Below are 57,671 nucleotides of genomic sequence, written 5' to 3'. Positions count from 1 at the left end.
GTTTGAAAGAATTCCAAATCATTTTACTGAGAGACATCAGTTCTTTAAGTGAATTACATCAAGTTGAAGTAAAAAAAATACACGCCTATTGGTATTGGAATAACTGCGCTTTTATTCGCACTAAACACAACTGGTTTACTCGATTTTGGAGAAGTCTGACGCATGCTGATTAAACAACGACAACAACCTGAGCACATTGTAGATTTACCCAATATACCTGACGTACTAAAACGTATTTATGTGACACGTGGTATTAGGAATGAATCTCAGTTGGATAAGCAATTGCAAACATTATTACCATTTCATTCTTTAAAAGATATTAACAAAGCCTGCTTGCGACTTGAGAAGGCGCTACGCTCAGAGCAACGTATTCTCATTATCGGTGATTTTGATGCCGACGGAGCAACTTCTACTGCTTTGGCGATCACAGCCTTGCGAGCTATGGGAGCTAAGTTTGTTGAATATTTGGTACCTAATCGCTTTGAGTTTGGTTATGGACTTACTCCTGCGATTGTAGAGGTCGCAAGCAAATGGAATCCTCATTTAATTATTACTGTCGATAACGGTATAGCCAGTTTTGAAGGAGTAGAAACAGCCAATCAAATGGGAATTGATGTACTCATTACTGATCACCATCTGCCTGCTGAATCACTCCCTGGTGCCTGTGCTATCGTTAATCCTAATCAGCCTGATTGTTTGTTCCCAAGCAAGTCGATCGCAGGGGTTGGGGTTATTTTTTATGTGATGCTTGCTTTGCGTAGACACCTTTCCAATAGTAACTGGTTTAGCGAAATGAATATATTGGAACCCAATATGGCCAGTTTTCTGGATTTGGTAGCATTGGGAACTGTGGCAGATGTTGTGGACTGGATCAGAATAACAGAATCATGGTTAATCAAGGGATGATACGTATTCGTCAAGGACAATGCCGAGAGGGCATTAAAGCTTTAATTGAGATCTCCGGCAGAGAGCTTTCTAAGCTTAGAGAAGCTGATCTTGGTTTTGCTATTGCACCAAGACTCAATGCGGCAGGCCGGCTAGATGATATGTCACTTGGTATTGAATGTTTAATTACTTCTGATCCTAAAAAGGCGAGGGATTTTTGTCAGCAATTGGATGAATTAAATCAGGAAAGAAGACAAATAGAGTTAGAAATGAAAGAGCAAGCGATGCTTGCTCTGGATAAATTATCCATTAATAGTGAACCTAACAAGCACTTGCCTGTGGCTTTATGCCTTCATGATAAAACCTGGCACCAAGGAGTTATAGGCATTTTGGCTGGAAGAATGAAGGAAAGGTATCATCGCCCTGTTATTGCGTTTGCATCGGTTAGTGAGGAAGAGTTGAAAGGATCGGCGCGCTCTGTTCCTGATTTAAACATTAGAGATGTGCTGGCTGCTGTTGATAAGGATCATCCTGGTTTAATAATTAAATTCGGTGGTCATGCCATGGCCGCAGGCTTAAGTATTAAACCGGAATTATTGGGTAGTTTTCGCGATGCTTTTGTGTTCGAGGTTCTAAAGCATCTTGATTTATCACAATGCGAAGGAGAAATATGGACAGATGGGCCATTGCAACCGCAAGAGATGAATTTGGAAACAGCTCATTTAATACAACAAGCAGGCCCTTGGGGACAATTATTCGCGGAGCCAGTGTTTGATAATGTATTTGAAATTCTGGATCAGAGAATTGTTGGAAAAAATCATTTAAGAATGACATTAGTCTCGGTGCAAGGCGGTGATCCACTGGATGCCATTGCATTTAATATAGACTCAAAATCTTGGCCAAATCATCGGATTAAGCACATTCATGCGGCCTACAAACTCGATATTAATTTTTATCAGGGTAGAACAAAGTTGCAATTGCTTATTCAGGCCATGAATATTGTGCAGTAAGCCCGTCATGAATAAAATTCATGCCCTATAATTCGAGTTATTCATAATAAATTGCAGCTTAAAGCCCAATCTTTTAGTTTTTTTGTATATTCCCCAAACAACGGGTTATAATATATTTATTTTGATTTGTATTGAATGTGGTAAATAGTATCAAATCCAAGTTATCCATAGCACCAATGATCGATTGGACTAATAGCCATTTCCGTACACTGATGCGATTACTGGCCCCCCACGCGCTTTTATATACTGAAATGCAGACGACAGGCGCTATTCAAAATAACCCCGGCAGAGCTTTGTATTTTAATTCTGCCGAGCATCCTGTCGCGATTCAGTTAGGCGGGGCTGATAAATTGGCTTTGGCGAAGTGTGCTGTTATTGCTGAGCAGAAAGGTTTTGATGAAGTTAATTTGAATCTAGGCTGCCCTAGTGACAAAGTACAAGCAGGGCGATTTGGAGCCTGCTTGATGAGGGAACCAACACATGTTGCTGATTGTATTCGTGAAATAAAACAAGCAGTCAGGATTCCAGTCACAGCTAAAACGAGGATTGGTGTAGATAATCAAGACAGCTATGAATTCTTCAGATCCTTCGCGCTCCATTTGGTTGATGCTGGCTGTGATAAGCTTATTGTGCATGCTCGTAAAGCTTGGCTGCATGGTTTAAATCCCAAACAAAATAGAACTATTCCACCAGTAAATTATGATTATGTCTATGAATTAAAAAAAGAAATTCCACATGTTACTGTAGTTATTAATGGAAATATTTTGACTATTGATGAAATAAAAAATCATTTAACTCAGGTAGATGGAGTGATGTTAGGAAGGTTGGCTTGTGATAATCCCTATCAAATGGCTGAAATTCATCATGCCTTATATCCTGAATCTTTCCAAGTGAAGCGTAGTCAGGTGTTAATTGAATATCTGGATTATTTATACGATGAAGCTAAAAAAGAAGTGTCTTTAAGTATTTTGGTAAAACCTCTTTTTAATTTAGTTTTTGGGCTGCCTGGAGCAAAGCTGTGGAAAAAGAAATTAATGAATATTATCCAGGAAAGAAACACTTCTGGCTTTCATGAGTTAGTTCAGTATTTGCTGAATTTGGAAGAGATGAGTCATGTGGAATGTATATGAGAAATAATAAGGTGAATGTCATCAATTCATGGCATTTTTCCATGATTTCTAGTACATTAATAGGTTTATTAATTGGAACATCCTGAGGGTTATTTAGGCCATGCTGAATACGTTAATCAAGAAAATGTTTGGAAGCCGAAATGAACGGACATTACGGCGTATGGAAAAGTCGGTAATGGCTATTAATGCATTTGAACCACAAATGCGAAATTTGTCAGATGAAGAGTTGGCAGCAAAAACACAACAATTTAAAGCACGTTTCAATGATGGTGAAAGCCTGGATGAATTGCTCGCAGAAGCATTTGCTACGGTTAGAGAAGTGTCTGTCCGAACTCTTGGTCTTAGACATTTTGATGTGCAATTAATAGGTGGGATGGTGTTACACGATGGGAACATCGCTGAAATGCGTACTGGGGAAGGTAAAACTTTGGTTGCCACCTTGCCAGCCTATCTTAATGCAATTACTGGGCGTGGTGTACATATCGTTACAGTCAATGATTATCTTGCCAAAAGAGATAGCCAATGGATGAAACCCATCTATGAATTTTTGGGGCTTACTGTTGGTGTTATTTACCCAGACATGTCACACAGAGAAAAGCAGGAAGCTTACAAGGCGGATATCGTTTATGGAACCAACAATGAATTTGGATTCGATTATTTACGCGACAATATGGCTTTTAGCTTAACAGATAAGGTCCAAAGAGAGCTGAATTTCGCTGTTGTAGACGAAGTAGACTCTATTTTAATTGATGAAGCAAGAACTCCTTTAATTATCTCTGGAGCTGCTGAAGACAGCTCAGAATTGTATATTAAAATTAATTCACTGATCCCTCATTTGAAAAAACAAGAAGAAGAGGGTGGAGAAGGCGACTATACGGTTGATGAGAAGCAAAAGCAGGCCCATTTAACTGATGCTGGTCATGTGCATATTGAAGAATTGCTGACCAAAGCCAAATTGTTAGATCCTGGTGAAAGTCTTTACCATGCCAGTAATATTATGTTAATGCACCATGTGAATGCGGCATTAAAAGCTCACGCTATGTTTCACAGAGATATTGATTATATAGTCAAAGATAACCAAGTGGTCATAGTGGATGAACATACCGGTCGTACGATGCCTGGAAGACGTTGGTCAGAAGGATTGCACCAGGCGGTTGAAGCCAAGGAAGGAGTTTCTATTCAAAATGAAAATCAGACATTAGCCTCTATTACTTTTCAGAATTTCTTCAGATTATATAATAAGTTAGCTGGAATGACGGGAACTGCCGACACAGAAGCGTATGAATTCCAGCAAATATATAATCTTGAGGTTGTGGTCATACCTACGAATAAACCCATGATCAGAAAAGATGAAGCGGATTTGGTTTATTTAACTCAAGCCGATAAATTTAAAGCAATAATTGAAGACATTCGAGCCTGCAGTGAGCGCAGGCAACCTGTTTTGGTGGGGACAGTTTCAATTGAAGCCTCTGAATTTTTAAGCCAGCTTCTAAAAAAAGCCAATATAAAACATCAGGTATTGAACGCCAAATTTCATGAAAAAGAAGCACAAATTATTGCTGAAGCCGGTCGTCCTGGTGCTGTAACTATTGCGACCAACATGGCTGGTCGAGGAACAGATATTGTTTTGGGTGGAAGTTTGGCTGCTGATTTGGCAAATCTTCCTGATGATGCCAGCGAAGAAGAGAAAGAGGCAATCAAACAAGATTGGCAAAAACGCCATGATGAAGTTATTGCGGCTGGCGGGCTTAGGATTATTGGTTCCGAACGTCATGAATCAAGGCGCATCGATAATCAATTAAGAGGGCGGGCAGGCCGCCAAGGTGATCCTGGTAGCAGTCGGTTTTATTTGTCTCTTGAAGACAATTTAATGAGAATATTTGCTTCTGATCGCGTAGCGTCTATGATGCGACGTTTAGGGATGCAACCGGGTGAGCCTATTGAGCATAGTTTGGTTACTAGAGCAATTGAGAATGCTCAACGCAAACTGGAAGGGCATCATTTTGATGTTAGAAAACAGTTGTTAGATTATGATAATGTGGCCAATGATCAGCGCCAGGTTATTTATACCCAACGCGCCTCCATCATGGGAATGACGGATACCCAGGAAGTTGTTGAGATGATGAGAGACGAAGTAATAAACAGTCTTGTCGATACTTACATCCCTCCTCAAAGTTTGGAAGACCAATGGGACCACAAGCTTTAGCTGATGTGTTATCGGATGAGTTTAAAATTAGAGCACCGGTAGCTGATTGGATTGAGAAAGATCACAGCATACAACCAGAACAAATCAAAGAAAAAATTCTTGCTTTAGCTGCTGAGCATTATGATGAAAAAGTAAGGAAAGTAGGAAGACCGATTATTTCTCAGTTTGAAAAATCAGTTATTTTACAAACTTTGGACAATCACTGGCGTGAACATCTGGCCGCAATGGATCAATTGCGTCAAGGAATTCATTTACGAGGTTATGCACAGAAAGATCCAAAACAGGAGTACAAAAAAGAAGCATTTGGTTTGTTTACTATGATGTTGGATAACTTGAAGTATGAAGTGTTCAGGATACTTTCGTCTGTAGAAATTCAAACTGAAGAAGACGCTAATGTGGTGGAAGAGCAGCGTAAAGCTGATCAGATTAAAAAAATGAATTTGATGCATGAAAGCCCTTCAGGGAGTGAGGAGACGAGCGAAGCTCAAACATTTAGGCGCCAGGAAAAGAAAGTAGGCCGCAATGAACCTTGTCCTTGTGGTTCGGGTAAAAAATATAAAGCATGTCATGGTAGTTTGGTGTGAAAGTAGCTGTCGCTGTTATTATCGATGAGCAACAACGTATTTTAGTTACCCAACGTCCTTTGCATACTTCCCATGGTGGATTTTGGGAGTTCCCAGGAGGCAAATTAGAGCCTGGAGAATTAGCTGAGGACGCTTTAGTTCGTGAGCTTAGAGAAGAGATAGGTATAGAAGCAAATGATTACCAATTCTTAGGTAATGTAAATTATGATTATCCTGATAAGTCAGTGCAATTAATTATTTTCAAGGTAACTCGATTTATTGGTCAGCCCAGCTGCCTGGAAGGGCAACTGAATATGAAATGGGTAAAAAAAGAGGAATTAAATTTTGATGATTTTCCTAAAGCAAATCATGCTGTTTTTGACTTAATTGTCACTCCTGAATTGTATTAGCAAATGATTATTAAACAAAAGGGAATTTTTTTTTCATTCGTCACTTTATTACTGCTCTCATTTCAAGCAAAAGCGGTTAGTGATTACGAAAACGTTTGTGGAGGACGCACTGATATGCTTTCCTTTCTTGAGAGAGGAGGTATTGCGTCTAATGCTTGTGTTGTTCCATCCGAGAGTGTATTAATAAGCTCTGGGTACCAATATCAGCAATTAATTGGTGAAGGTATACAACACAATTTTCCTGCTGCAGCAATACAATTAGGTCTACCAGGCTATTTTGAGGTGGATTTGCTTTTACCTAACTATATCAATCAGACAGTAGCTCCACGTTTCGGATTTAGTGAAACTCAATTAGTAGTTAATCATGTTCTATGGTTTAACAATAAATGGGTTGCTACAGTGAGCAGCGAATTTATTTTCCCATCAGGCAGTGCTTCTTTCGGTAGTCCCCATCCTGGTGGAGGTGTAACAGGCATTTTAAGTTATAATTTTAATTCTCAATGGAATCTAACCGGCACTTTGGGGGTCATCTCCCAATCAGAGTCTAGTTACGACGGTGGGCAAAGTTACACCAGTATTAATCCAGATCTCATTTTATCGTGGTCTAAAAATAATATATTGTTGTTTGCTGAAGTGTATGGACAAAATAAAACAGCACCAGATGAAGGGAGTGGCTACGGCGCAGATGCAGGCATTCTTTATCAGATTAAAAAGAATATAGCGCTTGATTTTGAAGTGAATCAGCGCATCATCGGTCTTTTGAATGGTATTGAGCGTTATTATGGTGGAGGAATTACTGTTCAGTTTAATTAAAATGGATTACAGAAAATTAATGTCTGTTTATATTTGGCAAAATGCGATTTCCATATCTATTGTTTTATCTCGAACTTCGTGAGCAGTAACTAATTCATAAAGTCGGATAGTCAAACTGTGGTGCCCTAGCTGAATTTTAGGTGTAACCCCTAATGTTTTATCCATTTTTAATAAAATGAGATGATTGATTGATTTCGGTGAAATGCTGTGTTGATAAAAGCCATTATGTGCTTGAATGGGGATATATTGAGTGACATCACGCAATAAAGATAAATAAATTGCTACAGTATCTTCTAAATCTTTTAGACAAGAAACCCATTGATTAATTGTTTTTTGTCTCATAAAAGGATCAGAATCAAACCATAATACCAGATGTGGGGAATTAAACTCACACTCTTTAGTATTTGGGTGGTGTATTTGTCGTAAAGTTTTTAAAAACTCATCATCATGAATGCTGTTGCTGAATCGTCCTGGTACATGATTTAGCACATGGATTTGAGTAGCTAACTTATCAAATAACTTATGGTTATTTAGCAAGTTAGGTTTTTTTAGTACGTGCTCTATTCTAATTAATTCTTTGATAAAGCGACTTTTTAACTCAGGCTTTTCAATTATTTCAACAATTTCAATTATATTTTTTAACGCAAAGCGATGAATAACTTCGTGGGACTCGCTACAGGCTTCATTAATCGTTTTAAATAGATACTCTAAGCGTAACGCTATTCTTGATAAAAAATGTGTTGCTAGTTGAAAAGTTATCATATTATCATGCATAGATTAAGGCTGTCCTTAGCTCCATCTTACCGTAGCAGCAATCTGAATTTTTATAAAAAATAAATTGTAACTTGTTAAGTCAAGCTATTAATGCTTAGTTTGCGCCTAGACTAACATAAAAGTTATTGAAAATAAAAAGATATCTTCTATAGATTTGATGATTTGATGACTGCTTTGGATAATTTATTTCTCATGCGCCATTTTTGCTTCTTTGAGATATTTTTTATGTAATTTATTTACTTTTTCTCTTAGCTCATTTAATCCTGCGTCGTTGATAAGCACATCATCCGCTATTTCCATGCGTTGCTCTAAATTCGGTTGAGTTGTTAAAATAGCCAATGCTTGTGCCTTAGTGCAATGATCTCTTCTAATTATCCTCTCTAATTGAATTTCCAATGGCGCAGAAACTAATAAAATTTTTCGAAGATAAGGATAATTTTTTTTATCAAATAATAACGGGATCTCGATAAGGCAATAAGGAGAAGAGCATGTGCTTATTTGTTCTTCAATTTTCTTACGAATGGCTGGGTGTAACAGGTTTTCAAGCCATAAGCGTTGTTTGGGTTCGGAAAAGATAATATCTCGTAGACGTTTTCTATCCAAGTTTCCATTTTCCAATACTATTGAAGAACCAAAATGAGAAATAATATCTTTATAACAGGGTGTATTTACAGAAGTTAATTCTTTTGAGATTTTGTCAGCATTAATGATATTTATACCAAGTTCAGAAAAAAATTCAGCGACTGTACTTTTGCCGCTTGCAATATTACCAGTTAACCCCACTGAATAAACCACGAGATTGGGCTCCTTCATTTTTATTGATACAAGTTACCATATTGACATAACAAGTTTCAGGTAACGTACTATCTTCTTTGCAGAATGCTTGGGCTGCCAACGCAGCGTCATCACGGTATGGATAGAGATTACTTTCCCATGGTTGTGCAGCTAAATCTATAGCAGTGCAACGCCACAGTGGTCTAGTACTGACTCCATTTATAAATCCCTCGCAACTTGAATCGGATGTTTTGCAACTTGCGGGAGCTTCACTTTCTTTTTTACAAGCTGCAAATGCCATATTCATAGCAACTCGTTTATAAGGGCTATTGGCAACCCATTGCTTATTCGCTTTATCATGAGTCACACATTTCCAGTAACTGGATTTACTTATTACTGGTGCGCTAAGCCCTGTATTTGCCAAACAAATTAGTAGCGGTAAGCTATAAAAAAAACAATTCCTCATGTTTTTTCTCCTTTTAGCAAGGTGAATAATTCTTCAATAGATAAGGCTTTGGAATAATACCAACCTTGCTGTAAATAAACTCCATTATGTATTAAATAAGCGGCTTGTTCTTTTGTTTCTACACCTTCTGCTATAATAATCAAGTTTAACCCTTTTGCCATCCGAATAATGGCATCATTTAAAGATTCAGTGATAGCATTTGAACCAATTGCCTGTACAAATAATTTATCAATTTTTAAATAATTGAAGGGAAAATGTTGTAAATAACTGATACTGGCATGTCCAGTTCCATAATCATCAACTGCGAGAGAAAATTCTGCCTGCCGGAGCTCTTGCATTTTATTAATAAAAATCGTGTCGTTTTGATCCAAAAGTTCTCTTTCCGTGATTTCAAGTATAATCTGATTTGGCGCAATATGGTATTTTTCTACTAGCTGATTGAAATGATTAAAAAAAGTAGGAGCAAGAAAATGCAACGCTGAAATATTAAAGGCAAGGTGAAAATCAGAGTAGTGCTCCAAGAGAGATTTTGTTTCTTTAAATGCGATCTCGATAATTTGAAGAGTAATTGGTACAATTAAACCAGTAGCTTCTGCCTCAACAATGAAAAAATCAGGCATAATGATTTGACTGTCTTCATTTTCCCATCTTAATAAGATTTCGACTCCAGAAAAACGTCCTTTCTCATAATTGAACAAAGGTTGATAGACAGGATAAAACTCCTTATTTTTTATGGCTAATTTTATCATGCCTTGTAAGGAATAATGTTTTGTCATTATATTTTTTATAAGGAGATATAGGATAAATGAGCAGACTAAAATGACAACAATAATTATTGTTTGGCTATACAAAAAATTACGAAAGGCAGTTTTACTGTTTTCAAAAACGATTATAGAAATACTATTTATACTTTGTAATTGTTCTATAGCAAATATTCCCATAGAGCTATTGGGTGTTTGAATTTTTGAGTTTTCACTTAATACCCAATTGGGGTTTTTATCAGTGTGTTCCATACGAAGTATATTTTTTTTCTCGAGGTCACTATAGAGGATGATTGCGCTTGCTTTGTCTCGTCCCGTCTTTAGCTCATTTTGTATGATCGATGCAACAATAAGAATACTTATATAGTAATTACCCATTTTTTGCTGAATTAGGTAAATGGGTTGATCGAATAATGAGAAGGAATAGGGGCCTAAAATGGTGCGAGTGCGAGTAGGAATTGTTGCAGAGATAGGAAGAAGATTCTTACTGTTTGGTAAAGTTGAACAAAATAACTGATTATTATCACTAATCATAACGCCAGAAATTTTAGGATTATTCAGAATGATATGCTCTAAAAAAGGATGTAAATCAGATTTGCACTCAATGAAACTTTTTCCATACACTGGTAATGCGTAGATTTCTTGGAATAAATCTTCAACAAAACCGTCTATCTTGTTACTAAGACTTATAGCGACTTCTTTTACATCTTTATAAGTTCTTTTTTTGTTAAGATCCCAATTAATATAAAAGGCTATGATCAGGACGCCAATAATTAAGAGAATCCATATCGATTGAAATTTCTTATAAATGAATAAAGACAATTTATGAACACGTTTACTCATATCCTTGAGTTCTTATTATAGGCTCCTTTTATAGAGTTTAGTGTTATTTCTGCTAATTTCTCAATGATTTTTTTATCTGTATTCAATGGGGGTAACCAATAGAGCGTGTTTCCAATAGGCCGAATTAACGCACCTAATTTTATTGCCTGCTGATAGATCTCAAATCCTATTCTTGGGTGGCTAGTATCAATTAGATCAGCAGCAACGACAGCTCCAACCCCACGAACGTTTCTAAGTTTTCCACAATCTTGAGAGATTTCTTGTAAATACGCTAGCATGATTTCCCCAAGCTCTTGAGCATGCCTTAGGATATCCTCTTGCTCTATTATTTTGATGGTAGCTAAGGCAGCACTTATTGCTAGAGGATTGCCACTATAGGTATGGGAATGCAAAAAAGATTGGCCAGTGTAGTAATCATTATAAAAAAGATCAAAGATAGAGCTGTCAATCATGACGCAACTAAAAGGTAGGGAGCCAGAAGTTAATCCTTTCGATAGGCAAATAAGATCGGGATTTATCCCGGCATGCTCACATGCTAACCATTTCCCGGTTCTTCCAATCCCCGTCATGATCTCGTCAGCAATTAAATAAATATCTCTTTCTTTGGTCCAAGCAGCGATTTTTGATAAAAAATCAGCACTGTAACACAACATGCCACCGGCACCTTGAATAATAGGCTCAAGGAGAATGGCGCATACTCTATCGCTAATTTTATCCAGTTTTTGAACAATTTTATCCCAATAAATATCACAATCCCTCCAAAGAGGGTCTTGAGCGTTAACGACATAGGGTATATCACTAAGATAGTGACAAGGAACACCAAATGGGGCATATGGCGCTTTATACAAACCTAAATCACTAACACTCATAGTACCAATGGTTTCACCGTGGTATCCATTTTTTAAGGCAACGAACTCGTTTTTATTCTTATGTCCTTTGATTTGAGAGGCATGAATTGCAAGCTTCATAGCGATCTCAACTGCACTTGAACCATCACTGGCAAAGAATATGTGTTGCTTTTTAGTAATTTCACTTAATTTTTCGGCCAATTCTACCATCTGCAGGTGGGTAGTATTGGCACTAATTACATGTTCAAAATTGTTTAATTGATTTGTGATTGCGGTGATAACGGCTGGATGACCGTGGCCCAAAGACTTACACCACCAACTGGAAATAGCATCAATCAACGGGCCTTGATTGGTATATAAGTAGCTGCCTTTTGCTTTATTAACAACAAGCGGTGGACAAGCCTCAAAATCTTTCATTTGTGAACAAGGATGCCAAATATGTTGTAAATCTTTCGCTATCAGTTGATTGATGTTTACCATTTTTCAAATTTTGGTTGACAAGTGGGTGAGTGACTTTATCATGTTCCCCATGTCAAATTAAAGGGGTTAATCGTGTCTGAAGAAAAGAAAAAGTGGTCAATTTCTGAAATTGAGGAGATATATCAACAACCATTTAATGACTTGCTTTATCAAGCGCATACTGTACATAGGAAACATCATAATGCGAACTCCTTACAGTTTGCCACTTTATTAAGTATAAAGACTGGTGCTTGTCCAGAGGATTGTGGCTATTGTTCGCAAAGCGGCCATTATAGTACGCATGTAGAAAAAGAAAAATTGATGTCAGTCGCAGACGTATTGCAATGTGCTAAAGAAGCCAAAGAAGGCGGGGCAAAGCGCTTTTGCATGGGAGCTGCCTGGCGTTGTCCTCCTGATAAAGTCATGCCGCAATTAAGAGAAATGATAGAAGGGGTAAAATCTTTAGGGCTTGAAACTTGTATGACTTTAGGCATGTTAACTAAAGAACAAGCCGAGCATTTAAAAGAGGCAGGTTTGGATTATTATAATCATAATATTGATACTTCGCCTTCTTATTATGAGAAAGTGGTGACCACACGGAAATTCAGTGATCGTTTAAATACTTTGAATAACGTTCGAGAAGCGGGCATTAATGTATGTTGTGGTGGTATTTTGGGATTAGGTGAAACCCGAGATGATCGAATCGAGTTTCTATTTACGTTAGCTAATATGGAAAACCCGCCGGAAAGTGTACCCATTAACCGTTTAATCCCAGTTGAAGGGACGCCTTTAGCTAAGGCAGAGCGTGTCGAAGGAGTTGAATTGGTAAGAACCATCGCTACTGCCAGAATTTTAATGCCTAAGAGCGTCATTAGATTAACTGCAGGTCGAACAGAGATGAGTGATGAATTGCAAGCGATTTGCTTTTTTGCCGGGGCAAACTCAGTTTTTATTGGTGATAAATTATTAACAGAAGATAATCCACAACGAGTCAAAGACAAACACCTTTTTAGCAAACTTGGTTTAACCGAGATGGTATAATGACAATTAATGCTAAAATTAAAGAGTATACCACACGGTTACAAGAACAAGGGTTACTGCGTCATAGGCAAATTTTGGAATCTAATGCTTCAGATTTGATTCGCTTTGATTCTAACGATTACTTGTCGTTAACAGAGGATAGGCGTGTTCTTGAAGCATATCAAAAAGGATATCAATTATCTCCTTGTGGGAGCGGAGCTTCTATGGTTTTAAGTGGGTATCATGCGAACCATAAGGCTCTTGAGAAGGCTTTTGCAGAATTATTACAGGTTGATGATTGTATTTTGTTTTCTTCTGGTTATGCCGCAAATTTGGCAATTACTGCTTTGCTTGGGCGCATCCAGGTACATTGTTTTATAGATAAAAGTGTTCATGCCTCTATTTACGATGGATTGGCCTTGTCACAAGTGGCATACTCGCGCTATGTTCATAATGATATGCTGGCGCTATCCAACTTATTAAAATCTAATTCAGAAGATTCGATTTTAATAACTGAAGGGGTTTTTAGTATGAGTGGGCAAATGGCTCCTCTATCAACAATCAATAGCTTATGCAAGAAGACTTGCACGGAAGTTATTGTAGATGAGGCCCATGCTTTTGGGGTGATAGGACCTGATGGCAAAGGAGCTGTCCCATTTCATGGCTTGACACAAAATGAAGTCCCTTTACGGGTAATTCCATTTGGAAAAGCTCTGGCTTCTCAAGGGGCTCTGGTTGCTGGGCGTCAGAATTGGATAAACGCTTTATTGCAAGCAGCGCGATCATTTATCTATTCTACGGCTATTAGTCCGGCGTTATGTTATGGATTATTAAAAACTTTAGACATCCTTATCAATGAGGAGTATAGAAGAATAAAATTGCAGCAGCTAATTACTCACTTTAAGAATTTAATTCAGTCTTCTCCTTTGAATTGGCTTGCCTCGGATACTCCTATCCAGCAATTAAAATTAGGTTGTCCTCATAAAGCACTTCATTATGCCAGTGAACTGAAAAAGAAAGAATTCCATTGTTCCGCTATTAGATCCCCAACGGTAAACAGTTCTTCGTCTGGTTTGAGAGTTATTATTAATTTTAAACACACTCCAGAACAAATTTCTGAATTATTTAATGCATTACACTTAATATATGAACATTCATTTCGATAAATATGGAAAGGTATACCTTTAGTTTTATTTCATGGCTGGGGTTTTGACTGCCAAATTTGGTTACCTATAGTTCCATCACTTCAACTGACTTACCAAATGATTTTGGTAGACTTACCGGGCTTTGGGTTGACCTCTATGATGGATTGGCAAAGTTTTAAAGAGAATTTACTGAAGCAATTGCCAGATACATTTGTTTTGGCTGGATGGTCAATGGGCGGGCTCTATGCCACACGGTTAGCTATTGAAGAGCCTGCTCGCGTACGCTATTTATTAAATATTACCTCGTCACCACGTTTTATTTCTGATATGGATTGGCCGGGTGTGGAACAAGAAGTTTTTGCTAATTTTTATAGCAATTTATCAGAAGATATTACTAAAACTTTAAATGAATTTCTTTCTTTGCAACTTAGTAATATGAAATTTGACTTTAAAATTGGCCATCCTCCTTCCCCAGAAGGATTAGAATTAGGACTCAAAATTTTATACACTTGGGATCTTAGAGAGGATTTAAAAAAACTATCTATTCCTACGGCATATCTATTTGGTCGTCTTGACCCAATTACTTCAGCAAAGACAATGAAAACAATGGAAGAACTTTATCCTGATTTTAAATACATATTATTTAACAAAGCAGCTCATATGCCTTTTCTATCCCATACTGATTTATTTGTTAAAACAATTAATGAATTTATAAAATGAAACGTTATTTTATTACTGGCACTGACACTGATTGTGGAAAAACTTTTATAACCAATGAGTTAGGTAATTTTTTTCCTAAATCGGCTGCGATAAAACCGATAGCTAGCGGATGTCATTACAGGGAAAATCAACTGGTAAATTCTGACGCGCTCTTACACCAGCAACTGAGTAATCTGTCTTTAGAGATCATTAATCCTTGGCGATTTAAGTTGCCTGCTTCCCCTCATTTATCTGCAAAAGCAGATGGAGCAAGCATTAATGTCACTAAAGTGGCAGATTACTGTCTCAATTTGCAATTAGACAATATTGAAAGGTTATTCATTGAAGGGGCAGGAGGGTTAATGGTCCCTCTAAATGAGGAGGAAACCTGGCTTGATTTTTTAAAATTAACTAACATCCCTGTCATCTTAGTGGTAGGTATGAAATTAGGTTGTCTCAATCACGCTTTACTTACTCAGTCCACACTAGAGTCAAATAAAATTACGTGTAAAGGATGGATTGCAAATTGCCTCGATCCCAATATGCTGATGCTTGAAGAAAATATAAGCACACTCATAACTCGATTAAAATATCCTTTGTTAGCAGTGACAAGTTATGGAGGACAAATTTCTGATATTTGTTTAAGCGGCTTATAATTCCAGGCGCTCATCATCATTAAGTTCTTCAGGATATAACAATATGCCTTATCATTTAAGCCCTCTTAGCTCTATTGCACTGTTATCTTTACTGTCTTCTCTAAGCTCTATAGTCGCCATAGCGGTCGGTGGTTCATAGATTGGGTGAATTGAATAGCTGGGTATGGGATTCATTTTATCTTTTAAAGTAAAGTCATACTGGGTTATTACCAAACCAACAGCAAGCTTAAATACTAGCTTTGCAAAAACAGCAGCAGCGGGGCATGACCGATCCCCTAATAAGAAAGGGATTGAGCCATTGTGTGAATATTCATTCAATTTTTCAGAGGAATCGAAGCGAGAAGGATCAAATTGATGTGGTTCTTTCCACAATCTCTTGTCATGAGACATTGCTCTTAATGGAGCAAACAAATACGAACCTGCAGGAACAGAAAAATGTCTGATATTTCCTTCTTTGTTATGAACATTCCATTCACTGGCCTTACTAGTCTTTCTTGCGGTCATGACTCCAGGTGAGACGTAGCGTAGTGCTTCCATGTAAACTTGCTGGAGGAATCGGCATGTATTAAGCTTTGAATATAATAATTTTGCTTGCTCGGCATCTTCAGGATTAATGCCAAAATCAAAATCTTTTAACTCTTGCCGTAGTTTTTCTTTAATTTCATCATTATCCATAATGAATGCTAATGCTATCATAATAGTATTTGACAGATTCCCTTCAACTAATATTGAGCTACCGGCTTTGATATTAAACAATTTTTCTAGGCCTTCATTATTATCCAATTGAGCAGCAAGATATTTATTAGCATCTATGATGTCTTGACCATATTGTTCTAAAATTCTGTTACCTAATTCTTGAAGTTCTATACTGGCTTTTTTGAATTCCTCATGTTTGGGCTCATAATATGCCAGTGCATAACTCATATTTTGTAATATGTTCATGTCTTCAATTGGTATATGAGGTATGCCGAAAATGCATTTCCCGATAATATTGCTGACCAAATATCTAATATTTTCTTGATAACTGTAGTCGTAATTCCAATTTTCGGCGAATGTTGAAAACTGGGAAAATGTTTCATTGTAGGTATCCAATACATTATTCAGGGGGCGCTTTATTTTACGATGCTCTCTTATGCCTTTATCTCCTCTAAATTGAGCAATAGTATCTGTCCCTACGGCATGTTTTACCCTATCCAATGGTTGGCGTGCGGCAGGATCATCATCGCTAGACTCTCCCCATCGAAACAGCCTGATTAATGCTTTTTTATCATAAGGGCCCAATACAAATATTGCAGGGGCATAACCTAATCTAACCAATGCGGGCGCGAAGGTTGGTGCAAGGGCTGCTCCTTCTTTAGATGCAATATTATATAGGTATTGCGTAATAAAGCGTTGTGGATTAGTTAATAACTCATAACTATAGCCAATTGCATAATATCCACAATAGGTCATTTTGGACAAGGCATAAGGTGTTTCATTGAACCGTTGTTCTTGCGCTTGTTGAGATTCATCTAATTCTTGTGTAGTTGCCATATCAAAATTTTAATCGATTAAATCGACGTATAATAATATAGAAACACTTTTATTACCAAGTAGTTAATTCATCATATTGTAAAAGCTAGGAAGGTTGATTCTAGAAACATTTGCTATTTACTGGGTTATGAATTTATCCAGCTGCAATACGAACTTCTTCACAATACGAACTTCTGCTTGCGCTAAAGCCATGCTGGAATTATAATAAAATGTTAAGTTACAGATACTTCAAGTTTATGGAGTCATGCTAGATGCCAATTTATGAATATCAATGCACAAGTTGTCATCATCATTTTGATTTGATGCAAAAAATTACAGACGAACCGGTTAAACAATGTCCAAAGTGTTATGAAAATTCTGTTGTAAAACTTGTTTCTGCTGCTGGATTCCAGCTGAAAGGAACGGGTTGGTATGCTACAGATTTTAAAAATAAAGGTGGTACCGCAAAAGAACCCACAGAAAGTAAATCAGGTGACTCTGCCACCAATGCAGATAATTCTTCTAAGGAAACTCCCGTATCAACCTCAAAAGATACTCCAAAGTCAAAGAAAGGTGATGCTGAGTGAAGTCAACTTCAATAAGAGCCTATTTAATTGCTGGATTAATTGTATGGTTACCAATATTTGTAACTATTGTGGTTCTGCGATTTATTATCGAGATGCTGGATGGTACACTGGCTTTACTCCCAACGGCTTATCAGCCCGAGCAGCTACTAGGGGTTCACGTACCTGGGCTTGGTGTTTTGTTTTCACTTATTTTGCTGCTTGTTACGGGAGTGGTTGCAACTAATTTTTTGGGACAAAGATTGGTTATTTGGGGTGAGTCCTTATTGGCAAAAATACCTTTAGTACGTTCAATTTATAATACTGCAAAACAAGTTATTCATGCTATTTTCTCGACTAATAGTCAAGCTTTTCGAAAAGCGGTTCTGATTGAATATCCTCGTGCAGGACTTTGGACTATAGCATTCCAGACTGGGACTGTAATCTCCGAGATCAAAAATAAATCTCAAGAAGACATGATGTCTGTATTTGTACCAACTACTCCGAACCCTACTTCGGGTTTCATGTTGATGCTCCCTAGGCAAGATGCCATTGAGTTGGATATAAGCATTGAAGAAGCTTTAAAATTAGTTATTTCCTTAGGAGTAGTGCAATCTGATCCAGCATTGGCATTACCAAGTACTCAATAATTTATATAGGTGGTTTTATGCGTACACACTATTGTTTGGCCGTGGATGAATCAAGCTTGGATAAGCAAGTCACTGTTTGTGGGTGGGTACATCATAGGCGAGACCATGGCGGAGTTATCTTTTTAGATATTCGTGATCGTTCCGGTTTGTTGCAAGTGGTGTATGAACCAGAAAATAAAGCGATTTTTGCCATTGCTGAGAAATTGAGATCAGAGTTTGTTGTTCGTGTGACAGGTATTGTTCGCAAAAGACCGGAAGGAATGATTAATGACAAAATGGCAACTGGTAAGGTTGAAGTACTAGGCACTCAACTTGAGATACTGAACCAATGCCCAACACCTCCTTTTTTTCCTGATGAACACCAAACTGTTAATGAGGATCTGCGATATAAATATCGTTATATTGATCTGCGGCGGGCAGTCATGCAAGATAAGCTGACTTTACGACATAAGTTAAATACTTGTATTCGTAATTACCTTAATGAGCGAGAATTTTTGGACATAGAAACCCCTATGTTAACGAAGGCTACTCCTGAAGGGGCTCGCGATTATCTTGTGCCATCTAGAGTGCATCCTGGGCAATTTTACGCTTTGCCCCAATCCCCTCAATTATTTAAACAATTATTAATGATGTCTGGATTTGACAAATATTATCAAATTGTTCGTTGTTTTAGAGACGAAGATTTACGTGCTGACAGGCAACCTGAATTTACTCAGCTTGATATTGAAATGGCTTTTATCAATGAAGAGCATATATTACAACTGATTGAAGGACTGTTAAAAGTTGTATTTAAAGAACTTCTTAATGTGACATTACCAGATAAACTACCAAGAATGTCTTACAAGGAAGCTATGACCCGTTTTGGTAGTGATAAACCAGATCTTCGCAACCCATTAGAGCTAATTGACATAGCGGATCTGGTTAAGGATTCTGATTTTAACGTATTTGCTTCTGCTGCGAATGATAACTCCGGCAGGGTGGTGGCTTTAAAGCTACCTAACGGATGTGATCTTAGTCGAAAAGATCTCGATACCTATGGTCAATTTGTAACAATTTATGGGGCTAAAGGACTTGCTTATATTAAGGTAAATGATTTAAGTGCAGGCATTCAAGGATTGCAATCGCCTATTCTGAAATTTTTGTCTGAAACTGCGATACAGGCAATCCTTAATCGGGTTGAGGCGCAAACAGGCGATGTTATTTTCTTCGGAGCTGATAAAGCCTACATTGTTAATGAGTCTATGGGAGCTTTACGCAATAAACTTGGCCAGGACAGAAACCTGATTAATCCTGGATGGCAATTATTGTGGGTTGTTGATTGGCCTATGTTTGAACTGGATCCCCAAAGCAATAAATTACAGCCTATGCATCATCCATTTACTTCTCCCCAGGAAGTATCTCCAGAAGAGCTTCGCTCAAAACCAACTCAATCATTAGCAAAAGCGTATGATATAGTGATTAATGGTTATGAAATTGGTGGAGGATCGATTCGTATCCATCAATCTGAACTTCAGAAAACAGTATTCGAATTACTTGGAATTAATGAACAGGAAGCGCATGATAAATTTGGCTTCTTGCTCGATGCATTACAATACGGAGCTCCGCCTCATGGTGGAATTGCTTTAGGAATTGACCGGTTAGCCATGTTGCTCACTGACTCAACTTCCATTCGAGATGTGATTGCGTTTCCAAAAACCCAAACAGCATCTTGTCTTTTAACAAATGCGCCTTCGCCAACAGGCAATGCGCAATTAAATGAATTGGGAATAAGAGTTGCGCCAACAGTTACTACAAAATAACTCAAAATTAAGCACCACAAGTTTCAAATGCTTGTGGTGCTTGCCCCTGCTTTTGTTTTTGGTTCTTAATTTTTTTAGTATTAAAATTTTTTCGGCACCAGTTCAAGAAAGTAATGCCACGCTAGTAGAGTACCTAGCTCAGGAAAAAACACATTTGACCATTGCTATAAATGAAATTAAGCAAAGGAGTGTGCCTAAAAATGAGCAAGAATATAAAGAGAAAATGTGGCAAATTAAAACCTTCCTTTCAATGAATAAAGCTAAAATTGAAAGTTTAAACGGTTTTTTTGATAACCAGAAAAAAGAAGAAACTGACTTAAATGAACAACTAAAGCATTTGCAACAAATGCCTCTTGCCAATGGGGAAGCTACTATCCAAGAAAAAGTAGGAAAAATCGAAACCCTGTTAACTGTTAATAAAAAAACTACCGAATTAATTGTAGAAACGCTGGATTTGGCCAAGCAATATCAATTATTTTTGAATGACTCATTAAATGAACTGGAATTATGGAAAGGTAATTTTGATTTAGAAGAAAAACTGAATTTAATAAAGTCTACGAAAAATAAATTGAATAGTGATTTGAATGCACTTTACGAGAATGTGGTATCCAGTCAAAATCTAAAACGTCCAAAATTAACCGTTAATGAGCAAATTCAATATGAAGCGAATTTGTTCATTAACAATCAAAAAATCGCTCTTATTCATCAAAAGCTGAATCTTCTCGGGTTACAAAAGAAAGTGATTAAGACCAATATAGCACTTTTAAATAATTCAGATACTAAAACGCTGCAAACTGTAATTGATACGTTCAGGGAAGTGATTAATCAATATTCCAGTATAGAGAGTTCATTACAGAACATACAGTCTTCTCTGGCCAACGAATTAAATCTTTTTAACGATGCGGAACTACGAAAATCGATCGACTCACTACAGGTTGAGGTAAAAACAAATCTAAAAGCAGTTACTGATGAAAAGTTATTGTTATCAAAGAACCTAGAAGATTATCAAAATCAGCTCAAAAAGCAAATTTCAATGAGACAAAGTTTAAGTGAGTACAATATTGACAGTTGGACCGTAATTCTTAAGAAGCTAATTGAAATCCCCAATTTATTTTACAAGTATATAAAAACATTGACCTTAAAAGTTTATGACAGTTATACCTGGCTTGATACTTTTCCAGTCATTATTTTTTGGGCAGTACTAACTTTTATTCTGGGGTTGTCTTATATTTTAAACCAATTTCTAAAGACATTGGTCAGAGATAAAGAACGATCTCGATTTACTGGATATCTTTATGATGGAACACTGGTTTTAGTGCAAAGAAACATTCCTCACCTATGTTTCTTTACTATGCTATGGTTTGTTTTATATTTTACTAGCATCTCTTTTGCAAATTATCAATTATTGATTAATTTAATTCTTGTATGGCTTACTTTTAGAATTCTAATTTTGATAGCTCGATTAGTCTTATTGGAAAGTATTTCAGACGCTTCAGGCCAGGATGTTAAATTATATTATCGGCTGAAGTGGTTGTTGCTCTTTGGAGGGTGGACAACTGCATTGATGGCATTTAGTCATCTCTTGCCTTTATCAGTGTTATTACAAGATATATTTAACCGATTATTTATGTTGTTTATGTTGACCGTTTCTTTGGTAACTTGGAAAAGCAAAGACGTGATCCCGTATCTGATTAGGCCGCTATTAAAATCAAAAAAAAGGTATTTTAAAAATGCTATTTCTCTTTTAGTCATTTTAGTTCCGATTACTTTATTTACTACAGCGATCATAGGTTTAATAGGTTTTGTCAATTTAGCCTGGACTATGAGTCGCTATCAAGGTTATATTCTCTTGGTTTTGGTAGGATACATTCTTGTTCGAGGGCTGGTTTTTGATGCTTTGGAACTTTTTTCTGAATGGATGATTTCCTCTTTAAAAAATGGTTGGTTATGGATAGAAGTTTTCCTAAAGCCAATAGATAAAATATTACGCATTACTTTATTTTTAACAAGCGTATTGATTTTATTTCAGCTATTTGGGTGGTACTCTGATTCACTCGTTGTACTCAGCTTAGAAAAAATCATCCAATACAGCATTCTGAATATCACCGGTATACACATTACTGTCGCAAGTATAATTGAGTTTTTTATTCTGCTTGCAGGTTTGGTTTGGGCAGCAAAATGGACACGTGAATTTTGTTTCCGTTGGCTATACAAGAATACTAAAGATGTGGGCATACGTCATAGTTTATCCGTATTCACGCAATACGCTGTCATATTACTGGGTAGTTTTATAACCCTTCATGTATTGGGTCTTGATTTTAGCGGTATGTCTATGATCCTTGGTGGACTTGCTGTTGGTATGGGTTTTGGGTTAAGAGATTTTGCTAGTAATATTGTTGGTGGCATTATGCTATTGATTGAAAGGCCTGTAAGAGAAGGGGACTTAATTACCATCGGAGAATACGAGGGGCAAGTTGCTCATATTGGTATTCGCTCCATGCGTGTCGCTTCATGGGATAATACACAAGTTTTAATTCCTAATGCGGAAACGTTCAATAAACCCTTTACAAACTGGACTCACCAAGATGGGATTATTCGTACAGTGATTCCAATAAAAGTAAGCCGATCAGATGATCCAGTTATGATCCAACAACTGATACTGGATGTATTAGCTATTATCCCTGAAATTGTTCCTGAGCCCCCTGCGCAAGTGTTTTTAAAGAAAATTGATACGGCTTTAATAGAATTTGAAGCGCGATACTTTATTAATATACAAAACCATAACCGTGTTGAAGTCAGATCCAAAGTTTTATTTGCAATAACTGCTCAATTTAAAGCCGCAGGAATTCAGCCGCCTATCGAACCTATTAGTATTGAGTTAAAAGAGAGCTCCAGTGATTTCAATCTTAAAAAGCAAACCACCGAAGAATGAACAAGAATTGTTGAGTCGCTGCCAACTGATTGAGGGGTTGAGTTTTGCGCAATTAGCCAATGAGTTGAATATAATTATTTCTTCAAATCCAACTCAAAGAAAAGGATGGGGTGGACAGGCACTGGAATTGGCTTTGGGTGCTGATGCAAAAAATGAATCACTGCCTGATTTCAAACAATTGGGTATTGAATTAAAAACTATACCTATTAGTAAAACAGGCAAACCAGCCGAATCCACGTTTATTGTTTCTATTCCATTGCTCTCAATCCATCAACAAAATTGGCAATCTTCACAATGTTATGCCAAATTAAAACGAGTATTATGGATTCCAATAGAAGGAGATGCTGGTATCCCTTTCCCGCAAAGACGGATTGGTCGTGGATTTTTATGGTCTCCTAATAAGTACCATGCATCTATCCTTGAAGAGGACTGGAATTATTTGACCAATCAAATCATTATGGGGCAGTTAGAAACACTCGATGCAAGATCAGGGGAGTATTTACAAATAAGGCCAAAGGCGGCAAATGGAAAGTCTTTATGTTATGGATATGACTCGGAGGGAAATCGCATCAAAACTTTACCAAGAGGGTTTTATTTGCGTTCACATTTCACAGCACTAATTTTGCAGCAGTCTTTTTTTAATTATTTATTTCCTATTCATTCTTTCTAAAGATATACATCAATTATAAGATTAAGGTATCATGCTGCAATTTTTAATATTGGAGAATTCAATGAAAATTGCAGGTAAAATTGAGCTAATCAGAACACCTGGCCGAACCGATAAGTTTGTAAAAAAAACAACTTCCAACTGATTATTTCTTGGCACTTAAAATTACTCAAATCGATGGTGAACCAGTCTCAACCCTAGCAAGCGTTTTTGAAACTTTAAAACCAAGTTTCCCATCAATTAAAGTTGGTGATGAGGAGGCGAGTAATTTGTTTGAGAAATATAAACTGGCTGAGGGAATGACCGATGTGTGCCACCTTTCTCTTGCTTATTTTGGTGATTTTCGTGTAGGACGAGACACTGCTAATGAGCTTGATCAAGAAAAAATTGATATAGCCTATGAAGAATTACATGATAAAGAATTTTCTTTTGAAATTAATACTTGCCCTTTCCAAGTCGTTTCCACTAGTAAAGAATATAAACACATCACTACATCTGCTGACTTAGCATACGCACCAGTTGTTGGAATGGGTAGGGATACTATTCTTAATCTTTTGCCAAGCCAAAGTACCCAAGATGCAATTACGAAAATGCTTGCCTGTGCTTTTGGAGAAGGGTTTAAAATTTGCAACTCTCGGCAAGAAGTAGTACCTTTTCATATAACTATTGCTCAAACTGATAAGTTAAATGCTGTTTTAGCAAAAGCTAACGAGAATTCAGCGGAAATTGAAGAAGTTCATTCATTAATTGTTTAATGATTCGAATTTTCAACCATGCTGTTTTTTTAAGAATATAGTAGCGTTCACGGGGTGTGTAATTTTTAAAAATTATCGTCATTGCGAACAGAGTGTAATAATCAGTGTGGATTTCTGGCGAAGCATGGTTCTGGGTTGCTTCGCCAAGGCTTGAGTGACGGAATTTACATACCTTGTGAATACTCAACTATGAATATCAATATTGTTCCTCATTTTCTGGTTGTCGCCATAATGGGAGATAATCACCTTACTTGTAGCATTGAAGCTTGCTCCGGTTCTAATTCAAAACGTTTTGTTACTTTTCTGGTTTTTTTGATATTTGATAAGGACCATTCCAGATTATGGTAGGGTGAGGACAGCTCTGTTTTATCCTTTGCAGTTTTTCTATTACTGTCTAGAACATTATGCGACAAGTGACAAGGAGGATGCTTTGATTTCTGTGTATATTCCACAGTGTTGCAATTGGAAGGATTTTTTTTATTACTGGTTAAAATCAAAGAGCTTACAGCAATTGTAAGAATGGAAATAGCCACCAATAGACCAATAATTATTCCTACAGGTAGAGTAGGAGCAATAAAAGCTACGCTAGCTGCTGTTCCGGCTGAAAATAAGAAAGGAGTAATGATTATTCCTGCAATAATAGCTATGGCAGCACTAATACCAATACTGCAAAGAATAATATTTCTCCGCATATTTGATTTAGGTGATTCATGTGTATTGTCAATTTTGGGTATCCAATGATCAAACACTTGGCTATTGGGCTCAATAGAAGATTTTTTTAATCGAAATAGTTGTATTTTTTTATTAACTGGAAATTGTAAATCGCTAAATACCCTCTTTTTATTAGATTTAATAGCATTTACAATGATTGCTTCAGTTGGAATAGGGCCTAAATGAGCATACGTCAGAATTTCTTTTTGCCAGGCTTTATCAATTTCTTCTTGATTCTTTTTGTATTCCTTATTGAACTGTACTAATAAACTACTTATCACCTCAAAGTGGACACTATCGAGAATAAAGCGGTCTAAAACTGTAATTTGATTATCGCGCTGGTCAAAATTATCAAAATCACCAAAGAAGTGTCTGATTCGGTTTTCATTATGAGATCCAACAAAATCATAGATTCTTTTATGATTATTAGTAAAAAGACCATTAATTATCTCATCAGATAACTCCTTTTTATCGTATCTTGCTTGAATGCATTCTTTCAGCTTTTTAATACTGGATATTCTGTCTAAAAAAAGCCGTTTATATTCTTTATCAAGCAGTTCCTTATTCGAGAAGATAGTTTTCATTTTGAGAACCCTTCAGGATTGGTATATTCATTATATTTTTTGGTTAGTCACTATTAATAAAAGGACGACTATTATTTGACATTCTATAGCTTGAGCTTGCCTTCTTCCTGCTAACAGAATGTCAATATGCTCTATCTTGATTTATTTTGAGCAGCCCCTGCTAGCATCCCGGGTAAGGCAGTTTGTAACATATTTTTAACTGAATCGACAGGTTGTGTGAGTTTGGCCTTCAATAAATCTCTAAAATCAGGATTAGTAGCGAAATATTTAATTGCTTGCTCAAAACCAGCAAAAACACCTAAATCAAGTTCTCTGGTTTCTACTTGCACTTTTAAGTTTTTAACTCGTTGTAATTGATCCTGATTTGGTTTGATGGTAGATGCCGAAAAAAGGGAAAAGGGTGCTGACACTAAATAATACCCTATAGACAAAGTATTGGATATTATTCCTCCTTGTGTTTCTTCTGTGCTTACTTCTTTTGGCCATGCCGTCATGAATTCCGTAGAACACAAAGGTGCCATTAACTTAATCATGCGTTGAATATCAGGACATAACAGCTTATCCATGTTATCTAATTCAGCAGAATAATTATCTTTACCATTCTTTAAACACCAATTATAAAGCACCTGCATTTCTGTTAATTGTTCATGAAAATCGGTCATACTGAATGACTGAAGAATATAGCCGGTGGCGCCTAAATAAAGGCAGGCAGCAAGGAGATGGTTTGCGAATTCGGGAATTGGTAAAAGCATTCCTACTATCCAAGAGCCGCCCCAAGCTGTTAATGCCGTACTCATTGATTGATAAAGGTACATTTGATTCACGCTTAGCTCAAATTGCTTAATGTATTTCTCCAGGGTTTGCATGTGCTCTTTATTATTCAAATTGAAGGGAGATGATGTTAGAACTCTCAAGGCTTCTTTTCTTTTGACTCTTTCAACTCCGATTTCAGCCATGCCAGCTGCATTTACCTTACCCACAATTCTCTCCTTGAAATAAAAAATTTCATTTTATACTATAAATTTAAAAAATAATGAATTAGATTTTGGCTAAGAGTTCAATTAATTTAACTTAATGAGTGGAGTGATGTGCAGTAGGACTAATTTACTAGATAACGACCAATTGTGTGCCTGCAATGTTTTTCCGCATAGATGCAGCTAATATTCGAGCGTTACACGCTAATAATTCTCATGCTTTTGAGGCCTTGAGGTGTTATCTCAACGATACCAGCTCTCTTGGGGTTTGGAATAAAAATCAAGAGTATCAATATAATTATAAGAATATTAATTATCGTTTCTGCTTCACCCATTCCTTAGTCAGACAGCCCAGAAAATCAGATAAAGAAAAATATAAATTTGAAGTTTTTGATCCCGAACAAAAACCGGTAGGGAAAGGAGGGTATGGTATTGTCTACCCAATTATAGGCAGCATTCGTCTAGAAGCAGATCCTGCTATAAAAAAAAATAAGAAAAATAAACTCGTTAAGATACAGAGTCATACTGAGCTAGATCGAAGTTATGCTGTGGTTCAGGAATATAAAGGTCTTTTACAGGCTGGCCATATTGCCGTTAAACCCCCTGTATTTATTACAGATAAAAGGAATAAATTGAGCTACCTGATTATGGAAAAAGTAGATGGTATTGTTTTAGAGGAAGTTCTGAATCCTGTTAAGCGACTCAATCTGCTTGAAGAGATTCCTGAATTCAATTTTTTTCATCGAATCGAACTCACCTTTGCTATTTTGAAAGCAATTCAGGAACAAATAACAAACAAGCACTTGATTCACAGAGATATTAAGCCTGATAATATTATAGTAGATTTAAACAAGTCGCCTCCTGTAGCCAAGGTCATTGATTTTGGGTTTGTGCTGAGAGAACCTGAACAGGATTACCGCCGCTGTGGAACGAGAGCTTATAGAGCTCCCGAGACTTTTATCGTTAAACCAACCTATTCAACAAAGGCAGATGTTTGGTCGACAGGGCGCCTATTAAGCTATTTATGGGGAGATGAATACAGCAACTATTACATATCTCGGGACAAGACTGTAGATTTTGTAATTAAAAAATCATCCAATGAGTTGCTATTTTCTTATCCAGAATTGGAATTATATTTAACTGAAGAAGATAAAAATAAAATAAGGGTTTGTTTAAGAAAAATGCTACTAGTTGACCCTGATGAACGAGGAACTATTGACGAAGCTATTGAGCAATTCTCTCAAATTAATTTTGAAAAATATAAAAAATTAACACAATCTGCTTTAAATGAAAATGATATTAGATTGAGAAGACAACTCAACTCAATTCATCTGCATTTAATTTCTTTACAAGGAAAAGAAAAAGAGTTGCGCCAAAAAAGCTGCTTCGAGGCAGCTGATGCAATGAACCGGTTAGTGAACAAGCTATCCAACTACACTAATTATCTTGAAAAAAATCCATCTCTTTTTTTAATAAAACGCTATAAGGATTGTTGTACCAGAGAAATTGATTTAGCTAATTCGACATTGAGAAATCATCGCAATACTTTGTGGTTGATAGCTGAATTGTCAACAGCAATTGCCTTGTTAGGTGTTGGATATTTGGTTGCTCTGGGAATAAATTATTGCGCTACCGGTCGTTTAGGTTTGTTTTCCCAAACGAAATCTGAGAAATTGCTAGATGAAGTAACGAACTCAATTTTAGTGATGGGTTAGTTTTTAGAGGGATTTTAGGGCTTCTGCGGGCAGATCATTTATTTGTGCAATTACTGGGACCTTCTTTTTCTTGGCTTTTTTAATATAGTCGAGATTATAGAAATTGGTCTTTGTGCGGTATATTTTTTAAGATTGTTATTAAGAGGAGCATCGCGTCGAAGCAATCTTGGGATCTGGATTGCTTCTTGTTTAACTCTTACCGAATAAAAGTAATCTATTCCTTTTTATGATTTTATGTAGAACAATATTATTGAATTGAAACTGTATGCTATACTTTGGGCATATAAAGAGAGGCTAAGGATATGGCTACAAAAATTTCAGAAATGATTGTTCAAGAAGATATTCCCGCTATTACAATAAATGAAGAGGGAATAATAACCCAGATTAATGAAAGATTTCAGAAGGTATATGGTTGGGAAAAACAAAATCTTATAGGAAACCCTCTTTTCATTATCATACCGGAAGAATTCCATACAGCCCACGATATAGGTTTTTCCCGATTCTTAAAAACAGAGAAGCCCACTTTGCTGGGTAAACCTTTAGCGCTATCTATTCGGCACGCCACCGGTGGGACATTGCCTGCTGAACATACCATTTATGGTGAAAAAAATGAGGGCAAATGGATATTTGGTGCACTAATCAAACCAATGGATTAACAAAATGTCTGAACTAAACAGCCAACAAATAAGTCATCTGCGTAACACCATTACAAAAATGGAGCTTATTTTTAACGCCATTGATGAAGCTGTGATCTGGGTTAACAGAAAAGGCAATATTCAGTGGTGCAATAAGGTTTTTGATGAGCTGATTGGCAAGCCTCATATTACTTTATTAGGTAAAAATATCATTGAGATATTCGATCTTATGAAGATTTATCCATCAGATCCAACTTATGGCAATGAGCAATTATTTAATCTCTATATGGATGGCTGGACAGAGTTTGAGTTTTACCTGGTTGACCAGGAAGAAAAGTTTTTCCGAATCGCTGTTAGGAGTTTTGACCAGGAAGAGGAAGAAAAATCCTATCTTATTATTATTCGTAATATTACAGAACAAAGAAGAGCACAGAAACAACTGGAGCATCTGGCGCATTATGATCTTTTAACCAATTTACCCAACCGCCGTCAATTTGAAACCCATTTTGAGCACGAACTGGCGAGATCACAGCGTCACAATCGTCAGTTTGCTGTTTTATTTATTGATGTTAATAATTTTAAAATAATTAATGATACATATGGACATAAAGTTGGCGATTTATTTTTAATCAGATTAGCTGAGCGGTTAACGAATTCTATTCGGAACGAGGATTTTGCGGCACGAATTGGTGGGGATGAGTTTGTTGTTATTATTTCTGAAATTGAGAACTATCATAGTGCAGAAATAGCTACCCAGAAAATTTATAAAGCATTAAATACGACTTATAGTTTATCTGGAAATAAAATTGCAGGCAGTGTCAGCATAGGCATAGCCTGTGTTCCCAAAGACGGTAAAATAATCGATGACATTATTCGTGTGGCTGATCTGAGAATGTATGAAACAAAGAAAGCTAACAATAATTCTCCCCCCAATACAGATTAGGCTTTATAACTAGCTTGATCTGTTTATAAGTAATCGTTCCGGCGATACAGCGTAAACAGTTGCGTTAATAAGACCATTTAAGTTAGCACACCATATAAATGCAGGTGTTTAAATTAATACCTGCATTTAGTCTATCTTAATTAGAGAAAAAGAGCTATCAGGGATGTAGGTAATACCAAAACCCATGTGAGAGTAGGAGTATACCTAAGATCATTGCTACTATTGAAATAATATAATATCCCCACCCTTTATAGGCCTTTTGCGAGCATTTAACCATAAACTCAGGAAACGCGAGCCATAATATTGATTTAATTAAAATAAGCCATGCGATTATAGTGATCAATATTTCTGATTCAGGTACCCATATATTATGAAGAAGTACCAAAGAAATTCCAATAATCAATCCCATGCTTCCTGCAGTTACAATTGCAGCACTCCCTTCTTTCAGATGAGTGAGTAATTCTCGATAATAGGTGGCTCGTGAAAGCATTATAATCCCCACAATAAGCAAATAAAGTCCTATAGCTTGTCCTAAAAATATGGAGTGTATTGATTCTTGCATAATGTGGCTCCTTGTAATCTTGATCCCTATATTAAGTATAGTATATACAGTTTTTATTTATTAATGGCCTCCACAAGCCCTGACAAGAACGCATGTTGATCGCAATTCGAACACTAATTTCCCATTCATAATCGTCCAGTCACCTTTGTCACCACAGCACATTTAGTCAATAATAGACCATGTAGATTTCTGCTATGTGGCTGTCCTAACCGTTTTGAATAAATAGGGATGACAAGGTTTGATAAAACCAGCTTTGATTCGTTCACACCCACCAAGCCAACCAAGCGTTCAAGTAGCTTCTGATTCGTGGGATAGAAAATCTATCAATCCCCATAAGCCTAGCTTATTCTCGTGTTTTCGAATTCATGATTTCAGAAAATGACTAATAAGAGGGAAAAGTAATACATTGAAGAGACCCATTAAAATCATGACCAAGCCAGCAATAGCTCCTTCGTTATACCCTATTTTATGAGCCTGTGCAGTCCCTGCTGCGTGGGCTCCAGCACCAAAAAGTGCTCCTCTACTGAGTGAGGAATGAAACGACTGGCGTGTTAGTATTATTTCTCCAATAATAGCTCCTAATATTCCTGTAATAATCACAAACACAGCAGTCAGCTCAGGGATGCCACCAATACTGCGCGAGGCTTCAAGCGCAAATGGTGTGCTGATAGAGCGAGGTAATAAGCTTAAGCGTATATTTTCATCAAGGCCACAAGGAACGCTAATGTCCAGCTGGATAATATTGCAGTGATACTTCCTGCAATCACTCCAATCAAAAGTATTTGCCAATGCTGGCGAATGAGCGCGCGTTTCTCATAAATGGGAATGGCGAAGGCTACAGTAACTGGTCCGATCAATAGTACTAGCCATTTAGTTCCACTAAAATAGTCTTGATAACTTACATGTAATAAAAGAACAAGACTAGAAAGAAGTATTGGTGCTAAAGTAAGCGGCATTAGCCACCAAAATGCCCATCGCTCATATAATTTTTTGATAATAAAATACGTGCCTATTGTGATAAATGACCAGAAAAATGCTCGTATCATCGGTTCAGAAAGAATGTGGCTTAGCATGGTCTGTTCTCCAATGATAGCAATAGTCTACAACGATTGCGGTGACTAACATTACAGCGGTGGTACTGATTGAAATAACAAAAAGGATTTTTAGGCCTAAAAGTCCAATAAATTCATGGTGCTCAAGGATTGCAAGTACAGCTGGAATAAAAAAAAGCAGCATATCTGCGAAGAGTAGTTCGGCGCCACGTCTTATATTGTCTAGCTTTAAGCGTTTGGTTGCTAAAAGTAGTAATACAATCCCTAAGCCAAAGATTCCGCCGGATATTGGTAATCTAGCCAGGTTAACTAATATTTCACTAGCTAACCAAAATAGACAAACTAAACCAGCTTGGAGCAGTGAGCTTTGTTGAAGTTTTATTGCCATATATCTGGTCACGATGATTATTAATTCTTCAATTAAGTTTACACCTTCATTCAAGATGAATAAAATGAATTTATTGACTAATAATCTTTCCAATATGGAATAATTATGGAATTTAAATTGCTTAATACTTTCGTTGAAGTTGTACGACAAGGTAGTTTTTCCAAAGCAGCTGAAACTCTTTTTTCTACACAGTCCACTGTGAGTAAAGCAATAAAGCAGCTTGAGGAGGAGCTAGGTGTCCCTCTAATTGAGCGGTTTAAAAAGCGTAATATACCGACGATAGCGGGCGAAATTATTTATCGTCGAGGTATTAAATTGCTTGCTGAGCGAGAAGATCTTCTTAAAGAACTTGATGAAATCCGCGGCTTGAAGCAAGGACGACTACGTTTGGGTATTTCTCCAGTGGGAAGTAGCACTCTGTTTGCCCCACTGTTTGTTCGTTATAATCAACGCTATCCAGGTATTGAAGTGGAGCTTATTGAACATGGAAGTGACAAGCTTGCAGAATGTTTGCGATCAGGAGATATTGATTTCGCAGGAACTTTACTACCCATTACGGAAGAATTTGATTGCGAACTAGTCCGCTCGGAACCTTTAGTCGCACTATTGGCATCTAACCATTCACTAGCAGCCAGGAGTTCAATTTCTTTACAAGATATCAAAGAGATACCTTTCATCCTTTTTGGCAGTGGTTTTGCTTTACATCGAATGATACTGGATGCTTGTCATCGGGCTGGTTTTGAGCCCAAGATAGTTGCTCAAAGTAGTCAGATTGATTTTATGTTGGAACTTGTTTCAGCAGGGCTTGGTGTTACTTTCTTGCCACGAATGGTTGCTACTCAAAGACAAAGTACTCAAATCCATTCGATTTTACTTGATGAAAGCGAGCTACAGTGGAATATGGCTATGACTTGGCGTAAAAATTCCTATCTTTCCGAGGCGGCGAAGGCATGGTTAGCTTTGGTACGTGAAGTACATGCAAAAGCAGTATAAATAAATCTCCATATTAATTATATGAGAGGCAAGGATATGTTATGAGCAGGAGGAGGGAGGAGCAACCTGTTCACTTATAAAAAATTCTCTTAGATACCCTGGCAGGTATTCAGTAAAATCTTTAGTAAATTGAGCTATTTCTTTGGGATTAGTGGCTAGCTTTTCTTTTAGGAAACTGATAATAACAGCTTGTTCTTCTCCTTCAACAGAAAGAATTTTACCAATTAATTCTTTTTCTTTTGGCGTCACTTTTGGAAAGTCTCGGAAAAATCGATAAGAAGGAATAGAGGGAAATCGTATGGAAAAAAGTGAGTTTAAAACCAGCTCATTTATTTTTGTATGATAAGCTTTGACAGTTGGATGATCTGTAAAAAATAATTCTTTTGTTAACATGCGTATAGCATCTGGGTGATGTAATAGCATTTCCACTAATTTAGGGCGATGTTTTGAGAGTTTGAAAAAAAGACTAGGTTTGTCAGGATCAAACGCAGCACCTTCATCCAAGCTTTTATAGCAAGGAGTAGTGAATAGTAATTTTAACATTTGTTGCCAAACACGCTTATCCATTTCATGTTCTAGAAATTCAAGCCAATATTTGTCTAATTCATCGCCACTTTGGCGGCAAATAGCACCACAGCGCATGATTTCACTTAAGGCATTTAACTTTTCTTCTGGCGTAAATTGGGCAATATCCGTTATTTCTAAAATCCTTAAGCAGCTATATAAACTGAGCATTGTCTCTTGCAATTGTTCCTCCTGCTCAGTAGCTTTTGCGTAAGTATTGGCAGTTTGATTTTTCAAGATAGGAGTACCATATATATCATAGATGTCTTCTTCAGATAGAGCTAAATTATGTAAATATTCAATAATATAGCTGGCAGGTAGAGAGATGGGGAGTTCGGGGTGTTGTGTTTTCAAATTGAAGTAGAACCAAACTTTTTTAATAGGGTTCATTTTGATTAAGGAATCTATATGAGAATCAAAATAGGCTAACATTTTATTTTTTTTCTCAATGGTTTTAGCCTGATTTAAGTAAAAAAACAAATGATCGCCGAGACTTTTTTGGGTTAACACATATCTTTGTTCATCTGGTTTTTCCACATTGGCGTAGTATTCCATGTTGTGTTTTAAATGATCAATGAATTGTGTAAAACGTTCCAAAGGATTGCTTTGTAAAAAATTATCGAGAAAATTAGGGAAGAGGACGGATAAATTTTTGCTCTTTTCAAAATCTTTTTGTAGAGCTTGGACTTCAGCAAGTAAATTATCTTTATTCTTTTTATAGAATTCAACTAAAGCTTGAACAGGTACACCCTTCTTGCCGGCTATTTCAAACCATTCTTCCAATGTTTTATATTTTTGAGAGGCTGCCCTCAAAGCGTCGTAAAATTTTCTTTTCCAAGGCATAGTTTGATAAAATGCTATCTTTGATAAAGACAATGCCTCCGAAAAGCTCTGATCGCCGGTTAGTAGATTAACGGGCTCTGAAGCTTCCACCAGTGCTCTCATTGAGTCTTTATGTAATGGAAAAGGATTAATAATTCGAATTAGTTTATCAGACTTGTCTTTTTGATTTTCAAAATCTTCTTGAGATATTTCGCTTACAGCTAAGTTATCACCTTTACGCTGATACATTAGATAAAGAGGAGAATGAGGTCCTGTGGGTAAATAAGATATTAGAATATGATTGAAAGTTTCTAAATCTTTAATAAACTCATCGCTAAGCAAAATATTTGCTTTGCTTTCTGAGTTGCCTTCAGGAGTATCTCTAGGTTGCAAGGGAAGAATAATATCTATTTCCCGTTTAGAGGAGCTATTAATTGCGAAAGCTATGTACTTGATCGGTGTGGCTCCTGTATAAGATTTAAAGAGTTTATTAAAATATCCAAAGTACAACTCCTTGCTTTCTGAGAGCAAATCACCAGGCAGTTTTGCATAATCTTCTGGATGGATTTTTGCCGGTTCGCTAAATTTTTCAATATAAATACCCAAATTACCTTCACCAATACCAGTGCTAAGGAAAAAAGTTCCTGGAATTATCGGAATATACTTTCTTTGTGAGAGTTGAAATCGCATATCATAATCGTATTCAGCGATTGATATTACTGGTTTCATGGAATCAGAAAGCAGTTCGGCTACATTTTCTACAATAAAATGTGGAGTCGGGTAGCTAATAATTAGCTCTGCCTCACTAATTATTTCTTTCAGCCTAGTCATACCTTCCGAGGTATCAATTCCGTTAATAAGTTCATATGACATACCTTGCGCAAACAGATTTCTGACTGGCTCTTCATCAGATTTTTTAACATTCACCACAACCTTAATAACTAAATTCCTATAATATCCAGCGAATTTCTCCATTAAAATTTGCTGCAATTTAGCAGCCGCACTGGGATCACCTAACGTTTTTTGTGGTGCGTGGGTAAGAATAATAATATCTGGCATTCTGTTATTAAATAATTTAGTTTGCTCGTTTTTTAAGTGTAGCAAATTATTTTACTTTGAATAGCTTCTTGCGAAACTCTCTGCCTTGAGAGAAGTGCGAGGAGAAATGGAGCATAGAAACTCAGCATAACGTTAGTACATGAAGATTCGAGCACCGTATCGAGAAAGCAATTCTTCATGGCAAGCATAGTTCTTCTCGCCTGAACTACCGCTCTCTCAATGCCGACTGCTTTGCTTTAATAATAGGTTTTAGAATATATTGAAGCACTGTTTTTTGACCTGTAAGAATATCAACTGTCGCTTGCATGCCAGGAATAATTGGTAAAGGTTTCTTCTCTGTTCCTAAATGGTTTTTGTCTGTCCGTACTTTCACGATATAATAACTCTCTTCTTCTCCCTTTCTATTTTTTTCTTCATCCACAATCGCATCAGCACTAATTTGTTCTACTACACCATCCAACCCTCCATAGATAGAAAAGTCATAAGCTGTAATTTTAACCATCGCTTTTTGTCCAGGATGAATAAATCCAATATCGGCAGGGCGTATTTTTGCTTCAATCAATAAGGTATCATCAAGTGGTACAATTTCCATCAAATCACTACCAGGTTGAACTACTCCACCAATCGTTTTATCTTAATTTGTTTTACGATGCCGTAAACAGGTGAACGAACAGTTGTCCGTGTCAATCGATCTTTATCAGCTTTATTTGCTTCAATTAATGCAAACATTTCGCCTCTTGCTTTATTTAACCTATCTAATTCTTCTGACTTGAATTTATCGATGTTGCCTTTAATTTCACTTACAGTTCTTTCCAGACGAATGACCTCCACTTCTGAAACAGATCCTCCTTTTAATAGAGGGCGAGTTAAATCGAGTTCTTTTTGTGCTAATTTTAAAGAGGTTTCTAATTGATTTAATTCTCTCAATCGGGATTCATAGAGCGATACTTGATCTTGTACTAAGTTAGGGTAGGCTGTGGAAAGTTTTTCTGGGAACACTGGTTTTGTTCCACTAATTTGCGCATTGAGTCGTATAATTTCAATTTCTAGTGCATCTATTTTTTTCTCTGCCTCCCCATAGCTCGACATGAAACGGGTGTTATCAATTTGCATTAAAATTTGATCTTTTTTAACTATTTCTCCTTCTTTGACAAAAATTTTCTGAACAATACCACCTTCAAGATTCTGTATAACTTGTACTTCGCTAGAAGGAATTACTTTTCCTTCTCCGGTGGTGACTTCATCCAGGGTTGCATAATTAGCCCAGATAATTGCAATAATAATAAAGAGTAAAGAAGTCCATAAAATCACATGGGCAAAAAACTTGGAACTATGGGTTTTTTTCATACTATGGTTTCCTCACTGCTACCCCAGTTCTAAGGGCATTTAAAACGGCTTCTTTGTTACCATCAGCAATTACTTTACCGTTTTCTAAAACAATAATGCGATTTACTAACTCAAGCATTGAAATTTTATGGGTTACTAAAATTAAAGTATGATCATTAGATAAATATTCGTTAAGACGTTTTTTAATTTGTTTTTCATTATTATCATCCATCGCTGAAGTTGGTTCATCTAATAAAAGAATGTTAGGACTCATTATTAAGGCACGTGCAAGTGCCACAGATTGTCTTTGACCTCCCGACAATTCAGCACCTTTTTCACCTACTTGCCGATCGAATCCTTTGGGATGATTATTAGTGAAATTCGTTACTCCAGCTATTTCAGCCGCTTTCAAGAGAGTAGAATCATTTACAAATGGTGCACCAACACAAATATTATCGCGTATACTGCCATAAAATAATACAACATCCTGAGGAACATAGCCTATTTGTTGCCGTAAATCATCAGGATTAATTTGCTTATAATCAGTACCATCTAATAGAATAGTTCCCTCTGTCGGTAGGTATAGTTTTAATATTAGCTTACCCAAAGTCGATTTCCCAGAGCCGACTCGTCCTATAATAGCTACTCGTTCACCTACATTAATTTTAAAATTAAGATTTTGCAATACGTTAATTTCCTCATCCATGTAATGGAAGGAAACTTGCTTAAACTCCACTTCGCCCTTTAAAGCAGGTCTGTGAAGATAGCGCACATCTTCTGTTATATCTGTTTCGAGTTGCATCACTTTATTCAATGAATTCAAAGCGTTCACTGATTGAAAATAGCGGGTAAATAATGTGGATACTTGTGCCATAGGAGCCAATGCTCTTCCAGTTAATATCGTGCAAGCGATTAATCCCCCTGTAGTTAATTCACCCTCCGAAATCATATAGACCCCAGCAATGACCATAGCAATAGTAGCAAGTTGCTGAGCCAAATTAGTTATACTAATGCTTGTATTGGCAACAAAATGTAATTGCATTGAGTTCTTTGATGCTTCGTTTATTATCCTTTCCCATCGTGATTGCAGCACTGATTCCGCACCTGTTGTTTTAACGGTTTCTATCGTAGCTAAGGACTCAAACAAGGTTGCCTGTTTTTCAGCAGAATATTGATAGGATTTTCTGGTGAGTTGAATCAGAGGCCATTGTAAAAGAAGTCCAATTAAAAAAATGACAGGAAGCACTAAAAAGGGTATCCAAAATAGACTTCCACCAATCAAGTAAACAACAAAGAGAAAAATAAATACAAAAGGAAGATCAACAAGAACTGTCATAGTAGTGGATGTGATGAAATCTCTAAATATTTCGAATGACTGCACAGTATTAGCCAAAGAACCCACAGAGCGGGGTCTTGTTGTCATGCTTAAACCAAGTACTTGCTGAAATATAGCGGCTGAAAGTTCTTTGTCACTGTGTTTATTTGCTACATCAATAAAATAAGAACGTAAGCTTTTAAGCAGCATATCAAAGACAAATACCAAAACAACACCGCTCGCTAACACCCACATTGTTTCAATAGCATGATTTGGAACGACACGGTCATACACATTCATAGTAAATAATGGAATGACCAATGCAAAAATATTAACAAGAAGTGATGCTACTAAAACTTCCGAGTACAGGGGCCATGATTTAATAATAACTTTCCAAAACCAATTTTTTTGTTCTTTAGCAAGTGTTTCTTGAGATCTGGTGGTATGTTTAAATTGTTGTTCAACAAATATAACCTGCTCACTCAATTCATTAATAATTTGACTTATGTCAATCTGTACGTCAGGTTGCTTTGGATCAAGGATTATCCTTTTTCCATCATCATCGTGAATAAGAAGCACGGCTTCATTATTTTTTTTGATTAATACCACTGGTATATTAGCATCATCGATTTGTTCTAATTTTAATGTTCTTACCTCAGCATCTAAAGAAGCTCTGGCTGCAGCTCGGGGAAATATATCGATACTTAACTGATTATTAACCAGAGGCAACCGTGCGATAAGCGAAGGAGGGGAGAAAGGATTTTGGTAGTATCTCGTTAATAAAACTAAACATGCCAAAAGCGAGTCATTTTTAGCTACTTCACTCAAATCAATATGAGACCATGATCTTGTTCGTAGGGTAGTCATATATTTTTAATTTTTCTTATCGTTTTGTTTTAAGTATATCCAAGATACTTCAAAATGCTAGGCTTAAAGTATCCTTGGATATATTTAAATAAAAAATATTAGACTTCTTTCAACACTCTACTGTTATGGAGAATTGCTTTGTCGATATGGTGCTCGAATTTCATGTACTAACGTGTACACGACGGATCCGAGCTCTGATTCTTCTAGCACCCTATCTATGGCAGCGAGCTTTGATAAAATTCTGTTACATTAAACTGTAAATTTGGATTTTTTAAATGGTTTGAGAGACTCAGTTATTTGTTTGTAAAGTTCAGGCAACCACCGCGGCTGAGCAAATGATGAAGTGGATGGTTTTTGGTGTCTTAAATCATTAGGAGCAATGATAACTTGAATGTTTTTCAGGCCTACTCTTCTAGCTAAAACAAATAATTGGTCGATAGCAAGATCGCCTACAGCCAAGCAACCTACGGATAAATTTTTTCCATGTATAAAAATATTATTACCTAAATCTTTTCTACCGTCCATATAACCTTTTTGTCGATCAAAACTGTTAGGGTAGTTGATCATCATTGACAAGTGCATGCTGCTAAAAGGATTGAAATTAACTAGTTTATAGATACCCTCAGGGATTTGCTTATCATTTTCGCGTAATTTGGGACCTAAACGCCCACTAAAACCAGTTAATGGGTAATCATGTATATGTGTCCATGACTCGTTTGGATTTTTTGCCCATAACTCCACTTTCCTTTCTGCTTTAAAAGCCAATAAGGCAATTTCTTTGGGAGGGTAGGAAACCCCTGCCTTTGAGAAATAGGAAATCAATTGTGGCTCTACTCTAAGGCCATAGCGTTTTATGGCCTTATCCACAGCATTATCCCAATTAAGTTTAGGAGCCATTGCAAATAAATTAAAACAATAAAGCATAAACAATATTGTAATAAGACGTTTCATATACGTACTAAACTGGTAATTTCTACACATAGTATCAAATAATAAACTCTAGAACAATTTGCTAAAATACAGATAATTGCCGATTTAACTCTTTTTCTGTTGCAACAATAACATTTGTTTTTTACTAGGCACTGATAATTGAGAGGCAATGAAATCTGGCTTATAGATAAACGGCCAATTGAGGCATCAGGCCATAATAATTGGGGCAAAGATAATACACTGCGCCATCTATTCCCACTTTATAGAATATATATCTGTAATTACAGTAATCAGGTTTGTCTAGAAGAGCGACCTGCATTACTGGTGTACCTCTCAATCTATTTTCAATAAAATAGGCATTTACCCATAGATTAATAATTACTAATAAACTTCCTATAACAATAAATGCCTGGAATAGGCTGCTTACAAATTTAAATACCATGTTATCCTTACTGAGATGCCATAGAACATAGCTTAAGGACAAACATAAAATAAATAAATTGACTGTATATATTGCTGCATTCGGGTAATTAAAATAACTCCCAAGAATCTCGCCTCCAGAAGTTTGGTAGTGAATTACTAGCGAAATAAGGCTTATCCATAATGCAGAAATAACATAATAAATTGCCTTTCGCTTTATTCCAATAATTAAAAGAACTAAAGCAATTAATGGAAAGAGACAGTGAATAACTTTAGCCAAGATATACATTGATTCTATCCCTGTTATTTAATAATTTATAGGTTATAAAAATGTATATATAGTTATATCAGTAATTTATCTGTGTTACTAGCCGAGCTGATGATAAATAAATTAGAGGAGGGAGTAATTATTTATTTTTTATCAGCAGAATGAATGGAGATGTTGGAAAAGCAGTAGTTTTTATCAAATAATTAGGTAACTTGATTCGTCTAAGCGAAAAATCATTAAGCGCAGGGATCAAATAAGACAATGGATTTAAAACTGGTAAAGAATAAGTACCAGCTTTCTGATGCTGTTTTAAGTTGAATATATTCTGATGAACAGAACCAATCCATAAAGTATTTTTTGAATCGGATATTTGATAATTGGATTCCCAAACAAGCAAATCTAAAACCAAATTAGATTGTTTATCCTGATAAGTCATAATCAATCCAGGTCTTTTATTTTCAAACAACTGCGTTAATAAAGGGAGTTTTACATTATTTGGTGCGTTATTAATTCGCATTAGTAGTCTGGTAAAAAACGTTTTATCGCTGTGTTCCTGCCATCCAGATTCCTCCAGTTTACTTTTTAATAAGCCTAAATCGCCAACGTATTGGATGTTCAATAGACTAATTCGCTTTCCAATCCTACTTAATCTGTATAAAGGTAAAATGGGTTCTTGTTGTTCCCACCAATGCTTTTCAGCTAAGGTCAATTTTTTTTGATGGAATAAATGGGCTTGGGTCAGTTCTTTAAAGTTTATCGCAGTCGAAATGACAGAAATAAAAGCAATAACAGCAAATAATGACGCCAGCATCGCGAGTGGATGGCCAATCTTTGCAAGTGTATCACTTGATTTTCTATATATTATGCAATGAATCAAACAAACTTCCGTTCCTAACAAATAAGCCGCCAGGATATCTGAAAACCAAAAATCACCTAAATAGACATTAGCAAATCCACTTAACCCTAACACAATTAATATAATTGTCTTAAAACTGCTCGTTATTAAAGAATATTTGCTATGTATATAGAACAAGATAAAGCCATAAATGGCAGTGGCAATTGAGATGTTAATAGAGGGGAAAGAGCTTTTTGGGAAAATAACAAATAATTCTTCAGGCCTAGGACTATTAATTAATTTTGTCAACAATAAAGCTATCAGACCACTGAACAACATTATACTAGTTAAGTAAATAATGGCTCTGTAATTTTTATGATAAACAAACCAGAGACAAGAGGTGAACAGGAGGCCAATTAAGGTTAATAGACTTGTTAATTGCGAACAGGCAATAAAAAAGGCTTCTAACAAAGAACTATGGAAGCTTTGCATGAAAAAATATATTGGAACATTAATATAATTAAGTAATTCATCCTGAATCGTTAACACCATAAGAATTAAAAAACATGCGAAAGTGACCAGGCTAGCAAAAAATAAGCCCACAGTAGGGTAATGATTTTCCTCGTGGGAGGGGGTAATGAGAAAATATAACTTAGATAACCAGGGCCTATCTTTGATTTTTAACCAAGTACAGTGTAAATTTTTTTTCAAAAAAATATTTAATTTAATAAAAAGCCATTTGAGAGTTAGGCTTGACAGCCAAATAATAGCAAGAACGACTAAAATCAATATAAATAACTTTGTAGCCCCTTCTGCTGATAACTCATGTCCAGCGGCACCAATTAATACCCCAGGCATTACATATAAAATAGACCAGCCTATTGCAGAAATTATGTTTGCAACTAGAAATCTCCATTGTTTCATATGCATTATTCCAGCGATGACTGGAATAATTGAACGTAACGGACCAATAAATCGACCAATTAAGACACTTTTCCCACCATGGCTTGCAAAAAACTCTTTGCCATATTTCAATAAACCCGGATATTTGTTAAAAGGCCAAATTTCTATTAAGCGATCACTATAGAAATATCCTAAAAAATAACTCAGACTATCACCACAAATAGCACCTAAAGTAGCGGAAATCAGGGTCAAGTCAATCCGTAAGATTCCGGAACCAGCTAGTATGCCTATCGCTGTCATAGTGACAGAGCCAGGTATGATACTCCCAATAACCGCTAACGACTCACTTAAAGCAATGAGGAAAGTTATGAATAATGACCAATGTGGGTTTGCTTGCAGCCAGCTAGTAAGTGGTTGTACATAATCTGCTAACAAATTCATAATGTCCTATTATTTATTTAAATTGACTCAAAAAATAGTGTACAAAATGCTGACTTACTTCCTCTAGCTTAATATTAGGATGAAAATGGCTTATCTGTGTCATTTCCATTTTAGTAAAACCACAAGGGTTGATACCTAAAAAAGGGCTTAAGTCCATGTCTACATTTAATGCTATCCCATGATAGGTACATCCATTTTTAACCTAAGCCTATGGATGCAATTTTTTTCTCACCAATATATACTCCAGGTGCACCATTCTGTATGTTTGCTTTAATTTTATAATGCTCCAGAACAGAAATTAACACTTGTTCTAATCTTGCTACTAATGTTCTTATGCCTAAATTTCTTCTACGTATATCCATTAAGACATAGGCTACTAATTGACCCGGTCCATGATAGGTGACTTGCCCCCCACGATCAGATTGTACAACCTTAATGGACTTACTGTTGAGAATATGTTCTGGTTTTCCTGCTTGGCCTTGGGTATACACAGGATAATGTTCTAACAGCCATAGCTCATCACAAGTATTACTATCGCGGTTTTCAGTAAATTCCTTCATCCGTTTCCATACTTCAGTGTATTCTTGTATGCCTAAACTATGAATTATCATCATAAAACCATTTTAACGTCAGGATGCCGAGTCAATTCTTGGTACAATGCATCTAGTACTGCTTGATTTTCTGCATATACTGTAACGGTGATAGCTAAGTAATTGTTTTTTTGACTCATTTTATGAGTTAAATGTTCATTTTCAAAAGCAGGAAAATGACTAATAACAATTTGTTTGATTTCATCTATAAATAATTCTGAATTAGCCCCAATAATTTTTATAGGAAAATGACAAGGGAATTCAATTAAGGTAGTTTTTGTCATAATTCAACTTATTAATTGCTGATAGGAATCGCTAATTGTTCGCCAATATTCACCATTAACGAATGCGATATTCATTATAATAAATATCCTATGAACTAAACCATCGCTTAAATGCTAAACGTATCGAATCTTTAGTCCTTGTATAAAACCCACCAGCTTCTATCGTTTGAAGTGCATAAAGAGGTTTAGTAGATACAACGTTATTATCAAATTGCACAACTAAATCACCAATCTTATCACCTTTCTTAATTGGAGCTTGCAAGTAAGAAGGAATTTTAGTTGAGATATTGAGTCTTTGATATTGCCTGCGGGTACCGTAATAAATTGATCCTCTGTTAAACCAACAGTAATCTTATCTGCAGCACCTTTATAAAGAGGTAATTCAGCAATGGATTGCCCTGCCTTATATAATTGATGGGTTTCAAAAAAACGAAATCCATAATTTAGCAATTTTTCACTATCATCGGCACGAATAGATTCACTTGGTTCGCCTAAAACTACGGCTAATAAGCGCATATTATTACGTTTTGCAGAGGATACAAGACAATACCCTGCATCATTGGTATGACCAGTTTTTATGCCATCAACTTGGCTATCTCTCCACAATAAACGGTTTCGATTAGGTTGGCGTATTCCATTATAAGTAAACCATTTTTGTTTATACCATTCATAATATTGAGGAAAATCTAATATTAAAGACCGGCCTAGGATAGCTAGATCTTTGGCTGTTGTGTACAAATTAGGATCAGGCAATCCTGTGCTGTCTGTAAAGTGGCTATTCTTCATGCCCAAGTTTTGAGCTTGTTGGTTCATGATATCTGTAAAGGCATTTTCTGTTCCGCCAAGATGCTCTGCCATTGCAACACAGGCATCATTACCGGAGTCAACTATTATGCCTTTCAGGAGGTCTTCAACAGAGACTAGTTCGCCTTCTTTTATAAACATACGTGAACCACCTGTTTTCCAGGCATCACGGCTTACTCTGACTTTGTCTGTTAAATGAATTTGTTCATTCTGTAATGCATTAGAAATAACATACAAAGTCATCATTTTTGTTAAACTAGCTGGTGGCAGTTTTTCCTCACTGTTTTTTTCCGCTATTATTTTTCCACTATTAACGTCAATAAGAATATAAGCCTTTGCATTAAGTGCAGGAGCGGCAGGAGTTGTAAAAGGTTTAGTTGTTACTGTTGGAGAAGGTCTCTGTAAATCAGAGATAGGAGACTCTTCAGCCATTGAATTAGTAGTTTGCACAAACAAAGTAATAAAAAATAATAGCGTCAATAGGAAAGACGTTGCTCTTGTCATGATGTTACCTGATGTAGTTGCAAAATAAAGTTATCTTATCACAGCCTTTTGCACGCGAACAAATAGCATATTAAAAAATTGATATTTTTTTGGAGTTATTATTACTATTTGTGTGTATTAAATTTCAAAGTCTTGCCAGATGAAACAGGATACTTTAATGTCAATTTTTAATCATGCTTCGAAAAGTCCATTTTTTTGGTAATATTAGTTCACTAACAATAATAAAAAACACTACAAAATATGCGTAACATACTGATTATATTATCAATTTTTCTTGCAAGTTGCCAAACCACCCAGAATAAACCTGCCATTGCAATTAAAAAAACTTATTCTGCTTCAAATAAAAATTCAATTTATGATCGATACAAAAACAAAACTAATCGCTATACAATTGCACAAGATAGCGCTCCCAAGCGCCCTAAAAAGGTTAATTTTAAAGAGCCTGTACCGACAAAAGAACCATTAAGTAGATATGGCAATCCCGCTGAATATTACGTTGATGGACGAACCTATGAGGTCATGAGAAATTCCAGTGGATACAAAACTCGAGGAATTGCCTCTTGGTATGGAACAAAATTCCATAAGCAACGAACCTCAAGTGGTGAGCCTTATAACATGTATGTCATGACAGCTGCTCATAAAACCTTACCTTTACCTACTTACATAAAGGTAAGAAACCTTGAAAATGGTAAAGAAGCTATAGTAAAAGTGAATGATCGAGGGCCATTCCATGGTGATCGAGTCATAGATCTGTCCTATGCTGCGGCTTTAAAATTAGGGATTTTTCCTAAAGGAACGGCGCATGTTGAAATAGAAACCTTAATGGGGCCCGCGGGGCAAGCCCATTACTATTTACAAGCAGGCGCATTTTCAACAGAGTTCTCTGCAAAACGTTTAAAAGAGAAATTAGTTCATATTACTCCATCGCCAGTGTTCATTGAACATTATAAAGAGCATTATGTTGTTCGAGTAGGACCATTTGGGAATAAACAAATGGCGGATAGCCTTAAAGTAAAACTAGCCAACAATGGAATAAAGGGATCTTTCTCAGTACTGATTTAGCCGTGAGTAGTTTTTAAAGAATAATCATCCTAATATTCAATATTTAATGGCTAATTAATAGATTAATAGATAAAATTGATTTTATAATTCAATTTTACTCCCCCAAAATTATGAGGTATTCGGTCGATGCATGATGGCTCTGTATTTTATACCATATTTTTAATATTTGCTGGAGCTGCATTTTTTTCCACTTTGGTTTTGTATACGAGACAGTCCCTTCTGGTTGCGTATATACTCCTTGGTGCTATATTCGGCCCATGGGGACTAAAGCTTGTATCAGATGTCTCCGTCATCACACAAATAGGTGATATTGGAATAGTATTCTTATTGTTTTTATTAGGTTTGCATTTACAGCCGCAAAATTTGATACATATGTTAAAAAAGGTAACCTGGATTGCAATAGTCAGCTCTATTCTATTTGCTGCGCTTGCTTACGGGATAGGAATATGGTTCGGCCTCACTCAGACAGAATCTTTGATATTGGGTGGAGCCATGATGTTTTCCAGTACAATTATCGGATTAAAATTGCTGCCGACTACGATCCTGCACCATCAACACACTGGTGAGGTGATGATTAGTGTGCTCTTAATGCAAGACGTTATTGCAATTGTACTCCTCATACTGATTAACAGCGCTCATCAAGATGGCAATCTATCAATTAATGACTTCATATTCGTTATTATTGCATTACCTGTATTATGCCTGTTTTCCTTTGTACTTGAGCGGTACCTCCTGATTAAGTTGCTAGCTCGTTTTGATAGAACACAAGAATATGTTTTTTTACTCTCGATTGGATGGTGCTTAGGTATATCAGTTTTAGCACAAAAAATAGGATTATCCGAAGATATTGGTGCTTTTATAGCAGGTGTAGCTTTAGCCTCCAGCCCCATTTCATTATTTATTGCAGAAAGCTTAAAACCGCTAAGAGACTTTTTCCTTGTCATGTTTTTCTTTTCAATCGGGGCTACATTTAATTTTGAATTTGGAGCTCAAGTAGTAATACCTGCTGTCATCTTAGCGACTTTGATACTTATCATTAAGCCATTATTGTTCTATGTTCTCCTTGTACGATCAGGCGAAAAGAAACAGGTAGCTAAGGAAGTAGGAATACGTTTAGGGCAGGGAAGCGAATTTTCTTTACTCGTTGCAAGTATCGGTTTGAGCACTAAATTGATTTCAGAAGTCGCCTCTAATTTAATTCAGGCAACCACCATTTTAACTTTTATCGTTTCATCGTACCTTGTTGTATTAAAATATCCAACACCTATAGCTTTATCTGAAAAAATGCGTAAGGATTAATAGAATGAAATTATTGGTAATAGTATTGTGCTTGCTCAGTGAGCGGTTTTTAATCCATTCAATTTCTTATCAGCGATTTTTCTGGTTTAATGACTATTATCTATTTTTAAAGAAAACCATTGATAGAAACCAGTATTTTGCTAATCCATGGTTAGAATTAGCGGCTACCGTATTACCTATTATTCTTCTTGTATCACTTATTTATTTTTCTTTCGAAAGTATTTTTTTTGGTTTATTCGGGTTAGTTTTTAATCTTTTTGTTTTTTACTATTGCTTAGGGCCTCAGAATGCTTTTTATCCGATTATTGTAAAAAGCAATGATCAATCTGAAGTAGACTCTATTGGGGAATATTTTGCAGAAGTCAATAGCCAATTATTTGCAGTGATATTCTGGTATATCATTGCTGGGCCTATTGCTGTCTTAACTTATAGATTAACTACTTTATGTAAAGGTCTTAATTCGATTAATCCACAGGCCATACAAGTTGCTGAAATTCTTGAATGGATTCCAGCTAGAATAACGGCATTGCTTTTTTTATTAGTAGGAAATTTTCAACGCGGATTCAATTTATTCATTCACTACGCATTCGCTCACCCCAATTTGAATGATGAAATATTGAGTGAATGTGGATTGCAAGCTGTTCGTATCAATGATACCGATGAAGTACCTATGGTTGTTGCTGAAAACCTTGTAGAGCATGCCACTATAGTATTATTAGTTTTTATTGCATTATTTACATTAGTAGCCTGGCTGTAATGCTCTATTTCATATTAAATCAATATAGGACTTGGTTATGAACATTGTATTTCGCTTGTGTTTTTGCTTTGTAATAATAGGGCTTTCTGCTTGTACTACACTAAAGAACAAAATTACTCATCACAAAAGTTTGAATCAATGTCAGCAAATTTGTCTAGAACATTTAGAATACTGTAAACAAAATTGCACCAATAACTGTCGAAATTGTTCTTCTTCGGCAACTATTTCCGCCCAAAAAAATTATCTGAAATATCTTCATGAGATTGAAGTACGAGGGGGGTACATTACTCGTGGGTTGCAATCTTACCGTGATCCACTACAATGCCGCAAAGTAACTTGTAACTGTGCGGCTGATTTTAATGTATGTAATCAAGGTTGCACTGGCGTAATCCAAAAAAGATTGCTGCCAGTACCATACTGTTCTTAAAAATTATCGATTGTTGGGGAACTTTTTCATGGCAAATGAAACCAATTTAGATCTGGATCCAATAGAAACACGCGAATGGCTGGATGCCCTACAAGCCGTATTGATTAATGATGGTACTGATCGTGCCTCATTTCTTCTGCAGCAGCTCTTAAACAAGGCAAATGCTGAAGGGGTTAAATTAACAAGCTCAATTAACACTCCTTATAGAAATACTATAAAGCCCTATGAAGAGAAACAAATGCCTCCTGATGAAGGGATAGGAAAACGGATAAATGCTTTGATTCGTTGGAATGCTGTTGCTATGGTTCTTAGAGCGGGAAAATATGCAGCTGAGCTTGGCGGACATATTGCTTCCTATGCTTCTGCTTCTACATTATATGAAACTGGGTTTAATTATTTTTTTAAAGGCCCCCAAGGCCAAAATGGTGGAGATTTACTTTACATCCAGGGGCATTCTGCTCCAGGTATTTATGCCAGAGCATTTTTAGAAGGCAGATTAACTGAACAACAACTTGAAAAATTTAGACAAGAAGTAGAAGTCAATGGTTTATCTTCTTACCCTCACCCTTGGCTGATGAATGATTTTTGGCAGTTCCCCACTGTCTCCATGGGACTAGGGCCTTTGCAGGCTATCTATCAAGCTCGTTTTCTCAAGTACCTGGAAAATAGAGGGCTAGTCAAGGCAGAAGGTCGCAAGGTATGGGCTTTTTTAGGTGATGGTGAAATGGACGAACCTGAATCAGTAGGTGCCCTTAGCATTGCAGCAAGAGAAAAACTGGATAATCTTATTTTTGTAGTGAATTGCAATTTGCAAAGACTTGATGGGCCTGTACGTGGTAACGGTAAAATAATCCAGGAGCTTGAAGGGTTATTTCGTGGTGCTGGATGGAATGTCATCAAAGTCATATGGGGCGGACGTTGGGATCCCTTATTAGCTCGTGATAAGGAAGGGTGGCTGCAAAAAAGGATGGAAGAATGTCTGGATGGAGATTATCAATCTTATAAGGCCAATGACGGATCTTATGTAAGACAACACTTCTTTAATCAATATCCTGAGTTAAAGAAAATGGTCGAGAATATGTCCGATGAGGAAATCTGGCGCTTGAATCGTGGGGGCCATGATCCACAAAAAGTATATGCTGCTTATGCAAAAGCTGTCGAACATAAAGGAACACCCACAGTCATTCTTGCTAAAACCATTAAAGGCTATGGAATGGGAGCAGCAGGAGAGGGTCAAAATATTACTCATCAACAAAAAAAGATGACTATAGAGCAACTAAAAGCGTTCCGTGATCGTTTTAGTATTCCAATTAGTGACGATAAAATTGCTGATATTCCTTTTTATAAACCCGATGATGATAGTCCAGAGATCAAGTATATAAAAAAACAAAGGGAAGCTTTAGGTGGTTATTTACCTCATCGTTCTACTAAAGTAGACCCCTTAACCATACCCAATTTGGAAGAATTTTCTTCAGTTACCAAAGGATTAGGAGATCGAGAAATCTCAACTACTATGGCTTTTGTGCGAATTCTTTCAATCCTGCTTAAAAATAAGGAGATCAGTTCCAGAATAGTGCCCATAGTGCCAGATGAATGCAGAACATTTGGTATGGAGGGACTTTTTAGACAAATCGGAATATATTCTCCTGTAGGACAACTCTATACCCCGGTAGATCGTGAACAAGTAATGTATTATCGTGAAGCAGTTGATGGACAAATTCTCGAAGAAGGCATCAATGAAGCTGGAGCATTTTGTTCTTGGATTGCTGCAGCTACTTCCTATAGTTCTAATAAACTGGCGATGATTCCATTCTATATTTATTACTCTATGTTCGGTTTCCAACGGATAGGTGATTTGGCATGGGCTGCTGGGGATATGCAGGCCAGAGGCTTTTTGTTGGGAGGGACAGCAGGGCGTACAACATTAGCTGGCGAAGGGTTGCAGCATCAGGATGGGCATAGCCATATTCTTGCATCAACTATACCCAATTGCATTTCCTACGATCCTACTTATGCTTATGAACTAGCGGTTATTATCCAAAACGGTTTACATCGTATGTATGAGAAACAGGAAAATGTGTTCTATTACATCACGGTTATGAATGAAAATTACACTCATCCAGATATGCCTAAAGGAGTAGAAGAGGGAATTATCAAAGGCATGTATCTCTTAAAAGAACATAAGAAAAAATCAAAAACTCACGTTCAATTAATGGGTTGTGGAACTATTTTGCGCGAGGTTATAAAGGCTTCTCAGATTCTGGAAGAGGATTTTTCCATAACTTCGGATATCTGGAGTGTAACCAGTTTCAATGAATTACGTAGAGATGGCTTAGCAGTTGAGCGGTACAATAATATGCATCCTAAAAATAAAGCCAAAGAAAGCTATGTTACCTCCCAGTTGAAAGGACGCAGTGGCCCAGTGATAGCAGCGACGGATTATATGCGTATTTATGCTGATCAAATAAGATCTTTAGTACCTAATCGTTATGTCACATTAGGGACAGATGGCTATGGCAGAAGTGATACCCGTGAGCAATTGCGTCATTTCTTTGAAGTTGATGCAAAATTTATTGTTTTATCTGCACTAAATGCGCTTGTAGCTGAGGGAGTATTAGACAAATCAAAAGTGATTGATGCTATGAAACGGTACGATATAAATCCGGACAAATTAGATCCAGTGACCCATTAGTTAAACAAACAATTAAAGCAAAATATGGTTTCAGTTTAACTGAACGCTGAGGAAAAATATGACAAAAGAAAGTGAAATTAAAATTCCTGATATTGGTGGTGCTACTCAAGTTGATGTAATCGAGGTTTTAGTTAAGGAAGGGGATTCCATTGAAGTCGATACTCCCTTGGTTACCCTTGAATCTGAAAAAGCCAGTATGGATATTCCTTCCCCAATTGCTGGTACAGTAGAACAGATTCTTGTCAAAGTCGGTGACAAAGTATCTGAAGGTGATCTGATTATTAAAGCAAAATCAGATAACGATGAAAATACAAAAGAATCAGTGGAGCATAAACCTGTATCAGAAAAAAAGCCCTTACTAAAGAGCCAGGAAGAACAACCTGGCGAATCAAAAAAGGCAACATCAACAAATGAAACAAAGGACATTGAGGTATCAATTCCAGATATTGGTGGCGCTACCAATGTTGATGTCATAGATATTTTAGTCAAACCAGGTATGGAAATAGGGAAGGATCAGGCCTTAATTACCTTGGAAGGCGATAAAGCGACTATGGATATCCCTGCGCCCTATGCAGGTATAGTAAAAGAACTGAAAATAAAATTAGGGGATAAAGTATCTCAAGGTACTCCTATTTTAATTTTAGAAACAACAACAGAGTCGGGAAAAACCGAGAATAAAAAAGCCCCGGAAAAACCTGTCGAAGATCAAGCAGCAGAAGAATCGAAAGAAAAACTAAAATCTGAACAATTAACAACAAGTACTCTAGAAACAACAGAATCAGCAAGTGTTGTGATAGCAGCCGGTCCTGCAGTGAGACGAATGGCAAGAGAACTTGGTGTTGATTTATCCCAGGTTCAGGGGAGTGGGCGTAAGTCACGTATTACAAAAGAAGATCTTCAAGAGTATGTCAAAAAACGTCTAAGTGAAAAACCAGCAGCTGGGGGATTTAACCTGCCAACAAATCCTGTAATTGATTTTAGTAAATTTGGTGCTATTGAAACCAAACCATTAAATAAAATTAAAAAGCTTACAGGAGTGAACGTTCATCGCTCATGGGTAACTATTCCTCATGTTACTCAATTTGATGAAGCAGATATTACTGATTTGGAAGCTTTTAGAAAATCAGAATCTGAAAAAGTGAAGAATCAAGACTATAAATTAACCCTATTAGCTTTCGTTTGCAGTGTGGTCAGTAAAGCACTTCAGGTTTACCCACAGTTTAACTCATCATTAGATGTAACTGGAGATAATTTAATTTATAAGAAATATTGTAATATAGGTATAGCAGTAGACACTCCTAATGGCCTTGTAGTGCCTGTTATAAAAAATGTTGACAAATTAACTGTCGTTGATATTGCAAAGGAGATGTCTAGGTTAAGTACGAAAGCCCGTGAAAAAGGATTAACCCCTGCTGATATGTCAGGTGGTTGTTTTACAATTTCTAGCTTGGGTGGAATAGGTGGAACGGCATTTACTCCCATTGTGAATAGTCCCGAAGTGGCTATTTTAGGTTTGTCGAAGTCAATAATAAAACCCGTTTATGATAATAGAGAATTCAAGCCTAGATTAATGTTACCACTCTCTCTGTCTTATGATCACAGAGTAATTGATGGCGCTGAAGCCGCTCGATTTACCCGTTTCCTCTGTGATTGCTTAAGTGATATTAGAAGAGTTTTACTCTGAGAGTAATAGAAGCTCTCTACTTTGCTAGGTAACAAATAGATTGTAGGTTTGGTCATTGACCCAACAGAGAATATTGGATGGACTGCTGATGTTGGCTCAATAATCCTCAACCCGCAGGTTAAAAACATAATTTTTAAAAACGAGGCTTCAAATGGCTAATAAAATTAAAACTGAAGTAGTGGTACTAGGTAGTGGTCCTGGCGGCTATACAGCGGCTTTTAGAGCTGCTGATTTAGATAAAAAAGTGGTTCTAGTTGAACGCTTTGATTCACTTGGCGGTGTCTGTTTAAATGTTGGTTGTATCCCATCGAAAGCTCTATTGCATATTGCTAAAGTAGTAGATGAAGCTCACGAGATGTCTGATCAAGGTGTTTCGTTTGGTAAACCTAAATTGGATAGCACAAAATTAGTGGCCTGGAAAAACTCAGTGATTGCGAAGCTAACAGGTGGCCTAAAGGCTCTCGCTAAGCAAAGGAAAGTAGAAGTAGTAACAGGAACAGGTAAGTTTACAGGGGCCCACCAAATGGTTGTTGAAACGAAAGAAGGGCCTGTAGAAATTGAATTTGATAATGCCATCATTGCTGTAGGCTCAGAATCCATCAAGCTGCCATTCATACCAGAAGACAAGCGAATATTTAGTTCTACTGGCGCATTAGAACTGGCTGATATCAAAGGTGATTTACTCGTATTAGGTGGAGGTATTATTGGTCTGGAAATGGCAACGGTTTACTCTTCACTAGGAGTCAATGTAACAGTTGTTGAATTTATGGATCAATTAATTCCAAGTGCTGATACCGACTTAGTCAACATACTACAAAAACGAATGGCTAAAAAAGGTGTTAAATTTTTGTTAAAAACCAAGGTAACTGCTGTTGAAGCTAAAAAGGACGGTATTTATGTTTCTATGGAAGGAGAACATCCTACCGATAAGCCACTTTGCTTCCAGCAAGTGCTTGTTGCAGTAGGAAGAAAACCAAACGGCGGAACAATTGATGCAGAGAAGGCTGGGGTCAAAGTAGATGAGCGTGGTTTTATTCCAGTTGATAAGCAATTAAGAACAAATGTTTCTCATATCTTTGCTATTGGTGACGTGAACGGTCAACCTATGCTTGCCCACAAAGCTATTCCTGAGGGCAAAGTGGCTGCTGAAGTCATAGCAGGGAAAAAACATTATTTTGAGCCTAAATGCATCGCGAGCGTTGCTTACACAGATCCCGAATTAGCTTGGGCAGGCTTAACTGAAAAAGAAGCCAAAGCAAAAGGAATAAACTATGAAAAAGCAACATTCCCATGGGCTGCTAGCGGCCGTGCCCTTAGTATGGACGAGAAGAAGGAATGACTAAATTACTATTCTGTCCTGAGACTAATCGCATTTTGGGTGCCGGTATTGTTGGCGTGAATGCTGGTGATCTGATCTCTGAAGCGGCTTTGGCAATTGAAATGTGCTGTGATGTCGAAGATATTGCTCTTACTATTCATCCTCACCCAACACTTTCGGAAACTATTGCTCAATCAGCAGAAGCTTTTGAGGGTACGATTACCGATCTCTATTTACCCAAAAAAAAGAAAAAATAGTTTAGAATAGCCATAGCTGTTGACCTTTATTCTTGAGCACTAACCACGGAGCATGGTGTTTACGATGAAATGTCAACAGTTTTGTATAACCAGCTCATAACAAATAGATTGGGTTCCAAACCAAGGAAAAATATTTTATGTATATAATTAAAATATAGAGATGGTGGAGAATCATCTATCACTTTAATATGAGTTGTGTATTTACTAATATTTAATTCATTATCAATGATTTTATATGCTAAGCAATCGTTTCCCGGGAGTGTTGAATGATATTAAACATTCGTAGAATGAAAGATAGTGATATTGAAAATGTTTATTCTATTGAATCTAATGTTCACATCGCCCCATGGAGTAAAGATATACTAAGGGATTGCGTTCTTGTTGGTTACGATTGCAGGGTTCTTGAAATAAATAATGGTGATAGCGCAATCCTTGCTGGATACATTATCTCCAGAATAAGTAATAATTGTTGTCATATTTTAAATTTATGCATTGCCAAGCCATTGCAATCAAAAGGTTTAGGAAGAAAATTATTACAAACACTTTTATATTCCCTATCCCAATATACCCAGACTGAATCTGTGATTTTAGAAGTTAGACCAAGCAATAGTGCTGCATTGCATCTTTATGAGACGATGGGATTTGAAAGGATAGAAATTAAAAAAAATTATTATAAAGATAAAAGCAGTGTAGAAGACGCTATTCTCTTAAAAAAAATACTCCATCACTAAGATTGGGAATAGCTATTAACTATTTTTAGCAACATCATAAATAATCATCTTTGAATGAATATTGTGTAGGTGACGAGACCACATTGCAGTGCTCTCGTCCCATGATCGCATTTCACTCCAGAAAGTAAAAATTGAGTTTATGTCGAACTTTTCCCTCTTTTCCAGAAAAGAAAAGCCTGAAACTCAACAGCTTCCTGATTCATTAAATCAACTGCAAAATTAGAAAAGGAACTAATGTTGTCCTAAAATCGGGGCTATGTACACACACTAGGCTGATCCCCTTCATAAGATTGGCATTCATGAGAAAAAGAGAGAGTGGAACTAGAGTCCACTCTACAAGTGCCACTTAATAAACAATGTCAATACAAGAATGGAATCTTTCATTTGTATCCTGGTTTCTACCCCATTCTGCATATATCACATGGCGGCCGGAACGTTCTGGTACCTGACATGTCATATGAAATTTATTATTTATTTTATCTGCCCAAATAGTGTTTTTATCTTGTGGCGGGTTGTTGTCATCCCATGTGAATTCACAAAACGGTTCTGTTTCTAAATCGCTCCATTGTAATGGTTGATTTTCCTTAAATTGATAATCTGCCTTAGTAATCCAATAGCGAAAATGTTCTGTGTCACTAAAATGAGGGCCATAAGATATATCCCAAACAAACTCTTGTTCTCCTGAGGTTATTTTGTTGGTCGGCCAATTGATTGCAGCATCCCAAGGCGTTGCTCCACCCTTAAAGGCTTCACTATCATATCCACAGACATGTTGTGGTAAATTGTTATTTTGATAATAACCGCGAGTATGGCTTAAGACACTCATAAATTGGTAAACATCAAGATTATAAGTTCCGTCTTGTTTTGTCAAAATTGGACGACATGCTTCATAGGGCAATGTGTTACCTGGTTCTATATGATGCGGCTGAGTGACTTTACCGCAAAAATATTCTCGGGAACCTGGTTTTTCGATAAGGCCATGACTCTGAGCCGGCAATTGAAATAATATTAAAAAACACCCGACCACCCGCGAAATGATTCTATTAAAAAACATATTAATTCTCCTAATGAAGCAAATTTTTCCGAATTGTATCATAATGACCAATAAATAAACACTTAAATTAGTTCTTGTTTTAAACATTAAAAATAAGCAGTTAGTTGTTTTGAGCAGCTATGATTAAGCAAATAGGTAGAGATGTCATTTTTTATGACTGCATATAGGATAGATTATAGGGTCTTCTGACAATTGTTCCCTGGCGCCTATGCAAATAAGTCTCTAGGGAGCATCGCCATATACCCTAAAAATTTTTTGAAAAAACTTAAGTCAAGACTGTTTTTTCATTTTTTCTTTGCTATTATAGACGAAATTCCTCAAGAGTCCTCTTTATCCCATGTGTGGATAACTTTTTTATTTATCTTTTAATTATATATATCTAAATTCTATTAATATTTACCTTGCCCTGTGTTTATAAGGATAATGAGACTTTTCTTGTTTCGCTTGGAGTAGATGGTTATCCACAAAATCTGTGGATAACCTTGTGTATAGTATTGTGAATTCCTTGAATTAAAGAACAAATTAAAGTTGTCTCCATAGTAACCAAAAATTGATAGGACCTTGAGTTGATGTATGATGAACAAATCATAGAAAGAATAATTTAGGTCAGGTGGAAGATCTTAGAATTTTTTAAAGGAATTGAATTGAAGACTCTTGTTATAACGGGAATAAGCAGAGGAATAGGCTTTGAAATAGCCAAAACCTTTCTAGATAAAGGTTGGTTTGTCATTGGTACTTCAACAACAGGCTTTTCTCCTATTACCCATGAGCATTTGAAAGTATATAGGCTAAATCTAGCTAGCCCAGAACAAATTAATGACTTTGTGAAAAAACTACCTAAAATTGATGTATTAATTAATAATGCCGCAGTACTGCTAGAAGACTGGAATGAAGAAAAAATTGATATCTCCCAACTAAGGGAAACTTTTTCCATTAATCTATTTGGAACGGTTGAGTTGACAGAAAAATGTCTTTCTAAATTAAATAATAGAGCACAAATAGTTAACATATCATCAGGGTGGGGGGCATTCAGTTCTAATAATTCGCCATTTCAACCTCATTATAAAATGTCAAAAGCCAGTTTGAACATGTATACCAAATTACTTGCTGAAAGATTACCCCAAATTACTGTTTCTAGTTTTGATCCTGGTTGGGTTAAAACAGACATGGGAACAAAAAATGCTCCTAAACTTCCGGCAGAAACAGCGCAAGAAATTTATGAATTAATCACTAAGGAAAAGAAAAGTGGCTATTTTTGGCATGAGGGAAAAGTAAGGGATTGGTAGGAGATTAATTTTAAGTTATTCTGGAACTATGAAATAATAGAGCTCTTGCCTAATCTATAGATTTTGAATTAGTGCAAGCGGAGTTTACATGAAGTAAATGAGCACAGGAGAAATGCTTGCAACGAAGCAATAATACAAAAGATGCAGGTTAGGCAAGAGCTCTAATGAAACTCAATTGAAACTGACATCAAAGGAGTGAATATCAAGTGAATTTTAAGGCTACAAAATTGATATGGATGATAATAGGCTTTATAAGTTTGCTTTCAACGGTAACC

44 protein-coding genes and 7 pseudogenes (1 of these 51 running past the window's edge) are annotated in these 57,671 nt (G+C 36.5%); 29 read left to right on the top strand and 22 right to left on the bottom strand.

What is annotated here, in order from left to right:
* From OK13_RS00245 to OK13_RS00220, 6 genes and pseudogenes are all read left to right on the top strand, one after another.
* A protein-coding gene (locus tag OK13_RS00245; RefSeq protein ID WP_035886198.1) for a hypothetical protein crosses the window boundary here: on the top strand, nt 1-173 show its end. 637 nt of this gene lie to the left of the window's left edge; the window shows 173 of its 810 coding nt (coding positions 638-810); its start codon lies off the left edge, out of view; its stop codon occupies nt 171-173.
* Nucleotides 163-1,895: pseudogene (gene recJ, locus OK13_RS00240) on the top strand (single-stranded-DNA-specific exonuclease RecJ). The gene OK13_RS00245 and the pseudogene recJ overlap by 11 nt, the downstream one beginning before the upstream one ends.
* Nucleotides 1,896-2,032: 137 nt before the next feature.
* On the top strand, nt 2,033-3,025 hold the full coding sequence (gene dusA, locus OK13_RS00235) for a tRNA dihydrouridine(20/20a) synthase DusA (RefSeq protein ID WP_081964835.1): 993 nt from the start codon (nt 2,033-2,035) through the stop codon (nt 3,023-3,025).
* A 100-nt stretch (nt 3,026-3,125) separates the two neighbouring features.
* A pseudogene (gene secA, locus OK13_RS00230) lies at nt 3,126-5,815 on the top strand (preprotein translocase subunit SecA).
* A complete protein-coding gene (mutT, locus tag OK13_RS00225) occupies nt 5,812-6,204 on the top strand; it encodes an 8-oxo-dGTP diphosphatase MutT (protein WP_035886188.1) in 393 nt (130 codons plus the stop codon). The pseudogene secA and the gene mutT overlap by 4 nt, the downstream one beginning before the upstream one ends.
* A gap of 3 nt (nt 6,205-6,207) precedes the next feature.
* The gene (locus OK13_RS00220; protein WP_035886185.1) at nt 6,208-7,017 is read left to right on the top strand and encodes a transporter; all 810 of its coding nucleotides are present in this window, start codon (nt 6,208-6,210) and stop codon (nt 7,015-7,017) included.
* Between the two features lie 27 nt (nt 7,018-7,044).
* On the opposite strand, the gene zapD is transcribed toward OK13_RS00220, so the two are convergent.
* From zapD to bioA, 5 genes are all read right to left on the bottom strand, one after another.
* Nucleotides 7,045-7,791 (bottom strand): cell division protein ZapD, encoded by a 747-nt coding sequence (gene zapD / locus OK13_RS00215; RefSeq protein WP_035886177.1) that lies wholly within the window; start codon nt 7,789-7,791, stop codon nt 7,045-7,047.
* A 183-nt stretch (nt 7,792-7,974) separates the two neighbouring features.
* Entirely contained in the window at nt 7,975-8,586 is a 612-nt protein-coding gene (gene coaE / locus OK13_RS00210; protein WP_035886172.1) for a dephospho-CoA kinase, read from the bottom strand.
* Nucleotides 8,558-9,031, bottom strand: a complete 474-nt coding sequence (locus tag OK13_RS00205; protein WP_035886166.1) for a hypothetical protein — start codon at nt 9,029-9,031, stop codon at nt 8,558-8,560. The genes coaE and OK13_RS00205 overlap by 29 nt, the downstream gene beginning before the upstream one ends.
* Complete coding sequence (locus tag OK13_RS00200; RefSeq protein WP_035886162.1) at nt 9,028-10,635, bottom strand: EAL domain-containing protein; 1,608 nt, start codon at nt 10,633-10,635, stop codon at nt 9,028-9,030. The genes OK13_RS00205 and OK13_RS00200 overlap by 4 nt, the downstream gene beginning before the upstream one ends.
* Nucleotides 10,632-11,963 carry an adenosylmethionine--8-amino-7-oxononanoate transaminase gene (gene bioA, locus OK13_RS00195; RefSeq protein ID WP_035886158.1) on the bottom strand — a complete coding sequence of 444 codons (1,332 nt, stop codon included), beginning with the start codon at nt 11,961-11,963 and terminating at the stop codon, nt 10,632-10,634. The genes OK13_RS00200 and bioA overlap by 4 nt, the downstream gene beginning before the upstream one ends.
* A gap of 72 nt (nt 11,964-12,035) precedes the next feature.
* Between bioA and bioB the strand changes: the two genes are divergently transcribed.
* The 4 genes and pseudogenes from bioB to bioD all read left to right on the top strand — a co-directional run bounded on the left by bioB (nt 12,036) and on the right by bioD (nt 15,462).
* Nucleotides 12,036-12,983: a biotin synthase BioB gene (bioB, locus tag OK13_RS00190; RefSeq protein ID WP_035886157.1), complete on the top strand. Its 948-nt coding sequence runs from the start codon at nt 12,036-12,038 to the stop codon at nt 12,981-12,983.
* Entirely contained in the window at nt 12,983-14,128 is a 1,146-nt protein-coding gene (locus OK13_RS00185; protein WP_035886155.1) for an aminotransferase class I/II-fold pyridoxal phosphate-dependent enzyme, read from the top strand. Before bioB ends, OK13_RS00185 begins: the two co-directional genes overlap by 1 nt.
* Nucleotides 14,109-14,827: pseudogene (locus tag OK13_RS00180) on the top strand (alpha/beta fold hydrolase). The gene OK13_RS00185 and the pseudogene OK13_RS00180 overlap by 20 nt, the downstream one beginning before the upstream one ends.
* Nucleotides 14,824-15,462, top strand: a complete 639-nt coding sequence (bioD, locus tag OK13_RS00175) for a dethiobiotin synthase (protein WP_035886150.1) — start codon at nt 14,824-14,826, stop codon at nt 15,460-15,462. Before OK13_RS00180 ends, bioD begins: the two are co-directional and overlap by 4 nt.
* A 51-nt stretch (nt 15,463-15,513) precedes the next feature.
* Here the strand turns inward: bioD and OK13_RS00170 are convergent, their stop codons facing one another.
* Nucleotides 15,514-16,995, bottom strand: coding sequence for a cytochrome P450 (locus OK13_RS00170; RefSeq protein ID WP_035886142.1), 1,482 nt, complete (start codon nt 16,993-16,995; stop codon nt 15,514-15,516).
* A 251-nt stretch (nt 16,996-17,246) separates the two neighbouring features.
* Here OK13_RS00170 and OK13_RS00165 point away from each other — a divergent pair, with 251 nt between their 5' ends.
* The 6 genes from OK13_RS00165 (at nt 17,247) to OK13_RS00140 (ending at nt 24,340) form a co-directional block, all read left to right on the top strand.
* The gene (locus OK13_RS00165) at nt 17,247-17,561 is read left to right on the top strand and encodes an FmdB family zinc ribbon protein (RefSeq protein ID WP_035886140.1); all 315 of its coding nucleotides are present in this window, start codon (nt 17,247-17,249) and stop codon (nt 17,559-17,561) included.
* A complete protein-coding gene (locus OK13_RS00160) occupies nt 17,558-18,187 on the top strand; it encodes a DUF502 domain-containing protein (RefSeq protein ID WP_035886139.1) in 630 nt (209 codons plus the stop codon). The genes OK13_RS00165 and OK13_RS00160 overlap by 4 nt, the downstream gene beginning before the upstream one ends.
* A 17-nt stretch (nt 18,188-18,204) precedes the next feature.
* Nucleotides 18,205-19,986: an aspartate--tRNA ligase gene (aspS, locus tag OK13_RS00155; protein ID WP_035886138.1), complete on the top strand. Its 1,782-nt coding sequence runs from the start codon at nt 18,205-18,207 to the stop codon at nt 19,984-19,986.
* The gene (locus OK13_RS00150; protein ID WP_035886135.1) at nt 19,961-22,918 is read left to right on the top strand and encodes a mechanosensitive ion channel family protein; all 2,958 of its coding nucleotides are present in this window, start codon (nt 19,961-19,963) and stop codon (nt 22,916-22,918) included. The genes aspS and OK13_RS00150 overlap by 26 nt, the downstream gene beginning before the upstream one ends.
* Nucleotides 22,881-23,588 (top strand): DNA mismatch repair endonuclease MutH, encoded by a 708-nt coding sequence (mutH, locus tag OK13_RS00145; RefSeq protein WP_035886134.1) that lies wholly within the window; start codon nt 22,881-22,883, stop codon nt 23,586-23,588. The genes OK13_RS00150 and mutH overlap by 38 nt, the downstream gene beginning before the upstream one ends.
* Nucleotides 23,589-23,737: 149 nt before the next feature.
* Nucleotides 23,738-24,340: a hypothetical protein gene (locus tag OK13_RS00140; protein WP_241480295.1), complete on the top strand. Its 603-nt coding sequence runs from the start codon at nt 23,738-23,740 to the stop codon at nt 24,338-24,340.
* Between the two features lie 242 nt (nt 24,341-24,582).
* On the opposite strand, the gene OK13_RS00135 is transcribed toward OK13_RS00140, so the two are convergent.
* Both OK13_RS00135 and OK13_RS00130 read right to left on the bottom strand, forming a co-directional pair.
* Nucleotides 24,583-25,635 (bottom strand): hypothetical protein, encoded by a 1,053-nt coding sequence (locus OK13_RS00135; protein WP_052117500.1) that lies wholly within the window; start codon nt 25,633-25,635, stop codon nt 24,583-24,585.
* Between the two features lie 131 nt (nt 25,636-25,766).
* A complete protein-coding gene (locus OK13_RS00130) occupies nt 25,767-26,615 on the bottom strand; it encodes a hypothetical protein (protein ID WP_035886125.1) in 849 nt (282 codons plus the stop codon).
* Between the two features lie 155 nt (nt 26,616-26,770).
* Here OK13_RS00130 and legK1 point away from each other — a divergent pair, with 155 nt between their 5' ends.
* The 3 genes from legK1 to OK13_RS00115 all read left to right on the top strand — a co-directional run bounded on the left by legK1 (nt 26,771) and on the right by OK13_RS00115 (nt 29,902).
* The gene (gene legK1 / locus OK13_RS00125) at nt 26,771-28,324 is read left to right on the top strand and encodes a Dot/Icm T4SS effector kinase LegK1 (RefSeq protein ID WP_277619239.1); all 1,554 of its coding nucleotides are present in this window, start codon (nt 26,771-26,773) and stop codon (nt 28,322-28,324) included.
* A gap of 302 nt (nt 28,325-28,626) precedes the next feature.
* Complete coding sequence (locus tag OK13_RS00120; protein WP_035886114.1) at nt 28,627-28,980, top strand: PAS domain-containing protein; 354 nt, start codon at nt 28,627-28,629, stop codon at nt 28,978-28,980.
* A 4-nt stretch (nt 28,981-28,984) separates the two neighbouring features.
* Nucleotides 28,985-29,902 carry a sensor domain-containing diguanylate cyclase gene (locus OK13_RS00115; protein ID WP_052117499.1) on the top strand — a complete coding sequence of 306 codons (918 nt, stop codon included), beginning with the start codon at nt 28,985-28,987 and terminating at the stop codon, nt 29,900-29,902.
* Between the two features lie 157 nt (nt 29,903-30,059).
* Here the strand turns inward: OK13_RS00115 and OK13_RS00110 are convergent, their stop codons facing one another.
* The 3 genes and pseudogenes from OK13_RS00110 to OK13_RS00100 all read right to left on the bottom strand — a co-directional run bounded on the left by OK13_RS00110 (nt 30,060) and on the right by OK13_RS00100 (nt 31,904).
* The gene (locus OK13_RS00110) at nt 30,060-30,464 is read right to left on the bottom strand and encodes a hypothetical protein (protein WP_035886107.1); all 405 of its coding nucleotides are present in this window, start codon (nt 30,462-30,464) and stop codon (nt 30,060-30,062) included.
* A gap of 363 nt (nt 30,465-30,827) precedes the next feature.
* Nucleotides 30,828-31,537: pseudogene (locus tag OK13_RS00105) on the bottom strand (LrgB family protein).
* Nucleotides 31,515-31,904 (bottom strand): CidA/LrgA family protein, encoded by a 390-nt coding sequence (locus tag OK13_RS00100; RefSeq protein WP_035886383.1) that lies wholly within the window; start codon nt 31,902-31,904, stop codon nt 31,515-31,517. Before OK13_RS00100 ends, OK13_RS00105 begins: the two are co-directional and overlap by 23 nt.
* A 105-nt stretch (nt 31,905-32,009) precedes the next feature.
* Between OK13_RS00100 and OK13_RS00095 the strand changes: the two genes are divergently transcribed.
* On the top strand, nt 32,010-32,897 hold the full coding sequence (locus OK13_RS00095; protein WP_035886104.1) for a LysR family transcriptional regulator: 888 nt from the start codon (nt 32,010-32,012) through the stop codon (nt 32,895-32,897).
* A gap of 39 nt (nt 32,898-32,936) precedes the next feature.
* Here the strand turns inward: OK13_RS00095 and OK13_RS00090 are convergent, their stop codons facing one another.
* From OK13_RS00090 to OK13_RS00050, 10 genes and pseudogenes are all read right to left on the bottom strand, one after another.
* Complete coding sequence (locus OK13_RS00090; protein WP_152571503.1) at nt 32,937-35,387, bottom strand: hypothetical protein; 2,451 nt, start codon at nt 35,385-35,387, stop codon at nt 32,937-32,939.
* Between the two features lie 160 nt (nt 35,388-35,547).
* Nucleotides 35,548-35,934, bottom strand: coding sequence for a beta-barrel domain-containing protein (locus tag OK13_RS14910; RefSeq protein ID WP_241480293.1), 387 nt, complete (start codon nt 35,932-35,934; stop codon nt 35,548-35,550).
* 20 nt (nt 35,935-35,954) lie between these two features.
* Nucleotides 35,955-36,689, bottom strand: coding sequence for a putative HlyD family type I secretion protein (locus tag OK13_RS14905; RefSeq protein WP_241480290.1), 735 nt, complete (start codon nt 36,687-36,689; stop codon nt 35,955-35,957).
* A 1-nt stretch (nt 36,690) separates the two neighbouring features.
* Nucleotides 36,691-38,850 (bottom strand): type I secretion system permease/ATPase, encoded by a 2,160-nt coding sequence (locus OK13_RS00080; protein ID WP_035886095.1) that lies wholly within the window; start codon nt 38,848-38,850, stop codon nt 36,691-36,693.
* 249 nt (nt 38,851-39,099) lie between these two features.
* Complete coding sequence (locus tag OK13_RS00075; RefSeq protein WP_173402489.1) at nt 39,100-39,801, bottom strand: L,D-transpeptidase family protein; 702 nt, start codon at nt 39,799-39,801, stop codon at nt 39,100-39,102.
* A 160-nt stretch (nt 39,802-39,961) separates the two neighbouring features.
* Nucleotides 39,962-40,489: a type I secretion system protein LssZ gene (locus OK13_RS00070; RefSeq protein WP_420911412.1), complete on the bottom strand. Its 528-nt coding sequence runs from the start codon at nt 40,487-40,489 to the stop codon at nt 39,962-39,964.
* 118 nt (nt 40,490-40,607) lie between these two features.
* A complete protein-coding gene (locus tag OK13_RS00065; protein WP_035886094.1) occupies nt 40,608-42,647 on the bottom strand; it encodes a bifunctional DedA family/phosphatase PAP2 family protein in 2,040 nt (679 codons plus the stop codon).
* 13 nt (nt 42,648-42,660) lie between these two features.
* Nucleotides 42,661-43,258 (bottom strand): annotated as a pseudogene (gene lipB, locus OK13_RS00060) (lipoyl(octanoyl) transferase LipB).
* Nucleotides 43,258-43,521 (bottom strand): HP0495 family protein, encoded by a 264-nt coding sequence (locus OK13_RS00055; protein WP_035886093.1) that lies wholly within the window; start codon nt 43,519-43,521, stop codon nt 43,258-43,260. Before OK13_RS00055 ends, lipB begins: the two are co-directional and overlap by 1 nt.
* 88 nt (nt 43,522-43,609) lie before the next feature.
* Nucleotides 43,610-44,829: pseudogene (locus tag OK13_RS00050) on the bottom strand (D-alanyl-D-alanine carboxypeptidase family protein).
* 240 nt (nt 44,830-45,069) lie between these two features.
* Here OK13_RS00050 and OK13_RS00045 point away from each other — a divergent pair.
* The 8 genes and pseudogenes from OK13_RS00045 (at nt 45,070) to rimI (ending at nt 55,056) form a co-directional block, all read left to right on the top strand.
* The gene (locus OK13_RS00045; RefSeq protein ID WP_035886092.1) at nt 45,070-45,891 is read left to right on the top strand and encodes a septal ring lytic transglycosylase RlpA family protein; all 822 of its coding nucleotides are present in this window, start codon (nt 45,070-45,072) and stop codon (nt 45,889-45,891) included.
* Nucleotides 45,892-46,017: 126 nt separating this feature from the next.
* A complete protein-coding gene (locus OK13_RS00040; RefSeq protein WP_035886091.1) occupies nt 46,018-47,190 on the top strand; it encodes a cation:proton antiporter in 1,173 nt (390 codons plus the stop codon).
* Between the two features lie 4 nt (nt 47,191-47,194).
* Nucleotides 47,195-47,947, top strand: a complete 753-nt coding sequence (locus tag OK13_RS00035; RefSeq protein ID WP_035886089.1) for a membrane protein — start codon at nt 47,195-47,197, stop codon at nt 47,945-47,947.
* Nucleotides 47,948-47,984: 37 nt separating this feature from the next.
* Nucleotides 47,985-48,374 (top strand): acyltransferase, encoded by a 390-nt coding sequence (locus OK13_RS14025; RefSeq protein ID WP_081964831.1) that lies wholly within the window; start codon nt 47,985-47,987, stop codon nt 48,372-48,374.
* 28 nt (nt 48,375-48,402) lie between these two features.
* Nucleotides 48,403-51,066 carry a pyruvate dehydrogenase (acetyl-transferring), homodimeric type gene (gene aceE / locus OK13_RS00030; protein ID WP_035886086.1) on the top strand — a complete coding sequence of 888 codons (2,664 nt, stop codon included), beginning with the start codon at nt 48,403-48,405 and terminating at the stop codon, nt 51,064-51,066.
* A gap of 58 nt (nt 51,067-51,124) precedes the next feature.
* On the top strand, nt 51,125-52,750 hold the full coding sequence (aceF, locus tag OK13_RS00025; protein WP_035886079.1) for a dihydrolipoyllysine-residue acetyltransferase: 1,626 nt from the start codon (nt 51,125-51,127) through the stop codon (nt 52,748-52,750).
* A 151-nt stretch (nt 52,751-52,901) separates the two neighbouring features.
* Nucleotides 52,902-54,325, top strand: a pseudogene (gene lpdA, locus OK13_RS00020) (dihydrolipoyl dehydrogenase).
* A 266-nt stretch (nt 54,326-54,591) separates the two neighbouring features.
* Nucleotides 54,592-55,056 carry a ribosomal protein S18-alanine N-acetyltransferase gene (gene rimI, locus OK13_RS00015; RefSeq protein ID WP_035886077.1) on the top strand — a complete coding sequence of 155 codons (465 nt, stop codon included), beginning with the start codon at nt 54,592-54,594 and terminating at the stop codon, nt 55,054-55,056.
* A gap of 346 nt (nt 55,057-55,402) precedes the next feature.
* Here the strand turns inward: rimI and OK13_RS00010 are convergent, their stop codons facing one another.
* The gene (locus OK13_RS00010) at nt 55,403-56,110 is read right to left on the bottom strand and encodes a lytic polysaccharide monooxygenase (protein ID WP_035886074.1); all 708 of its coding nucleotides are present in this window, start codon (nt 56,108-56,110) and stop codon (nt 55,403-55,405) included.
* A gap of 644 nt (nt 56,111-56,754) precedes the next feature.
* Between OK13_RS00010 and OK13_RS00005 the strand changes: the two genes are divergently transcribed.
* The gene (locus OK13_RS00005) at nt 56,755-57,396 is read left to right on the top strand and encodes an SDR family NAD(P)-dependent oxidoreductase (RefSeq protein WP_035886072.1); all 642 of its coding nucleotides are present in this window, start codon (nt 56,755-56,757) and stop codon (nt 57,394-57,396) included.
* Nucleotides 57,397-57,671 lie beyond the last annotated feature (275 nt).

This window comes from Legionella norrlandica (assembly GCF_000770585.1).
Classification (GTDB): Bacteria; Pseudomonadota; Gammaproteobacteria; order Legionellales; family Legionellaceae; genus Legionella; species Legionella norrlandica.
The sequence above is the reverse complement of the archived record's forward strand: the minus strand, read 5'-3'. Positions and strand labels throughout refer to the sequence as shown.

What these genes read in the sequence shown, in the direction of transcription:
- OK13_RS00110 (WP_035886107.1), bottom strand. Translation starts at nt 30,464, where the DNA reads ATGCAAGAATCAATACACTCCATATTTTTAGGACAAGCTATAGGACTT.
- aceE (WP_035886086.1), top strand. Translation starts at nt 48,403, where the DNA reads ATGGCAAATGAAACCAATTTAGATCTGGATCCAATAGAAACACGCGAA.
- aceF (WP_035886079.1), top strand. Translation starts at nt 51,125, where the DNA reads ATGACAAAAGAAAGTGAAATTAAAATTCCTGATATTGGTGGTGCTACT.
- aspS (WP_035886138.1), top strand. Translation starts at nt 18,205, where the DNA reads ATGCGTACACACTATTGTTTGGCCGTGGATGAATCAAGCTTGGATAAG.
- OK13_RS00080 (WP_035886095.1), bottom strand. Translation starts at nt 38,850, where the DNA reads ATGACTACCCTACGAACAAGATCATGGTCTCATATTGATTTGAGTGAA.
- OK13_RS14905 (WP_241480290.1), bottom strand. Translation starts at nt 36,689, where the DNA reads ATGAAAAAAACCCATAGTTCCAAGTTTTTTGCCCATGTGATTTTATGG.
- zapD (WP_035886177.1), bottom strand. Translation starts at nt 7,791, where the DNA reads ATGCATGATAATATGATAACTTTTCAACTAGCAACACATTTTTTATCA.
- OK13_RS00170 (WP_035886142.1), bottom strand. Translation starts at nt 16,995, where the DNA reads ATGGCAACTACACAAGAATTAGATGAATCTCAACAAGCGCAAGAACAA.
- OK13_RS00040 (WP_035886091.1), top strand. Translation starts at nt 46,018, where the DNA reads ATGCATGATGGCTCTGTATTTTATACCATATTTTTAATATTTGCTGGA.
- OK13_RS00220 (WP_035886185.1), top strand. Translation starts at nt 6,208, where the DNA reads ATGATTATTAAACAAAAGGGAATTTTTTTTTCATTCGTCACTTTATTA.
- OK13_RS00100 (WP_035886383.1), bottom strand. Translation starts at nt 31,904, where the DNA reads ATGGCAATAAAACTTCAACAAAGCTCACTGCTCCAAGCTGGTTTAGTT.
- legK1 (WP_277619239.1), top strand. Translation starts at nt 26,771, where the DNA reads ATGTTTTTCCGCATAGATGCAGCTAATATTCGAGCGTTACACGCTAAT.
- OK13_RS00120 (WP_035886114.1), top strand. Translation starts at nt 28,627, where the DNA reads ATGGCTACAAAAATTTCAGAAATGATTGTTCAAGAAGATATTCCCGCT.
- OK13_RS00200 (WP_035886162.1), bottom strand. Translation starts at nt 10,635, where the DNA reads ATGAGTAAACGTGTTCATAAATTGTCTTTATTCATTTATAAGAAATTT.
- OK13_RS00035 (WP_035886089.1), top strand. Translation starts at nt 47,195, where the DNA reads ATGAAATTATTGGTAATAGTATTGTGCTTGCTCAGTGAGCGGTTTTTA.
- OK13_RS00115 (WP_052117499.1), top strand. Translation starts at nt 28,985, where the DNA reads ATGTCTGAACTAAACAGCCAACAAATAAGTCATCTGCGTAACACCATT.
- OK13_RS00010 (WP_035886074.1), bottom strand. Translation starts at nt 56,110, where the DNA reads ATGTTTTTTAATAGAATCATTTCGCGGGTGGTCGGGTGTTTTTTAATA.
- OK13_RS00075 (WP_173402489.1), bottom strand. Translation starts at nt 39,801, where the DNA reads ATGAAACGTCTTATTACAATATTGTTTATGCTTTATTGTTTTAATTTA.
- OK13_RS00205 (WP_035886166.1), bottom strand. Translation starts at nt 9,031, where the DNA reads ATGAGGAATTGTTTTTTTTATAGCTTACCGCTACTAATTTGTTTGGCA.
- OK13_RS00095 (WP_035886104.1), top strand. Translation starts at nt 32,010, where the DNA reads ATGGAATTTAAATTGCTTAATACTTTCGTTGAAGTTGTACGACAAGGT.
- OK13_RS00070 (WP_420911412.1), bottom strand. Translation starts at nt 40,489, where the DNA reads ATGTATATCTTGGCTAAAGTTATTCACTGTCTCTTTCCATTAATTGCT.
- OK13_RS00185 (WP_035886155.1), top strand. Translation starts at nt 12,983, where the DNA reads ATGACAATTAATGCTAAAATTAAAGAGTATACCACACGGTTACAAGAA.
- OK13_RS00055 (WP_035886093.1), bottom strand. Translation starts at nt 43,521, where the DNA reads ATGACAAAAACTACCTTAATTGAATTCCCTTGTCATTTTCCTATAAAA.
- OK13_RS00135 (WP_052117500.1), bottom strand. Translation starts at nt 25,635, where the DNA reads ATGAAAACTATCTTCTCGAATAAGGAACTGCTTGATAAAGAATATAAA.
- OK13_RS00065 (WP_035886094.1), bottom strand. Translation starts at nt 42,647, where the DNA reads ATGAATTTGTTAGCAGATTATGTACAACCACTTACTAGCTGGCTGCAA.
- OK13_RS00045 (WP_035886092.1), top strand. Translation starts at nt 45,070, where the DNA reads ATGCGTAACATACTGATTATATTATCAATTTTTCTTGCAAGTTGCCAA.
- bioD (WP_035886150.1), top strand. Translation starts at nt 14,824, where the DNA reads ATGAAACGTTATTTTATTACTGGCACTGACACTGATTGTGGAAAAACT.
- OK13_RS14910 (WP_241480293.1), bottom strand. Translation starts at nt 35,934, where the DNA reads ATGGAAATTGTACCACTTGATGATACCTTATTGATTGAAGCAAAAATA.
- rimI (WP_035886077.1), top strand. Translation starts at nt 54,592, where the DNA reads ATGATATTAAACATTCGTAGAATGAAAGATAGTGATATTGAAAATGTT.
- OK13_RS14025 (WP_081964831.1), top strand. Translation starts at nt 47,985, where the DNA reads ATGAACATTGTATTTCGCTTGTGTTTTTGCTTTGTAATAATAGGGCTT.
- bioA (WP_035886158.1), bottom strand. Translation starts at nt 11,963, where the DNA reads ATGGTAAACATCAATCAACTGATAGCGAAAGATTTACAACATATTTGG.
- OK13_RS00165 (WP_035886140.1), top strand. Translation starts at nt 17,247, where the DNA reads ATGCCAATTTATGAATATCAATGCACAAGTTGTCATCATCATTTTGAT.